Raw genomic sequence first — 57,671 nt, forward strand, 5'->3', positions numbered from 1 at the left:
GACGCTGGCATTGCTCTTGGAGGTGATGCGCTTATGGGTTTCGCCAAGCAGCCTGGTATAGCTTTCCAGCGAACTCTGCTCCTGCCTCAGGACCCTGAGCAAGCCGTCGAGCTCGCCTGATATGCGGGTATGGGCGTCGTCGACGACGCGGGCCGGGCTGCTGGTGAAATATTGCGCGCCCAGCGCATCGAGTTCGGCCTGCGTCGCCTGGCTGCCAAGGGCTGAAAGCTCGCGTGTCAGCGCCGGATTGGAGCCGATATAGGCCTCGTAGAAGAGTTCGTAATTGCGCGGTATCGGCGCAACGCCCATCGAGCGCATGGCATAGGTGATCTGGCCCGCGACATCGGGAACCTGCACCTTGGGCGCGACAGCCGTATTCATCCGGCGAACTCCTCATATATTCGAAGGCAATAATCTATTTGCTAGCTTAAATTTCTTGGGAAAAGATTAAAGCGATATATACCAAAGATTACATACGACAAGTTTCCGAGGTCGCAATACTTCCGGCAGGCCTATGATTTTCCATCGAAAAACGTATTTTTGGCGGGACAATGCATACCCGCTGCGCGAGAATGGCGTTTGAAAAACTTACAGTTATTCTTTGTGCTCGGGGTCGTATTCATCTTGTCGACAGTCGGTTTTGGCCGCCGGCTATTTCATACCGAGTATTTTGCAGTGATACTTCCTGAGGGCGAACCCGGTCGCAGCCCGCAAATTCAGGCGTAAGATCATGAAAAGGTCTCGTCACGCCTCCTTCGCCATCATCACCGTCGCCGTTATCGCCGCGGGCGCCTTGCTACTGGAGTATACCGGTCTGCTCGCCGGAGCTTTCCGCACGGAAATCCTGGCGAGGGTGGATGATGGCGACGTGGTGAATGCTGTGGATATTGCGGGCGGAACAATGCGGTAGAAGATCCGCCCGCGGCCAGACATTCAACCGAGGTTTAATTCCTGGAAGAAATCATTGCCCTTGTCGTCGATGACGATGAAGGCGGGAAAGTCTTCGACCTCGATCTTCCAGACCGCTTCCATGCCGAGCTCGGGATATTCGAACACTTCGACCTTGCGGATGCAGTCCTGGGCGAGGCGGGCGGCGGGACCGCCGATCGAGCCGAGATAGAAGCCGCCATGTTTCTTGCAGGCCTCGCGCACGGCGCGCGAGCGGTTGCCCTTGGCCAGCATCACCATCGATCCGCCGAAGGATTGGAACTGATCGACGTAACTATCCATCCGGCCGGCCGTCGTCGGGCCGAAGGAGCCGGAGGCGTAACCTACAGGCGTCTTGGCGGGACCGGCGTAGTAGACCGGGTGGTTTTTCAGGTAATCGGGCATGCCTTCGCCCTTTTCCAGCCGCTCGCGGATCTTGGCGTGCGCCAGGTCTCGGGCGACGATGATCGTCCCTGTGAGCGACAGGCGCGTCTTGACCGGATGCCTGGACAGTTCGGCAAGCACTTCGGTCATCGGCCGGTTGAGGTCGATACGGACGGTCGATTCCGACAGTTTCGTCTCATCGATCTCGGGCATGTATTTCGACGGATCGGTTTCCAGCTGTTCGATGAAGATGCCGTCGCGGGTGATCTTGCCCTTGGCCTGGCGGTCGGCGGAACAGGAGACGCCGAGGCCGATCGGCAGCGAGGCGCCATGGCGGGGCAGGCGGATGACGCGCACGTCATGACAGAAATACTTGCCGCCGAACTGGGCGCCGACGCCCATCTGCTGCGTCAGCTTGTGGATTTCCTTCTCCATCTCGAGGTCACGGAAGGCGTGACCGCTCTCGGAACCTTCGGTCGGCAGCTCGTCGAGATAGCGGGTCGAGGCGAGCTTGACGGTTTTCAGGTTCATCTCGGCCGAGGTGCCGCCGATGACGATCGCCAGATGGTAGGGGGGGCAGGCTGCCGTCCCTAACGTCAGGATCTTCTCCTTGAGGAAGTCGATCATCCGGTCATGCGTCAGCAGCGAAGGCGTGCCCTGATAAAGAAAGGTCTTGTTGGCCGAGCCGCCGCCCTTGGCGACGAAGAGGAATTCATAGGCGTCGGTGCCTTCCTCGTAGATGTCGATCTGGGCCGGCAGGTTGTTCCTGGTGTTCTTCTCCTCGAACATTTTCACCGGCGCGAGCTGCGAATAACGCAGATTCTTCTTCTCGTAGGCATCCATGACGCCGCGGGCGAGGGCTGAAGTATCGCCGCCTTCGGTCCAGACCCGGCGGCCCTTCTTGCCCATGATGATCGCCGTGCCGGTATCCTGGCACATGGGCAGCACGCCGCCGGCTGATATATTGGCATTCTTCAATAGGTCGTAGGCGACGAAGCGGTCGTTGTCGGTCGCCTCGGGGTCGTCCAGGATCGAGGCGAGCTGCTTCAGATGGCCGGGGCGCAGCAGGTGGTTGATGTCGGCAAAGGCGGTTTCGGCAAGCAGGCGGATGCCTTCCGGCTCGACGGTCAGGATCTCCTGGCCCTTGAAGCTGTCGACCGAGACATGGTCGCTGCTGATCTTGCGGTAGGGGGTGGCATCCTTGCCGAGTGGGAAGAGATCGTCAGCCATCGAAGTGACCTTTCTGGTGGGCGTCCGTCGCGAAATTGGAACCGGTCTAAATCCGCAGCGGAGCAAAAGCAATCTGGATGCGGCCGGACTCTGGAGGGGAGCCAGGTCGTGCGGCGTTTTGCAGTCGGCACGCTACACGCGGCAGGCGAGTGAAAAACGGCGAAATCGAGATTTGTCGCGAAGCCGACGACTTCAGGTTGCCTTCGGTTCGAGGCCAGTTCATATTCCCGCCAGCGTTAACCTGCCGGGGCTTCCCATGACGAATGCAAAGCCAACTGCTGTCGACGACCTTCTCGTTTTTTTCGAACATGACTGGATCAGGGGCGATCTGCTGCGCCTCGCCAGCGATCCCGAGGGAGCGCAGATGTATGCCCGCTTCGTCAATGGCGTGCGGATCGACGCCAAACATGGGCCCGACCATGAAACGATCATTGAAGGCAAGTACGGAACCTTCAAGGTGAAACCTGACGGTCACTTCACGTATGAGCTGGACTACACGCTCGACGTGGTGAAGAATTTAGGGAAATACGATCAGCTCATCGAGACGCTGAGCTACAAGATGTCCGATGGCTCAGGGGGCACGGATCTCGGCGTGCTGACGCTGGCGATCGACGGCGTCAAAGAAGGCGAAAAATACCACGAGGTCCTGGATTTCGACGACATGGGCGTCACGTCGAGGGCAGATAATTTCTTCCTTCCCGACTATCGGGGCTTTGCGCTCTCCGTGAACGGCAGTCAGGAGCTGACGCTTCTGAACGGTATCGTCTACGATACCATCCCAGGCGTCGACGCCATCACCGAGGACGGCTTCAGCGATACCGTCCTATCGCCGGGGTCGGCGCCCGTGATGTTGAAAATGGTCGATGGCGGGGAGTTCACCTTTCAGGGCGTCTCGATCGCCGAATTGTCGGCATCACCGTTTCACCTGACGCTGACGGCCATGAACGACGGGCAGATCCTCTATCAGCAGGAACTCGAGGTTACGGGTCCCAATCTTATGGTCGAGATCGAAGACATCGATGAAATCCGCTTCGATTTCATGGGCAATTCGGTGGTGATGGACAATTTTTCGCTGTTGGTTTGAGGCTTGCAGGGTGTGCTGCGGGGTGCCGGCAGGCGGATGCGGGGCTTTATCTGCGTTGGCTGGACAGAAGTACGGTCCGATATATCTTGCTCCTGCTAAGGAGACAGAGCACCGCGTTGCCACACGTCTCTTCTCCCCGCTGGGGAGAAGAGGGAGCAAGATGAGAGGTGGCGGACACCTCGGCCGTTCTACTTCGGGCCGATCATCGTCTCCGGGCGGACGATCGCGTCGTAATCCTCCACCGAGACAAGGCCGCTGGCGAGCGCTTCTTCCTTGAGTGTGGTGCCGTTCTTGTGGGCGGTCTTGGCGATCTTGGCGGCTGCGTCGTAGCCGATCTTTGGGGCAAGCGCGGTCACCAGCATCAGCGAGCGGTCGAGGCCGGCCTTGATGTTGTCTTCGCGCGCCTCGATGCCGACGACGCAATTGTCGGTGAAGGAGACGGCGGCGTCGGCCAGCAGCTGTACCGACTGCAGGAAATTATAGGCCATCATCGGATTATAGACGTTGAGCTCGAAATGGCCCTGGCTGTCGGCGAAAGTCAGTGCGGCATGATTGCCGAAGATGTGGATGCAGACCTGGGTCAGCGCCTCGCACTGGGTCGGGTTGACCTTGCCGGGCATGATCGACGAGCCGGGCTCGTTTTCCGGCAGCGCCAACTCGCCGAGGCCGGCGCGCGGGCCGGAGCCGAGCAGACGGATGTCGTTGGCTATCTTGAAGAGGGCGGCGGCGGCGGCATTGATGGCGCCATGGGAAAAGACCATGCTGTCATGCGAGGCGAGCGCCTCGAACTTGTTCGGCGCGGTGACGAAGGGCATGGCTGTTATGGCGGCGATCTCTTCGGCGACCTTTTCGGCAAAGCCCACCGGTGCATTGAGACCGGTGCCGACGGCGGTGCCGCCCTGGGCGAGTTCGCAGAGGCCGGGCAGGGTCATTTCGATGCGCTTGATGGCGGAGCCGACCTGGGCGGCATAACCGGAAAATTCCTGGCCGAGGGTCAGCGGCGTCGCGTCCTGGGTGTGGGTGCGGCCGATCTTGATGATGTGGCTGAATTCCGTGACCTTCATGTCGAGGGCGGCATGCAGGTGTTTCAGGGCTGGCAGCAGGTGATGGGCGATCCGTTCGGCGCAAGCGATGTGCATCGCCGTCGGGTAGGTGTCGTTCGACGACTGGCTCATATTGACGTGATCGTTCGGATGCACCGGCTTTTTGGAACCCATGACGCCGCCAAGCATTTCTATAGCGCGATTGGAGATCACCTCATTGGCATTCATGTTGGACTGCGTGCCCGAACCGGTCTGCCAGACGACAAGCGGAAAATGCTCGTCGAGCTTGCCGTCGATCACTTCCTGGGCGGCATCGACGATTGCCTTGCCAAGCGCATGGTCGAGCTGGCCGAGCGAGATGTTGGCGCGGGCGGCCGCCTGCTTGACGATGCCGAGCGCACGCACGATCGACAGCGGCTGCTTTTCCCAGCCGATCTTGAAATTGCCGAGCGAACGTTCGGCCTGGGCGCCCCAATATCGGTCGGCGGCGACGTCGATGGGACCAAAAGTGTCGGTTTCTGTGCGGGTTGCGGTCATCGGCCTTGCCTTCCCTTTACATGCTGTTTTCGGTCATCTGAGAAAGATGAGATCTTATAGGTTGGAACGTCCGACAAGAAAACCGGACGCCATAGGAAATATTGAAATTGGAACTCATGTTTTCGTGGGTTGTGCGGCGTGCTTTTTAGGCCACTTTGAAAATTTTATGCGCGCGGCCGTTTTCGCCCCACTGGCCCGGATGCGAAAATTCGGTAAAAAATTAACTAATAATTTCATAATTTTGTGTGAACTTCTGCATGGCGCCATGCAGGATCTCTGTCACACAGAATTGAGTCCGCCGGCGCTGGCGGCGCAGGCCGGTTTCTGATCAATGGGCCGGACGCTGAGTTTCGCGGGATTTGAGCTGAGAACAGCATGACACCGGGACTGGAAGATATATGACGTTCGTTTTGAAAAGCGCGGCATCCGCATTGGCAATTTCCTGCGGCGTGGCAGTTATGAGTGCCGCACCCGCGCATGCTTATACTTTGATGGACATGCTGCGCGGCGACAGGCAGCGGACCCAAAGCACCATCTTCATGGATCAGGCGCCCGGCCGTCCAGTGCCGCGCGGCGCCGACGGCGGTTCGCTCGGCGGGCTCGATCCGGAAGCGCCGCTGCCGAAGGTTAGCGGCCCGCGTTATTACACCTACAAGACTGAGACGCTGCAGTTCGTCGACACCAGCAAGTTTGCCGATCCCGTCGTCACCGGCGCGGTCGCCGATGTTTCGGCGAGCGGCGATGCCGGCGCCGAACCCGCCGTGCAGCGCCGTTTCCTGGCGCAGGCCAAGGTGCGCGCCAATGCTGATGTCGCAAAGGCGCTCGAAGCCTATTACGGCGACAGCCGAAATCCGCTCGTCTGGGTCGAGGGCAACCAGGTGAACGACCGCGCCAAGTCGGCGATGGCGGCACTTGCCGATGTGGCTTCCGTCGGTCTCAACCCGGCCGATTACGTTGTCCAGACGCCTGATATCGATCCTGCCAATCCCGATCCCGCCGCCCGCGACCGGGCGCTGACGCAGTTCGAGCTCGAACTCTCGGCCAAGGTGCTGGCCTTCGTGCAGGATACGGTGCGCGGCCGTATCGATCCGAACAAGATTTCCGGCTATCACGACTTCCAGCGCAAGGCGGTCAATCTGACGCCGGTGCTGAAGCTTGCCCGCATGAGCCCCGATGCCGGCGCCTATATCGCCAGCCGCTCGCCCGATGGTCCGCAGTTCGAGGCGCTGAAAGCGGAGCTTGCCAAGCTTCGCGCCGCTGATGGTGGCAATGAGGAGCAGATCGTCATTTCGCTCAGCGGGTTGCTGAAGCCCGGCGACAGCTCGCCTGAGATCGCCAATATCGTCAAGGCGATCGGCAAGCACGGTTCCGAAACGCTGAGGACCGATCAGGCGGCAACACTTGCCGCATACGCAGGCGGCATCGACTATTCGCCCGATATCGTCTCGCTGGTCGAGGCCTTTCAGAAGGAGCGCGGACTGAAGGCCGATGGCGTCATTGGCCAGGCGACCGTGCGCGCCATGACCGGCGGCGATACCAATGCCTCAAAGATCGACAAGCTCGATGTCGCCATGGAGCAGGCGCGCTGGCTGCCGGAGGATCTCGGTTCACGCTACGTGATGATCAACCAGCCGGCCTTCATGGCCTACTACCACAATGACGGCAAGGAACAGCTGTCGATGCGCGTCGTTGTCGGCGGCAAGAATAACCAGACCTACTTCTTCGACGACGAGATCGAGACGGTGGAGTTCAACCCGTTCTGGGGCGTGCCGCAGTCGATCATCATCAACGAGATGCTGCCGAAGCTGCGCTCGGACCCGAACTATCTCGACCAGCTCGGCTATGAAGTCGAAGTGAACGGCCATGCCGTCGCCTCGTCGAGTGTCGACTGGTACGGCTCGACCAATAATGTTTCGGTGCGCCAGCCGCCGAGCAGCGACAATGCGCTCGGTGAACTGAAGATCCTGTTCCCGAACAGCCACGCGATCTACATGCACGACACGCCGTCGAAGAGCTTCTTTAAGCGCGACATGCGGGCTCTGAGTCATGGCTGCGTGCGCTTGTCCAATCCGCGCGCAATGGCCGCCGCCGTGCTCGGCACGTCGGTCGACGATGTCGCCAAGCAGATCGCCAGCGGGCAGAACCATGCGGTGAAGGTGCCGCAGAAGATCCCGGTCTACGTCTCCTACTTCACCGCCTGGCCAAACAAGGACGGCGTGGTAGAGTATTTCGACGACGTCTATGGCCGCGACGCCTATGTCGACAAGGCTTTCGACGCGACGACGAAGGCGCGTGGCGCGCAGATTTGACGTAAGGTTTAGTGGGTAATTGAATGGGCGGTCTTCGGGCCGCCCGTTTTGTTTTTAGCCGACTGCCGACGTCGTCGTTCTGGGCTTAAGTCCAAAGTAGGAATGACGAAGGAGAGGGGCCGGCACGGCACGCCGGCAAAGGAAGGACCAGGGCTGAGTGACAGCCTCAGACTGCGACCTTCACCGCATATTCCCGCAACAGCCTCTCCACCAGATCCGGCGTCAGCTCGTCGTAATGTGTGATGACCATATCCGGATCGAGGTTGGAGACCGGCACGTCGGAATAACCAAAGGGCACAGCGATCGACGGTACGCCGGCGTTCCTGGCGACGGCGATGTCGTTGATGCTGTCGCCGATCATCACGGTGCGGGCGATGTCGCCGCCGGCGCGGTCGATGGTGCCGGTGAGGTGGCGGGCGTCGGGCTTGCGCACGGGGAAGCTGTCGCCGCCGGTGATGGCGTCGAAATAGCTGGCGAGGTCGAGTTTTTCGATGAGCCCGAGCGCCAGGCTTTCCATCTTGTTGGTGCAGACGGCGAGGCGGTAACCGGCGGATTTAAGCCGGTCCATCGCCGCGACGAGGCCGGGATAGGGCTCGGTGCGGCCGGGCATGTTGCCGGCATAATGGATGACGAAGCGCTCGACCAGCGGCGGCAGGGCGTTGCTTTCGAGCGGATGGCCGCGCAGCCGGCAGGCGCGCTCGATCATCACGCGCGCGCCATGGCCGACGAGATGGGTGAGGTCGTCATAGCTGACCGGCTCGAGGCCAAGGGCTGCGATCGTATGGTTCAAGCTCTCGACAAGATCCGTATGTGTGTCGAGAAGGGTGCCGTCGAGATCGAAGACGATCAGTGCCGGGCGGATAGGGGAAGGGGTCAAGGGTTTTCCTCTTTGCGCAATCGTTCCTGAGGTAGGCGATCATGCGGCGGAAAGCAACGTTAGGATGCTGGCCGGGAAGGCCGCAGGCATTTGTTTCGGCTTTTCATTTTCCGTGATGATTTTGACTTTCGTTTGCCAGGCGAGCCGTGTAAACAGCACATCCAACGCAATAATTCGGAGTTGGCGGCGCATGGATGCCCGCGAAATGAAGATCAAGGCCGCCGCGGCCGCACTCGCCCATGTCGAAGACGGAATGCGCCTTGGCATCGGCACGGGCAGCACGGCAGAAGAATTCGTTCGTCTGCTGGCGGAGAAGGTCGCGGGCGGCTTCAGGGTCGAAGGTGTTCCGACGTCTGAAAGAACGGCGCGGCTTTGCGTCGAACTCGGCGTGCCGCTGAAGTCGCTCGATGAACTGCCGGCACTCGACCTGACGATCGACGGCGCCGACGAGGTCGATCCGGCGCTCAGATTGATCAAGGGCGGCGGCGGCGCGCTGCTGCGCGAAAAGATCGTCGCGGCCGCTTCCGAGCGGATGATCGTCATTGCCGACGAGAGCAAGCTTGTGGAAACGCTCGGCGCCTACGCGCTGCCGATCGAGGTCAATCCGTTCGGGCTCGTCTCGACACGGATCGCGATCGACAAGGTCGCGGCCCGGCTCGGCCTTTCCGGCGAACTCAGCCTGCGCCAATCCGGTGACGGAGAGTTTACCACGGATGGCGGCCATCACATCATCGATGCATCTTTTGGCCGCATTCCTGATGCAGAGGCGCTTTCGAGCGAGCTGAATTCCATACCCGGCGTCGTCGAACACGGGCTCTTTATCAATATGGCGGCACTTGCGATCATTGCCGGTCCTGCGGGTGCGCGCACGCTGCAGGCAAACAGATAACAGGAGCATACACTCATGATGAACATTGCAGGTCTTGGCCGTTTTGCCGCTGCGACGATCGTTCTTTCCGGGCTTGCATTCGGCTCCGCCGTCAAGGCGCAGGAGGTCTCCGAAGAGCAGCTGAAGGCGTCTCGCGCGGCGATCGACGCCATCGGCGCCACCGCCCAGTTCGACAACATCCTGCCCGGTCTTGCCGAGCGCCTGAAGGCCGGCCTGATCCAGGATTCGCCGAACTACCAGGACATCATTTCGTCGACGGTCGATGCGCAGGCGCTGGCGCTGGCGCCCCGCCGCGGCGATCTGGAGAAGGAAGCGGCGCTCACCTATGCCAAGACCTTTACCGCCGACGAACTGAAGGCGATCGCCGATTTCTACAATTCCGACGTCGGCAAGAAGCTGCTGCGCGACGGCCCGGTCGCCTCGCGCGAGACGGCGAAGGCTGCCGACATTTGGGCGCAGGGCATTTCCCGCGACCTGGAAAAGCAGAGCAATGCCGAACTCTCCAAGGTCATCAAGGCGCCGCCGCCGGCAACCGACAGCCCGGTTGCACCCGCGCCCGCTCCGGCGCCGGCTGCCCAGAAGTAAAGTCCGCCTCAGCGGATTTGCAAAAGCCCGGCATCGCCCGGGCTTTTTTGCTATGATGGATGCCGCAACAGCGATGAGGCTTTTGGTGAGGCAACATGTCCGCTCATTACGAGGCAATGCGCGTGCGGGTATCAGGCAGGGTCCAAGGTGTCGGGTTTCGCATGTGGACGCGCGATGAGGCGTTGCGGCTCGGGCTCACAGGCTGGGTGCGCAATGAAGCGGACGGATCTGTCGCCGCTTTGATCGCAGGGCCCGATACCGCCATATCGACCATGATCGAGCGTTTTGGCCGCGGGCCTGCGGGAGCATCGGTTTCCGGCGTTGAGACGGAACCGAGCCCGCTTGAGAAAATGCCGCCGGATTTCCGCATCACCGGTTGAAAGCTGCAACCGCCAGGGGATGTGCATCCCAGATGCGCCGGACACTCAGCCCCAATCCTTCGAACTCTTGGCCAATTGCCACACGCCCGTTTCATCCGGCTCGACGCGCTTGTTGCCGCGGTAGAAGATCGGCAGTCCGTTTTTTTTGTCCATCGCGAAGCGGCTCGGCGCGTATTTTTCGTTCTCGTGGCCTTGGATAGCGTGGCCGAGCGCTTCCTTGAATTTGCCAGCCTTGCACAGGTTGGCGAAGAGAGTTTGATCCATCGTTTGCTCCGGCTTCTTTTTTACTGCGTGAATTTGCCTGCCAGCCTCGGGCGGCCGGGTCAACCGTTTGCCGGGAAGATTCGGGCGAGGGGAACGGGATGATGCAGGAGCGGGCTTTTGTTTTCAGGGCGATCGCACCTAGAGCCTTTCCTGGTTAGATTGAAGCATTCTGTTGGCTCAAACGGAGTCGGCCGGTCGATCAGCCGGCCCGTTTCAGCCAACCCTCCCGCAGATTTGCCTAGCAAATCTGCAAGACTTAGGAATCGCCGGACGCACTTATCGCTTCGCCGTGGCGAAGCGGTGCGGCCGGTGGGCCGGGCATCTTTAGCCAGGATCTGAGGCGATCGGCTCGGCCGTACCTGGGGTATGCCCGTCGCCAATCGCCTCTGCCCTGACGAAAACCTGCTCCGGCAGAATGCTTCAATCTAACCAGGAAAGGCTCTATATCAGGAACATCCTTCCTGCGATTCCCTTCCGGAGCTCCTCATGTCTTCCTACGACTACGACCTCTTCGTCATCGGTGGCGGTTCCGGAGGCGTGCGCGGCGCGCGTGTCGCCGCCTCGCTCGGCAAAAAGGTGGCGATCGCCGAGGAGTACCGCTACGGCGGCACATGCGTCATTCGCGGCTGCGTGCCGAAGAAACTCTTCGTCTATGCCTCGCAGTTCCACGAGCATTTCGAGGATGCCGCCGGCTTCGGCTGGACGGTCGGCGAAAGCAGCTTCGACTGGAAGAAGCTGGTGGCGGCCAAGGATGGCGAAATTGCCCGGCTGGAAGGCCTCTACAAGAAGGGCCTTGCCGGCGCCAATGCCGAGATCCTGGAAACGCGCGCCGAACTCGTCGACGCCCATACGGTACGGCTTGTGAAAACAGGGCAGACGGTGACGGCAAAGACCATCGTGATTGCCACCGGCGGACGGCCGAACCCGCATGCAGCCCTTCCCGGCCACGAGTTCTGCATCTCCTCCAACGAAGCCTTTCATCTCGCAGAGCTGCCGAAATCGATCGTCATCGCCGGCGGCGGTTATATCGCCGTCGAGTTCGCCAATATTTTTCATGGCCTCGGCGTCGAGACGACGCTGATCTATCGCGGCGCCGAGATCCTGTCGCGCTTCGACGAGGATCTGAGGCGCGGGCTGCACGAGGCGATGGTCGCCAAGGGCATCCGCGTCCTCTGCCACGACACGCTGCAGAAGGTGTCGAAGGGTGAGGGCGGGCTCGTTCTGGAGACGTTGAACAGCGGCACGCTGCAGGCCGATGTCGTCATGCTGGCGCTCGGGCGCGATCCGAACACCGAAGGTCTCGGCCTCGATGCGGCCGGTGTCGCAGTCGACGAGCGCGGCGCGATTATCGTCGACGACTATTCCCGCACCAATGTCGAAAATATTTATGCGCTCGGCGATGTCACCAATCGGGTACAGTTGACGCCGGTGGCGATCCACGAGGCGATGTGCTTCATCGAAACCGAGTACAAGAACAATCCGACCCGGCCGGACTACGAGCTGATCCCGACCGCCGTCTTCTCGCAGCCGGAGATCGGCACCGTCGGTCTTTCGGAAGAGGAGGCGGGCAAGCGTTACGGCGAGCTCGAGGTGTATCGGGCGCAGTTTCGGCCGCTGAAGGCGACACTTTCCGGTCGGGCCGAGCGGATGATCATGAAGCTGATCGTCGATGCGGCAAGCCGCAAGGTGGTGGGCGCCCATATCCTCGGCCACGATGCCGGCGAGATGGCGCAGCTGCTCGGCGTCACACTGAAGGCCGGCTGCACCAAGGACGATTTCGACCAGACGATGGCGCTGCACCCGACGGCGGCCGAAGAGCTCGTCACCATGTATGCGCCGAGCTATCGGGTCCGTAACGGGCAGCGCGTCTAAGTCTTCCGTGTGCGCTTAGCTGGTAATGCGCGGCGCGCGGATGACCTTGAGGAAGAGCGCCTTCATCGCGTCGGCAATACCTTCGGTCGGCGACACCTCGAAATAGAAGCCGGGCGAGGCGCATGCCTGCATCTTCGTCGGGATCTCGTTCTGGAAAGGCTTAATCCAGGTATTGTACCAATTGTTGCTCGGCAACGGCAGATAGGTGGTATAGAGCACGGCGATCTTGACGCCGCGATCCTTCAAGGGCTTGCAGAAGGAGGTGTCGATCGGCTCCTGACAACGGCCGCCGGTTGTCTTCTTGGTGCACGTGGACGGCTTGTAGCTGTCGCCGACGCCATCGGAAACGAAGAATAGGATCTTTTCGGGGCTGGTGTTCGACGTGCCGTCACCGGCCGGATCGATGATGGTGTTCATCTGCGTCATGGCGCTGTCGAAGTTGGTGATCTGGTCGCTATTGTAGTTCTGGTAGGGAATGGTCATCAGATCGACCGCGTCGGTATAGTTTTTCACCTTCGTCAGGTCGGAAGTAAGGCCGGAAATCGTCGTGAGCTTTGCGTCCTCGGCCTTGGTGCCGAACGTATATACGCCCATGCGGAACTGGCCGCTGCTGACGCGCTGGGTCTTGGCTGTATCGGTCAGCGCCTGGGTCGCTTGGCGCACCACGTCGATGCGCATGGCGACGCCGAGGCTTTTGGCGATGGTGTAATTGTTGGTGCTCTGATCCATCTGGTGGCAGGCAAAGGCGCAGCCTGTCTTGGCCTCCAGCTTTGAAACATCGTTGGGTGTCGCGCCGACGCCCATCGAGGGCGTATTGTCAAGCAGGATGTAGAAATCCATGAAGGCGGCGGTCTGGTATTCGGCCGTTGCCGTGCCGGAGATGGTGATCGAATCCTTGCCGAGAATACGCATGAAGGTGGTCGGCACGGTGGCGGTGAAGGAAACCTGCGAATTCAGCTTGTTGGCGGTCTTGGTAACGTCGATGCCGAGATCGACATTCACGTCCGCCAGTTCTCCCGACACCTGCGACATGAAGATGCTGCGGGCGTCGGTCTTGCCGAGCGAGATCGTGCCGTTGCCGCTCATGGTCATGGCGGCGGCGACCGCGCCGGATTTTTCGGCGATCGAGCCGACCGCGGCAGCATCGGCGGCGGCGAAGAGCTGGGTGCGCAGGCTCATGGCGTGAGCGAAATCCACCGCCATGCCTGCCGTGCCAAGGAGCGGCACCATCAGCAATGCCGTCATGATGCCGAAATTGCCCGAACGGTCCGATATGAAGCCCGGCGGAAGGATCGCCATGACATGTCCCCAATGTTGAAACTCTTCCCGGTTCTACATTCAAAGTCTAAAATATGGGGAAACCGACATGGTATATGCTGGTTTAACGGTGGAATCGGGGATTTTTGCCACCTATATGCGAGCATTGGCCGGTGGCGGCGGCACGGCATGGAGCGTCGGCCGATTGGCCTTTGCAAGCCCGGTCTAAAGGTCTATAAGCCGCCGCAATCAAGGATAGGTGCATCCCAGGGATGGATGTGAATGAGGTGAGTGACATGGCAGAGAATTGGACACCGAGCAGCTGGCGGCAGAAACCGATCCTGCAGGTTCCCGAATATCCGGATGCAGCCGCTTTGGCGGCAACGGAGGCCACGCTCGCCAGCTATCCGCCGCTGGTTTTTGCCGGCGAGGCGCGCCGCCTGAAGAAGCATCTCGCCAATGTCGCCGAGGGCAACGGCTTCCTGTTGCAGGGTGGTGACTGCGCCGAGAGCTTCGCCGAACACGGCGCCGACAATATCCGCGACTTCTTCCGCGCCTTCCTGCAGATGGCCGTCGTGCTGACCTTCGGCGCGCAGCTGCCGGTCGTCAAGGTCGGCCGCATCGCCGGCCAGTTCGCCAAGCCGCGTTCCTCGAATGTCGAGAAGCTGGGCGACGTGACGCTGCCGGCCTATCGCGGCGACATCATCAACGGCATCGAATTCACCGAGGAGTCGCGCATCCCGAACCCGGAACGTCAGGCCATGGCCTACCGCCAGTCGGCCGCGACGCTGAACCTTCTGCGCGCCTTCGCGATGGGCGGCTACGCCAACCTCGAAAACGTGCATCAGTGGATGCTCGGCTTCGTCAAGGACAGCCCGCAGGGCGAGCGCTACCGCAAGCTTGCCGACCGCATCAGCGAAACCATGGATTTCATGAAGGCGATCGGCATCACCTCGGAAAACCATCCGAGCCTGCGCGAGACCGATTTCTTCACCAGCCATGAGGCGCTGCTGCTTGGCTACGAGGAAGCGCTGACCCGCGTCGATTCCACGTCGGGCGACTGGTACGCCACATCGGGCCATATGATCTGGATCGGCGACCGTACGCGCCAGGCCGACCATGCGCATATCGAATATTGCCGCGGCATCAAGAACCCGATCGGCCTGAAATGCGGCCCGTCGCTGCAGGCCGACGATCTGCTGCAGCTGATCGACATTCTGAACCCGGCCAACGAAGCCGGGCGCCTGACGCTGATCTGCCGCTTCGGCCATGAGAAGGTCGCTGAAAACCTGCCGCGGCTGATCCGCGCCGTCGAGCGCGAGGGCCGCAAGGTCGTCTGGTCCTGCGACCCGATGCACGGCAACACGATCACGCTCAACAACTACAAGACCCGTCCCTTCGAGCGGATCCTGTCGGAAGTCGAAAGCTTCTTCCAGATCCACCGTGCCGAAGGCACGCATCCCGGCGGCATCCATGTCGAAATGACCGGCAAGGACGTGACGGAATGCACCGGCGGCGCCCGCGCCGTTACCGCCGACGACCTGCAGGATCGCTACCACACGCATTGCGACCCGCGCCTCAACTCCGACCAGGCACTCGAACTCGCCTTCCTGCTTGCCGAGCGCATGAAGGGCGGCCGCGACGAAAAGCGCATGGTCGCCAACGGCTGAGATCTTTACACAACGGACGACAAAAACCCGGCGCGAGCCGGGTTTTTTATTGCTGTGGAGCTGGCCGCTCGCTCAGATGCTGGCCTGGACGCTGTGCAGGTTGGCGTAGACGCCATCCTGCGCCATCAGCTCCTCATGCGTGCCCTGTTCGACGATGCCGTCAGCGGTCAGCACCAGGATGCGGTCGGCGTGGCGGACGGTCGACAGGCGATGGGCGATGACCAGAGTGGTCCGGCCATTCGCGAGGCTGAGCAGCGCCTGCTGCACCGCCCTTTCGCTTTCGTTGTCGAGCGCGCTGGTCGCCTCGTCGAAGATCAGGATCTCCGGATCCTTGAGGAAGGCGCGGGCGATGGTGACGCGCTGGCGCTGGCCGCCGGAGAGCTTGACGCCGCGCTGGCCGATATCGGTGTCATACCCTTGCGGCAGGGCCATGATGAAATCGTGCGCATTGGCGGCGCGGGCTGCCGCCTCCAGCTCGGCATCGCTGGCGTCCGGCCTGCCGTAGCGCAGGTTCTCCGCCACGGTGCCGGCAAAGAGATAGACATCCTGCTGCACCACCCCGACATGGCGCCGGAGCGAGGCCAGCGTCACGTCTCTTATATCGGTGCCGTCGATGCGGATCGCCCCGGCCTCGACATCGTAGAAGCGCGGTATGAGCGCACAAAGCGTGCTCTTGCCGACCCCTGACGGACCGACGAGGGCAACGAACTCGCCGGGCGCGATGGTGAGGGAAAGCCGCTCCAGCACGCGCGGGCCATCGGCCTCGTAGCCGAAGGCGACATTAGAGAAACTGATCTCCCCCGTTGGCGCCGGCATCGGCCGGGCGGCCGGCCGATCGGTGATATCGGGGTCGATCTCCAGGATCTCCATGGCCCTGATGAAGCCGGTATAGCCCTCCTGCCAGAGACGCACGAAATTGGCGAGCCGCTGGACGGGATCGACCAGCACGGCAACGCAGAGCAGGAAGGTCAGCATATCCGGGACGGTCAGTTCCGCCGCCAGGATGCGTAAGCCGCCGACGACGATCACCAATATGGTGACGAGCTGGGCGAAGGTTTCGGTGCCCACCGAAAACCACGCCTCGCTGCGGTAGCCTTCGGCGCGGCTCTGCAGGAAGCGCCGGTTCTGCTCGGCAAAGCGTTCCCTTTCCAGCGCCTCGTTGGCGAAGGACTGGACGACGCGGATGCCGGCCAGCGCATCCTCGACGCGCTCGTTGACCGCGGCGATCTGGTGCTTGCTGGCTTCCAGCGCGCGGTTCATGCGCCGGTTGAAATAGAGCGCATAGATCACCGCGACAGGCGTCAGCAGCAGGATGAAGCCGGCCAGCGGCGGATCGATGAAGAACAGCACCAGCATGGCGCCGCCATATTTCAGCACGGCGATGGAAAGGTCCTCGGGGCCGTGATGGAAGAGTTCCCCCAGCCACAGGGAATCATTGGTGATGCGGCTCATCAGCTGGCCGGTGCGCTGGCGGTCGTAGAAGCTGAACGAGAGTTTCTGGCAGTGCTCGAACAGTTCCTGCCGGACCGTCGCCTCGATGCGGGCGCCCATGACGTGGCCGCGATAGTCGACGAAGAAGATGGCGGCGATCTGGACCACTAGGACGGCCAGCATGACGCCGCCCATCCCGAGGATCTGGGCAAAGGCCTGCGGGGCGTCGGGCAGAGCCAGAAGGCGGCTGGTGACGATATTGGCGCAGAGCGGCAGCGCGAGCGCCGTGCCGGCGACAAGGATGGCGCACAGCAGATCCGCCAGCAGCAAAGGCAGATGCGGGCGATAATAGCAGAGAAATTTTCGCATGCGCGACCAGCGTCGGCCGCGGTCGACGGTGGGGCCTTGCAGGAATAATTTCAGGAAGACGTTATGGCGTCGCGAGCTTTTCCTCGCGCGGGAGAACCGAATATTCATGAGGCAGAATGTCCCTGTGGGCGATGTTTCCTTTCTGTTTGGACAGGGTCGCTCTCATATCAGTCTCCCGGGGATCGAACGAAATTGGAGCCGCAGTATTGCCGACAACCGCGACGGATTCAATGCCGGGAGGGGACGAGAGGGGCGGCTGTTGTCGACAAGCAACAGCGATGACCGCAGCAGCCGAGCATCGGCAAGGCCCGCAGCCTTCAAGATTTCTGATGATTTTGTTGAGCGGAATGGATTTGACGGCAAGCGCGATCGGCGGCAATTTTCAGTCATAAAGGGGAGAGCGATCATGACCGAACGGCATACAGGCGGCTGTCTTTGCGGCGCCGTGCGATATTCAATCGGGGCAAAGCCCGGACCCGTCGTCGGCTGCCATTGCTCGCAATGCCGCCGGCAGACCGGGTTTTATTATGCGGCGGTCAACGTGCCGCGCGCCGCTGTTTCGGTGGAAGACGCCAGCGCGATCCGCTGGTATCGGTCGAGCCCCGAAGCCCAGCGCGGCTTCTGCTCGAATTGCGGTTCGGCGCTGTTCTGGCAGGGCGACCAATCGCCGGAGATTTCCGTCATGGCCGGAACTTTCGATGAGCCGAGCGGCCTTGCCTTCAGCCATCACATCTACTGCGCCGACAAGGGTGATTTCTATGAGATCACGGATGGCCTGCCGCAATATGACAGGTTTCCCGTTTAGCCCCTGGCGGCAAGCTCGGCGCTGAGGCGGGCGACGTCCTCGCGAAGCGCCGTCAGTTCGGTCAGCACGCGCATGTCGATCTTCTGGTGCAGGGAGAGCACCTCGAGTTCGGCCTTGAGATTGACTTCGTAATCCTTGGCGGCCTCGAAGCGGTCACGTTCGGCCTGGCGGTTCTGCGACATCATGATGATCGGCGCCTGGATGGCGGCGAGCATCGACAGGATCAGGTTGAGGAAAACAAAGGGGTAGGGGTCGAAAGCGCCTGTTGCCAGGATGATGGTGTTGATCAGCGTCCAGACGACAAGGAAGGCCAGGAAGGCGAGGATGAACGACCAGGAACCGCCGACGCGGGCGATTCCATCGGCGACACGCTCGCCGAACGAGGCCTCGGCGGAGAGAGCGGCGTTGATATCGGTCGAGATGACCTTGCGCGCGTGCGCCTTCGCCAGCACGCGTTTTTCGATGTCGCCGAGTTCGTCGGCCGGCTTGTCGAAATGATGGTGCATGAAGTTCGAAAGATTAGACATGGCCTGTTTCCGGTGCCCGTTATCGATGCAGTCGCGTTTCGGGCAGTATTCCGTTCCTCCGCCAAATTGCAATGCGTGTCCATGCCGCGAGGCTGCGGCGTGTCCGTTCACAAAAATTTCGTCACCGCTAGGCGCGGCTTTTGCCGCGGGACATGTTGCGGTTGCGGAAGGTGCAGGCTAAATAAATGACATGACACAGGAAAACGCTCTTTCTGATATCTTCCGCATTGCCATCGGGCAGCTCAATCCGACAGTCGGCGATGTCGCCGGCAATCTCGCCAAGGCGCGTGAAGCGCGTGCCGATGCGGCTCGCGAAGGCGCACATCTGCTCGTCCTGACCGAGCTTTTCATTTCCGGCTATCCGCCTGAAGATCTGGTGCTGAAGCCGGCCTTCATCCGCGCCTGCTGGAAAGCGGTGGAGAGCCTTGCGGCCGATACCGCCGATGGCGGGCCGGGCGTTCTCATCGGGTTTCCCCGTCAGGACGAGACGGGACGTTATAATTCCGTCGCCGTGCTCGACGGCGGCAAGGTGATCGCGGTGCGCGACAAGATCGACCTGCCGAACTACGGCGAGTTCGACGAGAAGCGCGTCTTCAACCAGGGCGCCATGCCGGGGCCGGTGAATTTCCGCGGCGTGCGCATCGGCATTCCGATCTGCGAAGATATCTGGGGCGATCTTGGCGTCTGCGAGACGCTGGCCGAAAGCGGAGCCGAGATTCTGCTGTCGCCGAACGGTTCGCCCTATTATCGCGGCAAGGTCGATATCCGCCATCAGGTGGTGTTGAAGCAGGTGATCGAAACCGGCCTGCCGCTGGTCTATGCCGCCCAGCTCGGCGGCCAGGACGAACTGGTGTTCGACGGCGCGAGTTTCGCCTTCAATGCCGACAAGTCGCTGGCCTTCCAGATGAGCCAGTTCGAGACGGCGCTGGCGGTGACGACATGGAAACGCGGTGAGGCCGGCTGGCACTGCGCCGAAGGTCCGATGGCGCATATTCCTGAAGGCGAGGAGGCCGACTACCGCGCCTGCCTGCTCGGCTTCCGCGACTACGTCAACAAGAACGGCTTCAAGACGGTGGTGCTCGGCCTTTCCGGCGGCATCGACTCGGCGATCTGCACGGCAATCGCCGTCGATGCGCTGGGCGAGGAGCGAGTGCGCACCGTCATGCTGCCCTACCGGTACACATCGGAAGACTCGCTGAAAGATGCGGCCGATTGCGCAAAGGCGCTCGGCTGCCGTTACGACATCGTGCCGATCGAGCAACCGGTGACGGGCTTCAGCAATGCGCTGTCCGATCTCTTCGCGGGCACGGACAGCGGCATCACCGAGGAAAACCTGCAGAGCCGGGCGCGCGGCGTCATTCTGATGGCGATCTCCAACAAGTTCGGCTCGATGGTGGTGACGACGGGTAATAAGTCGGAAATGTCGGTGGGTTACGCCACGCTTTACGGCGACATGAATGGCGGCTTCAATCCGATCAAGGACCTCTACAAGATGCAGGTCTATGCGCTGGCCCGCTGGCGCAACGAGAATGTGCCGCCGAGTGCGCTGGGGCCGTCCGGCGAGGTGATCCCGAACAATATCATCGACAAGGCGCCATCGGCCGAACTGCGCCCCGACCAGAAGGATCAGGATTCGCTGCCGCCCTATCCGGTGCTCGACGATATTCTCGAATGCCTGGTGGAAAAGGAGATGGCGGTCGAAGAGATCGTCGCGCGCGGCCATGACGTGGCGACCGTCCATCGTATCGAGCACCTGCTCTATCTCGCCGAATATAAGCGGCGGCAATCGGCGCCGGGCGTGAAGATCACCAAGAAGAATTTCGGGCGCGACCGGCGCTATCCCATCACCAACCGTTTCCGGGATCGGGACTGAAACGATCGGGATCGCTGACGCGATCGGGATCACTGGCGCGATCGGGATCACAGAAGCGATCGGGATCATTGGCGCGATCGGAATATCGGGAGGAAACATGCGCAGCTCGGTCGAGATCTACAATGTCAGGACGGGCAGAGCCCGCGAGGTCTGGCAGACGGACATGCTCGTGGAGGCGCCGAACTTCGCGCCTGACGGTTCCTACCTGCTTTTGAACGGCGACGGGCTGCTCTACCGGCTGCCGCTCAATGGCGGCGAAGTCAGCAAGGTCGATACCGGCTTTGCCGTCAACTGCAACAATGATCACGGTATTTCGCCCGACGGCACCAAGATCGTCATCTCCGACAAGACCGAATTCGGCAAGTCGACGATCTATGTCCTGCCGATCGAGGGCGGCACGCCGCGGCTCGTTACGGAAAATCAGCCCTCCTATTGGCACGGCTGGTCGCCGGATGGCCGCCAGCTTGCCTATTGCGGCATCCGCGATGACCTCTTCGACATCTATACGATCTCCGTCGACGGCGGCGCCGAGACGCGGCTGACGCATGGCGAGGGCCGCAATGACGGGCCGGATTATTCTGCCGACGGGCAATGGATCTACTTCAACTCCAGCCGCACCGGGCTGATGCAGATCTGGCGCATCCATCCCGATGGCACCGGCCTCGAACAGGTGACCTCGGACAATCAGGGCAACTGGTTCGCCCATCCATCGCCCCAGAACGACAAGGTGCTGATCCTGTCCTACGACCCCAGCGTTTTCGACCACCCGCGCGATCTCGACGTGCGGCTGCGGCTGATGGATATGGATGGCGGCAACCTGAAGACGCTGTTCGAGCTGTTCGGCGGGCAGGGCACGATCAATGTGCCCTGCTGGTCACCAGATGGCGACGAGTTTGCCTATGTGCGCTATTTTCCAGTCGCTTAGACAGCCGCTGCCTTGCGCCGTTCGCGGGCGGATTGCGCCAGGTCTTCCAGCGTTGTCACCGACATATCCCAGTCGATGCAGCCGTCGGTGATGGACTGGCCGTAGACCAGCTGTTTGCCGGGGACGAGATCCTGGCGGCCGGCGACGAGGTTGCTCTCGATCATCATGCCCTTGATGTGGCGATTGCCGGAGGCGATCTGCGCGGCCACGGATTTGACGACGCGCGGCTGGTTCATCGGATCCTTGCTGCTGTTGGCATGGCTGGCGTCGATCAGAATGCGCGGGGTCACGCCAAGCTTGACGGCTTCGCCGACCACAGCTTCCACGTCGGCCGCTTCATAGTTCGGCTGTTTGCCGCCGCGCAGGATTATGTGGCAGTCCTCATTGCCCCTTGTCGAGGCGATGCCAGCCTGTCCGTCCTTGGTGACGGCTGGGAAGTGATGCGGCTGCGAGGCGGCCAGGATCGCATCGAGCGCCACGCGGGCGCCGCCGTCGGTGCCGTTCTTGAAACCGATCGGGCAGGAAAGGCCGGAGGCAAGCTGGCGATGGATCTGGCTTTCGGTCGTGCGTGCGCCGATCGCGCCCCAGCTGACGAGGTCGGCAATGTATTGCGGCGTGATCGTGTCGAGGAATTCGACGCCGGCCGGAAGCCCCGTGGCATTGATATCGAGCAGCAGGCGCCGGGCGATCCTCAAGCCTTCCTCGATGCGGTAGCTGCCGTCGAGATGCGGATCGTTGATCAGGCCTTTCCAGCCGACCGTTGTGCGGGGCTTTTCGAAATAGACGCGCATGACGATTTCGAGATCGCTGGAGAAGCGCTGCCGCTGTTGCGCCAGCCGCTCGGCATATTCGCGTGCCGCAGCAGGATCATGGATGGAGCAGGGGCCGATGACGACGATCAGGCGGTCGTCTTCTCCCTCGAGAATCTTATGGATTGCATGGCGGTTGCTGGTCACCGTCTCGCTGACGGCAACGGTTCGGGGGATTTCCGCGATGATATCGGCGGGTTTGGTCAGCGGGGTGATCTCGAGGATACGGAGATCGTCAATGGTATCGGACACGGTATGGCTCCTGTTTGGTCATACCGTGCGGAACAAAAAAAGCCGCCAGGTAGACTAGCGGCTGTTCGGGTTGTCGTCGCGTCGACTTCAGTTACGCATAGACCCGCATCCGCTGAGAGCAGCGGTACCAATAAAATCGCGAGGCGTAGATCGAAGTGGTCGACATCAGGCGTATGTAGCGTTGCAGCAGCCCGTTGTCACGCAGAATTTGCGGCTTGAAAGTCCGGCTCCTGCGGGATCACCAATCGCTATCGAAAGGAGACAAAAAGCATATCGCCCAAAAGCGCGTGGCTTCTGGGCGATATGAACGCAGAACCTGATCAGAGGGCGTCGACGTTCACGCCGACGGTGATGGCGCCGATCGGTGTTCCCTTATCGTCCGATATGGTGACGCTTGCCTGCGACTGCAGCGTCTGGGTCGATTCGTCCTTTTCGATCTCATCGACGAAGACGGCGTCCTTGCCGGCGCCGAAGGATTTCTGGAACTTGCCTTCATCGCCCTGCCAGTAGTCGGAGGTGGGATCGCTTTGGCCGACATTCAGCCCCTTTGCATCCATGACGAAAATCTCGGCAATCTTGCCGCCGGAAGCCTCTTTCTTTTCCTGAAGGAATTTCGACAACGCATTGCCAAGCACGCCGTCGATCATCGAATGGTCGGAACCATCGACCTCGGCGCGCCACTTCTTGTCGAGAGCGTCTATATCGGCCTGGCCCAGATTGGCGTTTGCGGCATTCTGCGCCTTGATGGCCTCGATGATGACCGGGTCGTTAAGCCATGGCTTTATATCGCTTGTGACGTAGTCGGAGATCGGGGCGAGTTTCGCATCCTGCGCCACGGATACGCCCGTCGGCACGGCAATTGCGGTGCAGGCCAAAAGAAATGCGGACACAACTTTCTTCATAACTGTTCCCTTCCTGATTATGGGTGCTGAGGAATAAAGCTTATCGAACGAAGACGAGGTCAGAACTCCTCCCAGGCACCGGGAGCAGCGGCAACGGCGGCATTTCCTGCATGCCGCTGCACCAAGGCTCTGGGTTCGGGGTGAGATTGACGAACGGGCTGAGCGGGTTTGGGCTGGCTGGCGGCAGAGGCGCCGACAGTGAACCGGCCGGCCGAGTCCTGCAGAAGGCGTCCCTGCGTGCGCAGCTCCTGGCAGGCGGCGTTGGTCTCCTCGACCATTGCTGCATTCTGCTGCGTGGCCTGGTCCATCTGATTGATGGCGCCGTTGATTTCCTGCAGGCCCGTCGCCTGTTCGCGATAGGACTGGACAATCGAAGCGATGCTGTCGCTGATGCGGTTGATCTGCTCCTCGATCTTCAAGAGGGCATCGCCGGTTTCGTTCACCAGCCCGACGCCGGCCGCCACTTCCTGGCCGGAGACATTGATCAGGTTCTTGATTTCCTTGGCCGCATTAGCGGAGCGCTGGGCGAGTTCGCGCACTTCCTGCGCGACGACCGCAAAACCCTTGCCGGCTTCGCCGGCGCGCGCCGCCTCGACGCCGGCGTTCAACGCCAGCAGGTTCGTCTGGAACGCGATTTCATCGATGACGCCGATAATGCGGCCGATCTGGCTCGATGAGGTCTGGATCCGGTCCATCGCCCCGATCGCATCGCGTACCACGGTCGCCGAGACATGGGCGCTGCGCTTCGTTTCCTCGACCAGCTTGCCGGCATTTTCGGCCCGCTGCGACGATGTTCTGACTGTCGTGGTCACCTCATCGAGTGCCGCGGCGGTCTGTTCCAGAGCGGCTGCCTGTTGCTCTGTCCGCCTGGCGAGCTGATCGGCGGAGGAGGCAAGCTCGCTCGAGCCACCTTCAACCGCGACGGAGGCGATCTTGATCTCGGTCAGCGCGGCTGCGACCGCCTGGACCATGTTGTTGAAATCCTGCCGCAATTTATCGAATTCAGGACCGAGATCGGCGAGTTGTATCGAAAAGTCGCCGGCGGCGAGCTTTTCCAGTTCATTTGCGAGCGCTGTCATGACCAGCCGCTGAGCGTTGCTGGCCTCTTCCGTCAACAATGCGTTGCGTGCCCGTTCGGCATCGAACGAGGCGCTCTGCTCGGCAGCGGCCTGCTCTCTTTCGATCTTGGCAATCGCCTCGTTACGGAAAACTTCCAGGGCACGCGCCAGGAAACCGATCTCATCGCCATTTTCCCTGTAGCTGACGGGAGAGGCCAGATCGCCTTTCTGCAAGGCGCTGATCCGCGCGCTGAGAATTCTGAGCGGGCGGCCGACGAGGCTGCGCATGGCGAGAAGGAAAGCGACAACGGCCATGGCGGTGATCGCGAACTGCGTCAGCAGCGAGATCAGCACTTTCTGCTTGACCTCAGCAGCGATTTTTTCGACCGACCAGTTGGTGACGACGTAGCCGGTGGCCTTGCCTGATTTATCCAGCGGAAGCGGCGCGATGATCGTCACAACACCGGCAGATATTCCGCTGTCATCGATCGTCGTTTTCTCAGGTTTGGCGCTGAGGCGCTTCGCCAGATCGGCCGGTGCGGGCAAACCGTCAACGCCGTCGCGCGTCCATGTATCGACGGCCGCAAGTTCGGCGTTGAAGGCGGCAAACTGAACAAGGTCAAGCGAGGGATCGTCGCGATACAGCGAATAGGCCTCGCGAACAGCATTCGCCTTGCCCCATTTGACGCCGCCGGCGGCCAGAGAGGCGAACTGCTCCACATCCTTGGACCAGTTCGCCTTGGCGCCATCGATCAACGCCTTGGTTTCGTACATCCACGTATAGGTGGCAAAGGCGGAGATGCCGCAAAGGTTGACGGCCACGATAATCGCCGCCAGCTTGGCTGTCAGAGGCATCGTTTTTAAAAATTGGAACATGCCGCGGGGGCCTCGAAACGCGGGCTCAGTCGGCTATGGTCCCGACCAGCCTATCAATACAGGCATCCACGCCGGCGGTCGCAGCATGAGCACTCATACCCATGTCCCCCTTGCGACCCAAAACGAGCAGACGCAGTGTGTCTTCGATGTGTGAATAAATCATAAAGTAGAATGGGATACCGAAGCGGCGGCCTGCGGGATCAAGGGCTGTTTTCCGCCATGGCCTCTTCCGGCTCGGCCTGGCGGTGCTTACGGCGACGTGTCGTCAGTTCCGCGCCGGCGTCGCGCGGCAGGCGCAGGAAGGTGATGCAGGCGAGCGCCGAGATTGCCGAGACGCTGAAGAAGGCGATGTGGAAATCCGAAACCAGCAGCCTGCCGCCATGAAGACTGCTCGAAATTTCGAGGATGCCGCCGGCGATCGCCACACCCATCGCCATGGAGATACGCTGGGCGACGGCATTGATTGCGGTCGCCTGGCTGCTGTCGGCATCGTCGACATCGCCGAAGGCCATGGCATTGACGCCCGAGAAGGCCATGGAGCGGAAGAGGCCGCCGATCAGCAGGCAGGCCATGATCAGCGGCAGCGGCGTCTCAGTGGTGAAGAACCCGTTGATGCCGAGGAAGATCGCCGCCAGCAAGGTGGTGATCGATATGACGGTGCGGAAACCGAAGGCATTGAAGGTACGCGAAGCGGCAAATTTCGACCCCATCGAGCCGAGCGCGCTGACGAAGGTGACCGAACCCGATTGCAGCGGCGTCAGGCCGAAGCCGAGCTGCAGCATCAGCGGCATCAGAAAGGGCAGGGCGCCGAGCCCCATGCGGAAATTGGAGGCGCCGAGGATCGCCGCCCGGAACATCGGGTAGTGGAACATTTTCGGATCGAGAAGCGGATAGGGCGCGCGGCGGGCATGCAGGAGATAGAGGAGGCCGGCAAGGATGCCAATCGCCACCGTGACGTAACCGTAGATGACGGGCACGGCGGGAAGGCTGATGACCGAGAGGCCGAAGACGAAGCCGGAAAAGCCGATGCCGCAAAGGAAGAAGCCCGGAAAATCCATCGGCCGTGGGCTGCGCGGTTCGACCGCCGGCAGGAAACGCGTGACGAGGATGATGCCGAGCACCCCGATCGGGATGTTGATCCAGAAGATCCAGTGCCAGCTGAGATAGGTGGTGAGGAAGCCGCCGATCGGCGGCCCCATGATCGGGCCGATCAGCGCCGGAATGGTGAGCCAGGCCATGGCATCGACGAGTTCGTGGCGCGGCGTTCCCCGGACCAGCAGCAGGCGGCTGACCGGCGTCATCATCGAGCCGCCGGCCCCCTGGATCAGCCGCGAGACGACGAAGGCCGCGATCGAATTGGAAAAGGCGCAGGCGACCGAACCGATCATGAAGACAAAGATCGCCATGCGGAAGATGTTGCGCGCACCGAAACGATCCGACATCCAGCCGCTGATCGGAATGAAGATCGCCAGCGCCACGAGATAGCTGGTGACGGCAAGCTTCAGCGCGATCGGCGATGTGCCGATATCGGCTGCTATCGCCGGCAGGCTGGTGGCAATCACGGTCGAATCCATCTGTTCCATGAACAGGGCGACCGCAAGGATCATGGGCGTGAGGCGGGGCACGGGCAACCGGGGTGCAAAGAGACAAATCGCGGCGCCATGGGCGTCGGTCGGGATCAATTTATTTCTAGGGCAGCGACGCACGCCTGTCCATGAAGTCGATGTCGCAGGCAGTTCGAATGCGATGTGAGGGCCGGCTTGCAGTGGCGCTGCTTTCCTGAAATAAATGCGCCGTCAGGTGCCCGCCATGCAGGCGGGAGAATCGGGAATCCGGTGCAAGACCGGAACGTGCCCAACGCTGTAAGGCCGACGTCCGCCGTTTTATCATGCCACTGGCTTTTGCCGGGAAGGTTGCGGCAGACGGGTGACGCCAAGTCAGAAGACCGGCCTGGCAAGATAGACCCAACCCGCGCGGACGGCGGGCGGTTGCGTTGTTGGGGATTTGACGATGCGACCCTTAGATGAGGATGCCCTGTCAGTGGCGTCCGGTTTTTCCTCGGCCGAACGCGAGGCCGTCTATCATGCGATCATGACGCGGCGCGACGTTCGCAGCCAGTTCCTGCCCGATCCCTTGCCCGACGATGTGGTGGCGCGGCTGCTGACGGCCGCCCACCACGCACCTTCCGTCGGCTTCATGCAGCCGTGGAATTTCATTCTGGTGAAAAGCCCAACGGTGCGCGCGCGCGTCCGGGATGCCTTTTCGAAGGCCAACGAGGAAGCGGCATCGATGTTCGAGGGTGAGCGGCGCCAGGCCTACCGCTCCCTCAAGCTCGAAGGCATCGTCGAGGCGCCGCTCGGCATCTGCGTGACCTGCGATCCCACCCGCAGCGGCAGCGTCGTGCTGGGGCGTACGCATAATCCGCGGATGGATAGCTATTCCACGGTCTGCGCCATCCAGAATCTCTGGCTGGCGGCCCGCGCCGAAGGGGTCGGCATCGGCTGGGTCAGCATTTTTCGCGAGGGCGAGCTGAAGAGCATTCTCGGCATACCCGAGCATATCGAGGTGGTCGCCTGGCTCTGCGCCGGTTTCGTTGATCGGCTCTATGACCAGCCGGAACTATCGGTCAAAGGCTGGCGGCAGCGGCTGCCGCTCGAAGAACTCGTCTTTCACGACGGTTGGGGACGCAACGAGCCGTAGCCAATCACTGCTGCTGCGGCTGCTACTGCTGCGGTTGGGGGCCAGGTGCGGCGGGATTGGCGAGATCGATCGAGCCCTGGTCGCCGGCCAGAAACTGCGGGCCGACCTGGCGGACCTTGTTTTGCGTGGGGTCGTAGGGGCGATCCGGCACCGGTGTCTGCGGCGCGGCTGGTGTCGCGGCGGCCTTCACCGGCGGATTGGTGCGGATGGTGGTGATCGAGCCCTGCTGCGGCGGTTGGCTTGCCGCCTGCTTGCCGCGCATCTCGTCGTAATAGGCGGTGAGATTGCAGGCGCAGGCGTTCTTTTCACCGGGCGCACGGTTCTTGTAGGCGAAGGCGTTCTTCATGGCGCTGTAAGGCGTGCCGGTTGCGACCGAGATCATGTTCGAGGCTTCCGTGCTCGTCACCTCGCGATAGAAGAGTTCGGTCTCGATCCCCGGGCACATCTTGGCGCAGGTCTCAGCGTCGCGGCCGAAATCGACCGAGGTGGCGTTCGAGCTGATCGGGAAGAAACCGCCATCGCAGCTGCGCACGCACATGGTGCTGACCGGCGACAGCATCTCGGCCCGCGGCAGGCCGTAGCGCGGATCGGCCTCCTCGCCGCCGCCGAGCGGAATGAAGGTATCGGAACGCATCGCCTGCTCCTCGACGCTCGGGGCAGGCTCGTCGGCGCTGCGCTCGTCCGGCGCATAGAAATTCTCGCTGTTGCAGCCGTTGCTGTCGAGCGCGGCCATCAGTTCGCGGCGGTCGTCATCGGCGCCGTTCCGGCCTGTCAGCTCGTTGCGACGGTCCTGGAGATAAGCGATATTGTCGATCATCCGGCCTTCGGCCTGCGAGAGCTCGGCGCAATAATCGGCATTCTCGCCGCCGATCACCACCATGCTGCCAGAGGTGCAGCCGTAACTGCGCATGTCGTTGCGAACCTTGCGCAGTTCGAGGTTCTGCTCGGCCATGGCGCTGGCATATTGGCGGGCTTCCGGGCCATTGCCATTGCCGATCGATCGCGGCAGGTCGGCGAGACGGCCGCGCAGGTCCTCGCAGATGGCATTGGTCTGCGCGACGGCGGGCGCTGCGAAGGCGAGGAGAAGGGCGAGAGACAGGTTTCGGCGTTTCACGGCGTCGTCCCGGAATGAGCAAACGGTCGGTGGGTCGAATGCGACTTCAATCGGCCGCGCGTTTTCCCTTAACGGATTTCTCTTAATAAGCTCAGAGAAAATATTAGCGTATTTTCCTGATCTTATCCAGCAATCGCCCGAGACTCGGTTAAAATGACAGGCATTCCCGACGAGACCCGATCCTTTGCGCCGACATCAGGCGTCTCGGAGACCCAACACGGCCTTCACCTCTTCGCGGACGGTTGTTTTGAGCCCGGTTCCGGGCATGGAGGCTGGTCGTTTGTCGCTTATCGCGATCGGGTGGAAATCGCCTCCGACTTCGGTGGCGTCAACGATTCCAGCAATAATTCCATGGAATTGACCGCCGTTCTCAGGGCCGCCATGTGGGTCAACAGCCAACCGACCGGCGAACCCGCGACCATCTGGTCCGACTCCGTCTATGCCGTCAAAGGCTGCAACAGCAAGCGACATATCTGGAAGAATAACGGCTGGAAGAAAAGCAGCCCGAATGGACAGGGGCGAAGGCGAATGATCGACAATGCGGACATCTGGAAAGCCGTCGATCTTCAGCTATCCCAAAACGCCCAGGTGACCATTGCCTGGTGCAAGGGGCATTCGGGGATTGCCGGTAACGAGCGCGCGGACGCGCTCGCCGATAGAGGACGCCTGTCGATCCGGGGCTGATACGGCGCTGGCCGGTTTCAGGCGTCGTTGCTCGGCCGCAACCGGCTTACGCCGGCTGCGATGCCTCGACGACGGCGAGTGCGGCCATGTTGACGACGCCGCGGGAGGTGACCGAGGGAGCGAGGATATGGGCGGGCAGGGCGGTGCCGAGCAGGATCGGGCCGACATGCAGGCCGTCCGTCATCGATTTGACCACACCGAGCGTGATGTTGGCGGCATCGAGGTTCGGGAAGACCAGCAGGTTCGCCTCGTCATGCAGTGTCGTATCCGGCATGACGCGTTTGCGCAGCGCTTCGGTGATGGCGCTTTCGCCGTGCATTTCGCCGTCGACTTCGAGATCGGGGGCAGTCTCGCGCACGAGCTGCAGGGCATTGCGCATCTTGGTGGCGCTCTCGGATTCGCGCGAGCCGAAGTTGGAATGCGAGACGAGGGCGGCGCGCGGGGTGATGCCGAACCGGCGGATTTCCTCGGCCGCCAGCACCGTTGCCTCGGCAACTTCCTCGGCGCTCGGGTTGAAGGTGACGTAGGTGTCGGTGAAGAAGGTGGCACCGCGCTGCGAGATCATCAGGCTGAGGGCGGAGAAATCGCGGACGTCCTTGCGCTTGCCGATGATCAGGCGAACGTCGCGCAGGTGCTTCTCATAGCGGCCTTCGAGGCCGCAGATCAGCGCATCGGCTTCGCCGCGCCTCAAGGCTAGTGCGCCGATGACAGTCGTATTGGTGCGTACGATGGTGCGGGCAGCTTCCGGGATGACGCCGCGGCGGCCGACGAGGGAGAAATAGAGATCGACATATTCGCGGAAGCGCGGATCGTCCTCAGGATTGATGACCTCGAAGTCCTGCAGCGGCCGGATACGCAGGCCGTAGCGCTTCAGGCGGGTCTCGATGACCTGCGGGCGGCCGATCAGGATCGGTTCGGCGAGACCTTCCTCCAGCAGCACCTGGGCGGCGCGCAGCACGCGCTCATCCTCGCCTTCGGAGAAGATGACACGCTTGCGCTCGGCGGCCTTGGCCGCTGTGAAGATCGGCTTCATGACGAAACCGGAGCGGAAGACGAAGCGGTTCAACTGATCGAGATAGGCGTCGAAATCCTGGATAGGGCGGCGCGCCACGCCGCTCTGTTCGGCGGCCCTGGCAACGGCAGGCGCGATGCGCAGGATGAGGCGCGGATCGAAGGGCGAGGGGATCAGGTAGTCGGGGCCGAAGACCGGGGTTTCGCCGGAATAGGCGCGGGCAGCAACATCGGACGGCTCTTCGCGGGCAAGCGCGGCGATGGCGCGCACGGCGGCCATCTTCATTTCCTCATTGATCGTCTCGGCACCGCAATCGAGCGCGCCGCGGAAGATATAGGGGAAGCAGAGGACGTTGTTGACCTGGTTGGCGAAATCCGAACGGCCGGTGCAGATCATCGCGTCGGGGCGGGCGGCACGGGCGAGATCCGGCATGATTTCGGGTGTCGGATTGGCGAGCGCCATGATCAGCGGCTTGTCGGCCATCTGCGCCAGCAGCTCGGGCTTCAGCACGCCGGCGGCCGACAGGCCGAGGAAGACATCGGCGCCGCCGATATTTTCGGCGAGCGTGCGGGTGTCGCTCTTCTGGGCATAGACGGATTTCCATTCGTCCATCAGCTCGGTGCGGCCCTCATAGACGAGGCCTTCGAGATCGTGGACCCAGATATTTTCTCGTTTTGCCCCGAGGATCACCAGCAGGTTCAGGCAGGCAAGGGCGGCAGCCCCGGCGCCCGAGGCAACGATCTTGATGTCGGCGATATTCTTGCCGGCGAGTTCCAGCCCGTTGAGAATCGCGGCGGCGACGATGATCGCCGTGCCGTGCTGGTCGTCGTGAAAGACCGGGATCTTCATCTTTTCGCGCAGACGCCGCTCGACCTCGAAACATTCCGGCGCCTTGATGTCCTCGAGATTGATGCCGCCGAAGGTCGGCTCCAGTGAGCTGACGGTCGAGACCATCTGCTCGACGCTTGCCGCGTCGATCTCGATATCGAAGACATCGATGCCGGCGAATTTCTTGAAGAGCACGGCCTTGCCCTCCATGACCGGCTTCGAGGCCAGCGGGCCGATATTGCCGAGGCCGAGCACGGCGGTGCCGTTGGAGATGACGGCGACGAGATTGGCGCGCGAGGTATATTCAGCCGCCATCTCAGGATTGTCGCGGATGGCAAGGCAAGGGGCGGCGACGCCGGGTGAATAGGCGAGCGCCAGATCGCGCTGGTTGCCCAGCGGTTTGGTTGCCTGGATCTCCAGCTTGCCGGGGCGGGGATAGCGGTGGAAGAACAGCGCCTGCGCGTCGAGATCGCCGCTTGTCAGGTTCTTGTCCGTCTTGGATTTATCCTGGTGATCCATTGCCGCCTCCGTGCACGTCTTTTTCTGGAGTTCCCTCCATACATCAATCGGATACGGGCGACAGTATGGAAATGGGGGATGGGAGAAGTTTTCGCGAGGACTAGATTGTGCCGTGGGGTTACCCCCCTCTGCCCGGCAGGGCAGAGGGGGTAACCACGGCACACCCAATGCGTTCTTTGCGTGGAGTCTCATCGCGGCGGGAGCAACTAGCTAATCCTTTTTGAAAACTTGTTTGGCGACCACGGCAGGCGCAATATGCCGCCGCGACGGTGCGGGGCGCCGGTCGCATGGAGGAAATCATGGACAATTTGAACCTGACGACCCTGCAAAAGGGGCAGACGATGGTCAATGATGTGGCCATCGATGCGTTTGCCGCCGGATTTCGCGGCAATCTCCTGACCAGTAAAGACATGGATTACAACGAGGCGCGGGCGATCTGGAATGCGATGATCGACCGTCGGCCCGGGCTTATCGCGCGTTGCGCCGGGGCTGCCGATGTCGTGCGCGCGGTGCGGTTTGCACGCGACAACAATCTGCTCGTTTCGGTGCGCGGCGGCGGCCACGGCATTGCCGGCAATGCCGTCTGCGAGGGCGGCGTCGTCATCGACCTGTCGGCGATGAAATCGGTGCGGGTCGACCCGGAGACGCGCCGCGCCAGGATCGAGCCGGGGGCAACGCTTGCCGATATCGACCAGGAAACGCTGGCCTTCGGGCTGGTACTGCCGACCGGCATCAATTCCACCACCGGCATTGCCGGCCTGACGCTCGGCGGCGGATTCGGCTGGCTGACCCGCAAATTCGGGCTGACGATCGACAATCTGGTCTCGGTCGATGTGGTGACGGCCGACGGCGAGCTGGTCAAAGCGAGCGAGACGGAAAGACCGGACCTCTTCTGGGCACTGCGCGGCGGCGGCGGCAATTTCGGCGTCGTCACCTCTTTCGAGTTCCAGCTCAACCCGCTCAAGACAGAGGTTCTCGCCGGACTGGTGGTGCATCCCTTCGCTGACGCGGAAAAGGTGCTGAGGGAATATCGGCAGGCGCTGGAAGCCGCACCCGATGAACTGACCTGCTGGGTGGTGATGCGCCAGGCGCCGCCGCTGCCCTTCCTTCCGGCCGAATGGCACGGCAAGGAGATCGTGGTGCTCGCCATGTGCTATTGCGGAGACATCGCGGCCGGGGAAAAGGCGACGGAAAGATTGCGGGCGATCGGAAAACCGATTGCCGATGTCGTCGGCCCAGTGCCGTTTACCGGCTGGCAGCAGGCATTCGATCCGCTGCTGACGCCAGGTGCGCGCAATTACTGGAAGAGCCAGGATTTCGCCTCGCTCTCGGATGCGGCGATCGACGTTCTTCTCAACGCCGTGCGCAGGCTGCCTGGCCCGGAATGCGAGATATTCGTCGGCCATGTCGGCGGCGCGGCCGGCCGCATTCCGACCGAAGCCACCGCATTTCCGCAGCGCAACTCGCATTTCGTCATGAATGTGCATGCGCGCTGGCGGGAGGCCGGGATGGACGCAAGCTGCACCGGTTGGGCGCGGGAACTTTTCGAAGCAACCAAGCCGCACGCAGTCGGTACCGCCTATATCAACTTCATGCCTGAGGACGAGGCCGATCGGGTCGAAATGGCCTACGGCGCCAATTACGGCCGGCTTGCCGAAATCAAGCGGCGTTATGATCCGAACAATCTGTTCCGGATGAACCAGAACGTCAAACCGATGGCGGCTGTGCGGGCTGCCTGAAGGGATACGGAACCGGCAGTCGTAAAACCCCTCCCCAACCCCTCCCCACAAGGGGGAGGGACTAACGCGCGGCGCCACCTGAGGCAGACATCGGCCGTTCCGCGGATGACACGATGATATGGAGTACGCCGGCACCGCATCTAAGTCCCTCGCCCTTGTGGGGAGGGGTTTTTCCGTAGGTTTGCGAGCGCCGGACGGTGACAGGCCGGTTGCGCGTCACTTAGTGGTGAGCTCGATCAACTCCTGCAGCAGAGCCGTGTCGTCGGACGCGGCTTGGTCGTCGGGCCTTAGAACATGGGTCAGCCAGGCCCCGTCCGCCGCCAGGCGGACGATCTCGAGCCGCGTGCCCGCATCCGTTCCGGCGTGTCTGGCGAGCCGGTCATTGATCCATTTGTGCCAGAGGCTCTTGGAGTAGGGGTCGGCAAGCACGGTCATGGTTTGCGCCGACCACGGGCTGCTGTTGAGGGCGCGGTCGGCAAACAGGGTGCGGACATAGGCGCGGGTGAACGTGCCGTGGCCGCCGCTATCCCTTTCCAGCTCTTCATCGATCTCGCGGTCGAAGCTTTCCATCATGCCGTCGAAGACGGCCTCCACGAGAGCTTGTTTATTCGGGAAATGGTGAAACAGGCCTCCTTTGGTGACGCCGGCAGCACTGGCGACCGCCTGCAGGCTGACGGCGGGCAGGCCGTGCTCCAGCGCCAGCCGGGTGGCGCAATCGAGGAGAGCCTGGCGCACCACATCCGGCTGTTTCTTTCTGTTGCGGGGGCTATCTACCAATGCATGACCTGTGTTCGAGATAAGATTCGCGAAGAGGAAACCGGAGGGGATCATTATCACTCCCGGGATCACCGGGCTATGGCACCTCGAAAAGTGATGCTGCTATCATACCAACCGGTAGGTATCTTGAAAATCGAAAAAAGATCGACTATCTGTCGGCTCAGGAGGCCCGCCGAACGTCATTTCGGCGGGCTATGCTTTTTTGGACCTCAGCGGGACCGTCAGGAAGGCTTGTGAACATGTTTTTTCATACGAAATCATTGCGTTATGCGCTGGTGCTGGCGCTGTTCCTCGGTGCAGGCCTGCCGGCTTACGCTCAGGAAGGCGGCGCCATGCCGCCGGCTGCCGTCAGCGTGCTGACGTTGAATGCGCGTCCGGTTCCCGTTGTCAGCGAATTGCCCGGCCGCATTGCCGCGACGCGGGTTTCGGAGGTGCGGGCCCGGGTCTCCGGCATCCTGCAGGAGCGGGTCTTCGAGCAAGGCAGTCTCGTTCATCAGGGCGACGTGCTCTACCGGATCGATCCGGCCCTGTTCCGGGTTCGCGTCGCAAGCGCCGAGGCAAGCCTCGAGCGTGCCGGGGCGACGCAGCTGAATGCGCGCCAGCAGTTGGATCGCCAGAAGTCGCTGCGCGACCGCGATGTCGCAAGCGGGGTCGAATATGATGCGGCCGCTGTCGCCCTCGCCCAGGCCGACGCCGATGTCGCGCTGGCGCAGGCGGCACTGGACGAAGCGAAGATCAATCTCGGCTATACCGACGTCCGGGCGCCGATATCAGGCATCATCGGCGGCGCGCTGGTGACGGAAGGTGCGCTGGTGACGGCCGATGCCGGCGATGCGCTGGCGATGATCCAGCAGATCGATCCCGTCTATGCCGACTTCACGCAATCCTCCGGCGCGTTGCTGGCGCTGAAGCGGGCGGTCGAAAACGGCAGCCTCGCCTCGACGGAACCGGGCAAGGCCGACATCAAGCTGGTCTTCGACGACGGCACGGTCTACGGCCAAGCCGGAAAGCTGCTCTTCCGCAGCGCCAGCGTCGATGCGACGACAGGCCAGGTCACCCTGCGCGGCGAATTCCCCAATCCCAAGGGCGATCTGCTGCCGGGTCTTTACGTCAGGGTCCGCATCGAGCAGGCCGTCCGCGAGAAAGCGATCCTCATCCCGCAGCGCGCCGTCATCCGCGCGGCCGATGGCAAGGCGCAGGTCTATGTCGTGGAAGAGGGAGACGTGGCGCAGCCGCGCGATGTCGAACTCGGTCAATCCTCCGGCAATGAATGGGTGGTCGAAAGCGGCCTGTCCGCAGGCGAACGCCTGGTCGTCGACGGCGTGCAGAAACTGCAGCCTGGCGCCAAGGTTGCGCCTGAGGAGTGGCGTAGCGGCGAAGTCGCCTCCGGTGACGCCAGGAAGCCGGAGTAAGATCGATGGCACGTTTCTTTATCGATCGCCCGATCCTTGCCTGGGTCTTTGCGATCTTCATCTCCATCGCCGGCCTGATCGCGCTGCCGTTCCTGCCGGTGGCGCAATATCCGAAGGTCGCGCCGCCGCAGCTCAGCATCACCACCAGCTATCCCGGCGCATCGCCGCAGGACATCTATCAGGGCGTTACCCGCCAGGTCGAGGAAGAGCTGAACGGGGTCGAACATCTCTCCTATTTCGAATCGACCTCCGATACCTCGGGCGCGATGACGATCGCCGCGACCTTTGCGGCGGGCACCGACATCGACCAAGCCTCCGTCGACGTCCAGAACGCCATCCGCCGTGTCGAACCGCGGCTGCCACAGACCGTCAGGGATCAGGGCATCACGGTTGAGGAGGCGTCGTCAGGATTCCTGATGTTCATCTCGCTGACATCGACGGACGGGAAGACCGACGAGGTGGCGCTCGGCGACTATCTCAACAGAAACGTCATCGGGGAATTGCGCCGTCTTGACGGCGTCGGCCGCGCGCAGCTGTTTGCCTCGCAGCGGGCGATGCGAATCTGGATCGATCCCGACAAGATGGTCGGCCTGAACCTCACCGCATCCGACATCAGCGCGGCGATTTCGGCGCAGAACGCCCAGGTCGCGGCCGGCCAGATCGGCGCCGCCCCCAATCCGATCTCGCAGGACCTGACGGCGACGGTGCTGGTCAAGGGGCAGCTGACCGACAGCAAGGAGTTCGGCGACATCGTGCTGCGCGCCAATGCCGACGGCTCGAACGTCCGGCTGCGCGACGTCGCGCGGATCGAGGAGGGCAGTGAAAGCTACAGCTTCTCCACCCGGCTGAACGGGCAACCGAGCGCTGCCATCGCCATCCAACTGTCGTCGACCGGCAATGCCGTCAACACGTCCAATCTGGTCAAGGCGAAGATGGAGGAGCTGTCGCGCTTCTTCCCTGCGGGCGTCGAATATGCCGTTCCCTATGATACCAGCCCGTTCGTCTCGGCATCGATCGAGAAGGTGGCGCATACGCTCGCAGAAGCCGTGGCGCTGGTCTTCATCGTCATGCTCATCTTCCTGCAGAGCTTCCGCTACACCATCATTCCGACGCTGGTCGTGCCCGTCGCGCTGCTCGGGACGCTGGCGGTGATGTTTGCCGCCGGCTTCTCGATCAACGTGCTGACGATGTTCGCGATGGTGCTTGCCATCGGCATTCTGGTCGATGACGCCATCGTCGTGGTCGAAAACGTCGAGCGGCTGATGGCGGTGGAAGGGCTGTCGCCGAAGGAGGCGACCAAAAAGGCGATGCGGCAGATCACCGGCGCCATCCTCGGCATCACGCTGGTGCTGTCCTGCGTCTTCGTGCCGATGGCGTTCTTCCCCGGCTCGACAGGCATCATTTACCGCCAGTTCAGCCTGACCATGGTCGTCTCGATCCTGTTTTCGGCCTTCCTGGCGCTGTCGCTGACGCCGGCGCTTTGCGCCACTTTCCTGAAGCCGATCAAGGGCCATCACGAGAAGAAGGGCATCGCCGGCTGGTTCAACCGCAAGTTCGACCGGTTGACCGGCCGTTATGCCCGCACTGTCGAGGGACTGGCCAAGCGCTCCTGGCGGGTCATGGTCGTCTATGTCGCGCTCGTCGTCGGTCTCGGCTATCTCTTCGTCAACCTGCCGAGCAGCTTCGTGCCGGATGAGGACCAGGGCTTCCTGATCGTCGACGTACAGGGGCCTCCCGAGGCGAGCCGCAACCGCACGGTCGCCTCGCTCGAAAGCATCGAGGCGATCTTCAAGACGGAGCCGGCGGTTGAGAACGTCGTCGCGATCCAGGGCTTCAGCTTTTCCGGGCAGGGGCCGAATGCCGCCCTGGTGTTCGTCACCCTCAAGGACTGGGCCGAACGCGGCGCGGGCAATTCGGTGCAGGAGATCTCCAACCGCGTCAACATGCAGCTGTTTGCGTTGAAGGATGCGACATCCTTCGCGCTGTCGCCGCCGCCGATCGAAGGCTTCGGCACGACCAACGGCTTCACCTTCCGCCTGCAGGATCGCGGGGCAAAGGGCCAGGCGGCCCTGACCGAGGCGGCGGGAATGCTGCTCGGCAAGGCATCGCAGAATCCTGTGATATCAGGCATCCGGCCGGAAGGCATGCCGGATTCCGCTCAGCTGGTGCTCGTCATCGATCGCGAAAAGGCCAACACTTTCGGCATCGCCTTCGCCGACATCAACAGCACGATCACCGCCAATCTCGGTTCGAGCTACGTCAACGACTTCCCGAATTCCGGCCGCATGCAGCGCGTCATCGTGCAGGCGCAGGACAAGAGCAGGCTTCAGGCCGAAGACCTGATGAAGCTCAACGTCCGCAATGCGAGCGGCGGCATGGTGCCGCTCTCATCCTTCGCGGTCGCCGAGTGGCAGAAGGGACCGGCACAGATCGTCGGTTATAACGGCTATCCTTCCGTTCGCATTTCGGGCGCTCCGGCGCCGGGATATTCATCGGGCGCGGCGATTGCCGAGATGGAACGGCTGGCCGCCGAGCTTCCAGATGGCTTCGGTTTCGAATGGACCGGCCAGTCGCTGGAGGAACTCAGATCGGGATCGCAGGCGCCGTTCCTGTTCGGCCTCAGCATCCTCTTCGTATTCCTGCTGCTGTCGGGGCTCTACGAGAGTTGGTCGATCCCGCTGTCGGTGATGCTGGTCGTGCCGCTTGGGGTGATCGGCTGCGTGCTCGCGGTGATGAGCCGCGACATGTCGAACGACATCTACTTCAAGGTCGGCCTGATCGCGATCATCGGCCTGTCGGCGAAGAACGCCATCCTGATCGTCGAATTCGCCAAGGATGGTTTCGCCGAAGGGAAGTCGCTGATGGATGCCGCGATCGAAGGCGCTCGCCTGCGCTTCCGGCCGATCATCATGACCTCGCTCGCCTTCACCTTGGGCGTGGTGCCGCTGGCGATCGCCACCGGCCCAAGTGCGGCCAGCCAGAATGCAATCGGCACCGGCGTGCTCGGCGGCATGATTTCGGCGACGGTGCTGGCGATCTTCTTCGTCCCCGTCTTCTTCGTCTTCGTGCTGCGCCTGTTGCGGACGAAGCGGCCGGAGACGGTGGCCGAGGAGGCCCAGACCGGACCGGAACCGGCAACGGTGACGTCGCCGACATAGGGTGACGAGTCACCGGAGTGATTGATCGCCTGAGGTGACGAATGATCTGAAGTGAAGAGTTGGCGGGTTGCCTTGCGTAACCCGCCGAAACCTACTCGCTGGCCTTGGGCGCGATCGTCACGTCGGCGCCATAGGCGTCGCGCAACTCACCTTCCTGTCCCGGCTGCCGGTCGGCGGCCTGGTGCAGCAGGATCGACTGGTATCCTTGCAAGCGCGTCCCCTCGATCAGCGTGATATCGGCATTGCCGGGATTGTCTGAGCGTTCGAACCATTCGACGGGGCGGTGCAGGAAATTCATTTCGATCGCCCGGTTGGTGACGCCATGACCGACGATCACGACGTTGTGGCTGCTGTTTTCGGCGTCGCGCATGACGGTCTGAAGGAACAGGCGCACCCGCTGAGCCACATCCGCCCGGCTCTCGCCATCCGGCGGCCGGGCGTAGAACTTGCCGCTGTTGCTGCGCAGCCTCGCCCATTTTTCGAACTCTTCGGGAAACTTCTGCTTCTGTTCGGCGTGGTCGTAGATTTCGGTGAAGAGGCCGAAATCCTGCTCGCGCAGCAGGTAGTCCTCTCTAATGTCGCCGACGACACTTTCCGGCAGGGCTGTGAGCAACGCATCCTTGCTCTGCCGTGTCCTGAGGAATGGCGAATACCAGATCTGCAGCTTGCCGAAATCGGCGCGCGGCAATGCCTTCAGATAGGTGGCGATGGCGCTGCCGGCTTCGACCGCCTGGCGGTAGCCCCACTCAGTCAGCGGCACGTTGTGATCGCCGAATTGGCGATAGGCCTGTTCGTTGAGGTTGCCGAGAGATTCGCCGTGGCGAACGAGAAAGAGGCGCATCAGCCATCCCGCATTGTCGGATCTGGAATCGCCGTCATCATGAACGTGCTCGATGTGCAGGGCAACATCGCCACCGCGCCGGCTTTTCCCCGGTTTGTCATCTTCCTGAAACACGAGTCTGGTTTTGGAAGGTGAGATGAAAGATGGGGCATGAGCGAAAGCTCGTGATAGACATGATGGAACCCAGACATTTCCGCACGCTCTTCATTTCCGATGTCCATCTCGGCTCGAAGGCCGCGAAGGCTGATTTCCTCCTGGATTTTCTGCGCCACCACGAGGCCGATACGATCGTGCTGGTCGGTGACATCGTCGACGGCTGGCGCCTGAAGCGCAGCTGGTACTGGCCGCAGGTCTGCAACGACGTGGTCCAAAAGCTGCTGCGCAAGGCGCGCAAGGGCACGCGCGTCGTTTATATCCCCGGCAATCACGATGAATTCCTGCGCGACTTCCCGGGCATGCATTTCGGCGGCATCGAGGTGGTCGACCGCATGATGCATGACGGCGCCGACGGCAAGAAATATCTGATCCTGCACGGCGACGAATTCGACGTCGTCGTCCGCAACGCCCGTCTGCTCGCCTATCTCGGCGACTGGGCCTACGATACGGCGATCCGGATCAACATCCTGCTGGCGGCCGTGCGCCGCCGCCTCGGCATGCCATACTGGTCGTTCTCGGCCTGGGCAAAGCTGCAGGTCAAACATGCCGTCAACTTCATCGGCGAGTTCGAGCGCGTCGTGGCAGAGGAAGCCCGCAAAAGCGGCGCAGACGGCGTGATCTGCGGACACATCCATCATGCCATCATCCAGGAGATGGACGGCATCCGCTATATCAATACGGGCGATTGGGTGGAAAGCTGCACGGCGGTCGCGGAGCATGAGGACGGCACCTTCGAACTGATCACCTGGCGGGCGCTCGCCAGCAGCGTGCCGGCGCTTGCCGCCATCGAAATGCGCAACGAAGGCGAATTGGCTCCGCAAGCGGCCTGATTTTCCGCGCCGCGCTCCCATTGATTTGGCCGTTACCGTCAGGCGACAGGGCGTATTTATTTTCTAAAACGTTTCAGGAGGGCTATTTCTCGCAATAGTCGCCTCCAGGGTGGTGTGTTAGGACAACGACCAGTTTCCTTCAGGTCCACCAATGATTCCCGCTCAACATTCCCCGAGTGAGGGAGCGCCGCCGCGCTTCCGGTTGCTCAGCGCGCTTTCCTATTGCGCGCCGCTGCTCGTCAACGGCATCGTCCTGCCGTTCTTTCCCGTCTGGCTCGCGACCCACAGCTTCAGCGACCACGAGATCGGCATTATCCTTGCCATACCGATGGTGGTGCGCGTGCTGGTGGCGCCTGTCGTTGCCATGATCGCCGACCGTCTGAAGGAGCGCGCCGACGTGCTGCTCTGGTCGGGCGGCCTGTCGCTGCTGACGGCGATCGCGCTTTTCTGGACGACGAGCTTCTGGCCGGTGACGATCGTCTATGCGCTGCAGGGCGCCACCTTCGCGCCCTATGTGCCCGTTGTCGAATCGATTGTCATTTCGGGTGTGCGCCGCTGGGGGCTCGATTACGGATCGATGCGCGTCTGGGGCTCGATTGCCTTCATTGTCTCGACGCTGGTTGGTGGCCAGATGATCAGCCGGTGGGGCGGCGGATTGGTGCTTGATGTCATGGTGTTCGGCTTTGCCATGACGGTCGTCATGGCGATCTTCTGCCCGCGGATCGGGCCGACACGGCGGCGCGGCCAGCCGATCAACATTCCGGCCGCCACCGGCAGCGGGCTGCGCGAGCCGCATTTGCTGCTGCTCTTGATCGGTGTCGCCATCCAGCAGTCGAGCCATGCGGTGCTCAACGCGTTCTCGTCGATCTACTGGCATCATCTCGGCTTTTCCGGCACCGAGGTCGGCCTGCTCTGGAGCGCCGGCGTCGCTTCGGAGGTGACGGTGTTCTTCCTGTCGAAGCGTCTCAACCGGCGCTTCAACGCCTGGACGCTGATCCGCTTCGGCTGTGCCGTCAGCGTCTGCCGCTGGATACTGTTTCCGATGAATACGGGTTTTGCCGGGTTTTTCCTGCTGCAATGTTTCCACGGCTTCACCTATGCCTTTGTGCACACAGGGGTGCAGCGGCGGATCATGGCGACGGTGCAGGAGACACAGGAATCCTCGGCGCAGGGCGCCTACTTCTTCTATGTCGGCATGGCGATGGCGCTGATGACGCTAGCGTCGGGTTATCTCTATGCCTGGCTCGGCGTCGTCAGCTACTACGTCATGGCGCTGGTCGCGTTCTCCGGCCTCGGCCTCGTCATCTCAGCCTATTACCTTCAGCCCCAGAGCATGCTTTCGGGCGGAAAGACCAGGGAAGCGGCATAGCGCAGGCCGGGTTCGCGGTCGCGGGCAAGTAGCAGCGGGCCGTCGAGATCGACAAAATCGGCATTCTGGGCGAGCAGCACGGCCGGCGCCATGGCAAGCGAGGTGCCGACCATGCAGCCGATCATGATGCTGAAGCCGAGCCGTTCGGCCTCGGCCTTCATCGCCAAGGCCTCCGTCAGGCCGCCCGTCTTGTCGAGCTTGATGTTGATCGCGTCATAACGGTCGGCAAGACTTGCGAGATCGCCGGTGTGGTGAACGCTCTCGTCGGCGCAGACGAGAAGCGGGCGGCGGATTTCGGCAAGCAGAGCGTCGCGGCCGGCGGGCAGCGGCTGTTCGACCAGAGCCACGCCCGCTTGCGCCGCAATGTCGAGATGACGCTCCAGTACCGCTTCCGGCCAGCCCTCATTGGCGTCGAGGATGATTGTTGCATCGGGCGCGGCGGCGCGGACGGCGCGGATACGGCTTTCGTCGTCGCCGGTTCCGACTTTGACTTTCAGCAGGGCGCGGCCGGCATGTTCGCGCGCCTTTGCAGCCATCACCTCCGGCTCACCGAGCGAAATGGTGTAGGCGGTGGTGAGCGGCTTCGGATCGGCAAGGCCGAGGCGGGCCGCGACGCTTTGACCCGTTCGTTTCGCTTCGAGGTCCCAGAGGGCACAATCGACGGCATTGCGGGCAGCCCCCGGCGGCATCGCCGACAACAGGTCGCGGCGCGAAAGTCCGGCCTCGATCAGCGGACGCGCGGCCTCGATCTGGGCAAAAACGCTCTCCATGGTCTCACCGTAGCGGCGATAGGGCACGCATTCGCCAAGCCCCAGCGCACCGTCTTCGGCAAGCGTGCAGGTAATCACATCGGCCGCAGTCTTTGCGCCGCGCGCGATGGTGAAGGTCCCGGCAATCGGAAAGGAATTCATCTGGATATCGAGGGTGCGCGGCATTATTGCTGTCCTGTGAGCATGGAAATCGCACGTTGCTTCTGTATATTGACGCGCCGGGCGACGAAGGATCCGCCGAGTCGGCAATGTCACCGTAAGCCCTGAAAGATAGAAGTATCTTGAACGCCGAGAATCGCAACATTGCCTCACTAGATGTGGACGACCAGTCCGATGGTTCGGGGCAGCATGTGCGTCTTAAGGGCAACTGGCGCAGCGCCTATGTGCATTTCGTGCTGCGCGACTTCGAGAAGCTGCTGCATCAGAAGGCCGGTGACCTGACGGTCGATCTCTCCGACATTACCGATATCGATACCGCCGGGATCTGGCTGCTGTGCCGGCTGAAAAAGGAAGAGGAGGCGGCCGGTCGGACCGTCCGCTTCCAAGGCACCAATCCGCATATCGACGAAATGCTGGCGATGTTTTCCGAGGAGCCGGCCAAATCGGAGCCGGAGCAGAAGGAAAAGGTTTCGATTGCCGCGCGCATCCTCGCGCCTGTGGGCAAGATGACCTACGACGTCTGGGACAATTTTGCCGCCGCCATGTATATCCTCGGCTCGGCCGTGCGCGGCGCGCAGATGAAGTTCGGCCGCGGCAGCGGCGTTTCGCCGGCCTCGATCGTCAACCAGATCGACCATATGGGCGTTCGCGCCGTTCCGATCATCCTTCTGATGTCGTTTCTGATCGGAGCGATCATTGCCCAGCAGGGCGCCTTCCAGCTGCGCTACTTCGGTGCCGAGGTCTTCGTCGTCGACCTCGTCGGCATTCTGCAATTGCGCGAGATCGGCGTGCTGTTGACCGCGATCATGATCGCCGGCCGTTCGGGCAGCGCGATCACCGCCGAAATCGGCTCGATGAAGATGCGCGAGGAGATCGACGCGCTGAAGGTGATGGGGCTGAACCCGATCGGCGTGCTGATCTTTCCGCGGCTGGTGGCGCTGACCATCGCGCTGCCGCTTTTGACGGTGCTGGCGAATTTCGCCTCGCTCGCCGGTGCGGCAGCCGTCGCCTGGGGTTATTCCGGCATCACCTTTGCCAACTTCCTGTCGCGTCTGCATGAGGCGGTAACGCTGTCGACGGTGCTCTCCGGCATGATCAAGGCGCCGTTCATGGCGCTGGTCATCGGCATCGTCGCCGCCGTCGAAGGGCTGAAGGTCGGCGGCAGCGCGGAATCGCTCGGCCAGCATGTGACCGCCGCGGTGGTGAAGGCGATTTTCGTCGTCATCCTGATGGACGGGCTTTTTGCGATGTTTTATGCAGCGATCGACTTCTAGCATGGCGAATCGCGTGGACGAGAAACCGATCGATACGGAAGACAGGAACGAGAGGGACATCGTGCTCTCGGCGCGCGACGTCACCGTCGGCTTCGGCTCCAAGGTCGTTCTCGACAATCTCAACCTCGATATCTATCGCGGTGAGATCCTCGGTTTCGTCGGCGCATCGGGCACCGGCAAATCGGTGTTGATGCGCACCGTGCTCCGGCTGCTGCCGCGCCGCTCCGGCACGATCAAGATCCTCGGCCAGGATTTCGACGAGCTCGACGAGCCGCAGCGCAACGCGCTCGACATGCGGCTCGGCGTGCTGTTTCAGCAGGGAGCGCTGTTTTCGTCGCTGACGGTCAAGGAAAACATCCAGGTGCCGATGCGCGAATATCTCGACCTGCCGCGCTCGCTGATGGACGAATTGGCGCATCTGAAGATCCGCATGGTCGGGCTTGCCGCTGATGCCGCCGACAAATACCCGTCCGAACTGTCCGGCGGCATGATCAAGCGCGCAGCCCTTGCCCGGGCGCTCTCACTCGATCCCGAACTCGTCTTCCTGGACGAACCGACCTCTGGTCTCGACCCGATCGGCGCGGCCGAATTCGATGACCTGATCGCCAACCTGCGTGATAGTCTGGGACTGACCGTGTATATGGTGACGCATGACCTCGACAGCCTGTTTTCGGTCTGCGACCGTATTGCCGTGCTCGGAAAGAAACGGGTAATGGTGGAAGGCACAATCGACGACATGCTGGCCTATGACGATCCGTGGGTGCGGGCCTATTTCAAGGGTAAGCGGGCGCGCTCGATCGTGCCGCAGAATGATGGCGCGCGGCACGGCAGCAGCGGGAAGTGACCGGATAAATGGAAACCAAAGCCAATTACACGATTGTCGGTTTTTTCACGGTGCTGGTGATCGCGGCGGCCTTCGGCTTCGTCTACTGGATGGCCGAATATGGCCGCGGCGGCCCGATGACAGAGCTGATCGTGCGTATTCCGGGCTCGGCCAACGGCCTCAGCGTCGGCTCGCCGGTACGTTTCAACGGCATTCAGATCGGCTCGGTGCAGACGCTGTCGATCGATGCCGACGATCCGCAATATTCGCTGGCTTTCACCCAGGTGCGCACCGATGCGCCGATCTACCCCTCGACCAAGGCCGCCCTTGAAATCCAAGGCCTGACGGGAGCCGCCTACATCGAACTGTCCGGCGGCCGCAAGGGTGAGGAAAGCATCCTCCAGCACGCGATCGACAACGGCAAACGCGCCGTCATCGTCGCCGACCAGTCGAGCGTCACCAATCTTCTCGCCACCGCCGACAAGATCCTCGATCGCGCCAACGACGCGGTCGGCGAACTTCAGGGATTCATCGAAGATTCACGCGCGCCCCTGACCCAGACGTTCAAGAATGCCGAGACCTTCTCGGATGCGCTTGCCAAGAACTCCGGCAATATCGATGCCTTCCTGCAGAGCGTCGGTGAGCTTTCGAATACGGTCAAGGCGGTTTCGGGCCGTGTCGATTCGACGCTTCAAGCGGTGGAGTCGCTGGTCAAGGCGGTCGACGCGCAGAAGATCGACAACATCGTTTCCAACGCCGAGAAGATCACCGCCAATGTCGCCGATGCCTCCGGTGACCTCAAGGGGGCGATCCAGAAGTTCGACCAGACGGCCACCACCTTCAACGATTTCGGCAAACAGGCCCAGGCGACGCTCGACCGCGTCGACACGCTCGTCGCCCAGATCGACCCCACCAAGGTGAAGGGCTCTGTCGACGACATCGCGCAGGCAACCAAGGATGCACGTGCCGCGGTCGCCTCGATCCGCGATGTCGCCAACACGGTTTCGTCGCGCCAGAAAGATATCGACCAGACGATTCAGGACGTCTCGCAGCTTGCCAACAAGCTGAATTCGGCCTCGACCCGCATCGACGGCATCCTTATCAAAGTCGACGCGTTGCTCGGAACCGACAATACGCAATCGATGTTCGCTCAAGCGCGCGAGACGCTGGAATCCTTCAAGAAGGTCGCCGACAACCTGAATGCGCGCATCGGGCCTATCGCCGACAATCTGCAGAAATTCTCCAGCGGCGGCTTGCGCGACGTGCAGACGCTCGTCAACGACATGCGTGGAACCGTGAATAATCTGAACGATACGATCACCAACTTCGACCGCAATCCGCAACGCCTGATCTTCGGCGGGGACACGGTCAAGCAATATGACGGCCGGACGCGGCGTTAACTGGGAAGTCAGGGGTAGCCTAATATGGTCGCATCGCATCTGTTGTCGCGCCGTTCTTGGATCAGGGGAACGGTGATCGCGCTGCCGCTGACGGCGCTGATCCTTTCCGGGTGCGGCACCGCGGCCAAGAACGATACCTATGACCTGTCCGCCGCAGTCGACGGCGACGGACCTGCGGCCAAATCCCGCCAGATCCTGATCGCATCACCAACGGCGCTGAGTGCGCTCGGCAGCGAGCAGATCGTCATCCGCGTATCGTCTTCGGAAATCCAGTATCTCTCGAAGGCGCAATGGGGCGACAAGCTGCCACGCATGGTGCAGTCGAAGCTGGTGGAAGCCTTCGAGAACTCCGGCAAGCTCGGTGGCGTCGGCATGCCGGGGCAGGGACTGGCGATCGATTATCAGGTCGTCACCGATATCCGCTCCTTCGAGATCGACGCTTCGAACGGCAACCAGGCGGTGGTCGAAATTTCCGCCAAGATTCTCAACGACCGCAACGGCTCGGTGCGCGCCCAGAAGGTGTTCCGCGCCATGGCGCCGGCCGGTGGCGACAATGCCGGCTTCGTCAAGGGCCTCGACCGCGCCTTCTCCACGGTGGCCTCCGAGATCGTCAACTGGACGCTGCGCTCAATCTGAGATGGCCTTTGGCGGCGGCTGCGTCGACATCGAGAGTTGCCGATTCTGAAAAATATTTGGTCCCATGAGGCTGGGGCTGCCATCGTATTCAATTTCTTCACGAATTTGTGGAACGCATCATGTTATCGCTGTCAGGAGGCACACTGCATGGTGGTCGCACGCGTATTCGGAAAATCGTCGTCGGAAGCGATCCAGCGTGAAAACGACCGTTTGGCTGCGCTGCAGCAACTCGATCTCCTCGACACGCCGAGGGACGAAGGCTTCGAGCGGATCGTCCGCCTGATAAAGCAGATATTTTCCATTGATATCGGCATCGTATCCCTGATCGATGGGCACCGGCAGTGGTACAAGGCCTGTTCCGGCCTTGCAGCCGATGAGGTGTCGCTCGAGGACACGTTCTGCCGCTGCGTCGTGGATTGCGACGAACCTGTTATCGTGCAGGATGCCACCAAGGATGCGCGCTTTTCAAAACATTCCGCAGTGACGGGCGAGGACCATATCCGCTTTTACGCCGGCGTGCCGTTGAGAACGAAAGCCGGGCACATGATCGGCACGGTCTGCGCGATCGATCGCCGGCCAAGATCGTTCGGCAGCAGAGACCTTGCCATTCTCAAGGAATTGGCGGGGGCGGCGATGGACCGTCTCGAACTCGTGCAGTCGGCCGCCACCGACAGCCTGACGGAGGCGATGACGCGGCGCGCTTTCAAGCAGGAAGCGGATCAGCTGATTTCGATTTCTTTGCGGCACCAGCATGACCTGTCCTGCATCGTCTTCGATATCGACCATTTCAAGCAGGTGAACGACAGGCATGGGCACGCCGCCGGGGACGAGGTTCTCAAGGCGGTAGCATCGATCTGTAAGGCGACCCTTCGCGCCGGCGATCTTTTCGGGCGTATCGGAGGCGAAGAATTCGCCGTCGTCCTGCCGCATGTCGATCGGGAAGGGGCTATCGCCGTCGCCGAAAAGCTCAGGGCCGCCATCGCCTCGCAGCCGATCCGCGGCGATCATGGCGTCCTGCATGTCACGGCGAGCTTGGGAAGCTCGGCGCTCTCGATCGTCAGCAAGGACATCGAGACCCTGCTGGCCCAGGCGGATGCTGCGATGTATCAGGCCAAACACGGCGGCCGGAACCGCTGCGTATCATGGAGTTCGATTCATGCCGACCATGCGATCGGCGCTCGGCGACGGGTGCTGAAGGCAGGTTCGATCCTCTTCAATGATCGGCGCTCGACCATCGACTGCACCGTCAAATCCATCGGCTCGGAAAGCGCCGGCATTTCGGTTTCGAATTCGGCCGGCATTCCTTCCGAGTTCATTCTTGCCATCAAAGGAGAAGCATTCGAAACGAATTGCAAGGTGATCGCCCAGGACCGGCAGCACCTGGAAGTGGCTTTCAGATAGACAGGATACAGCCTACTTCGTCGGCTGCGCATCCGTCATCGTCGCTCCCGGCTGTTTGCCTGGTGTCGTGGATGCCGTGGCGGTCGAGGACGACGGAAGCGTGCTATCCAGCAGGCCTGCCATCTTGTCATCGCGCAAGCTTGCAGTCTTCTCGCCCATGACGACGCCGACGACGCGGCGGCCATCCTTCAGCGCCGACGTCACGACATTGTAGCCGGATGCATCGGTATAGCCGGTCTTGATGCCGTCGACGCCGTCATAGCGATACATCAGATTGTTGTGACCGCGCAGCTTCATGCCGCGAAACTGGAAGCCGCGCATGGAGAAGAGCTTGAACTCCTCGGGAAAGTCCCGCATCAGCGAGAGGCCGAGGGTCGCCATATCACGCGCCGAGGTGACCTGTTCGGGATCGGGAAGGCCCGAGGGATTCTTGAAGACCGTGTTCGACATGCCGAGTTGCCGTGCCTTGTCGGTCATCGCCTTGGCGAAGGTCTGTTCGGAGCCGCCGAGCTGTTCGGCGATCGCCACGGCAGAGTCGTTGGCAGACAGGACGACGATGCTTTCGACCGCTTCGCGCAGCGTTACCTGGCGGCCGGCGCCGACGGCGAGCTTGAAGGGCTCCTTGCTCTCGGCATTTTCCGACATGGTCAGTTTCTGGTCCCAGCTGAGACGCCCCTCATGCAGGGCCTCGAAGGCGAGATAGAGCGTCATCATCTTGGTCAGCGACGCCGGATAGTTCAGATCGTCCTGATTGGAGGCTTCGAGAACCTGACCGGACTGCGCATCGACGACGAAGCTTGCCTGGCCGGCTTGAGCCTGGGTGAATGCGCCCACCAGCACGGCGGAAGAGAGCGCGGTGGCAAGGAGCCGGGAGGTCGTCTTGGTCATCGATGTTACTGTCTCTGTCGTTGAACGGAGGGGAGCCGTTGGCTAAACGCAAGCGGATCGAGAAAGTTTGTGACAAAATGAAGGACAGGCAGCAATTAAAAAGCCCCATCCACAGCTGATTCATTTTGTCCCACCGTCTTGGGTTTTGACAATGGCGCGCGCGGCCCATAGAAAATTCATCATGAGCATGAAGCGCGCGCCTTTCTCCGGCCATTTCAGCACCTGCCTGCAGGTCGCGATTATGCGCGCTTTCGACGGACGAGGTCTCCGCGTCCTGCTGTGACGTTGGGCGCTCCAGGCGTCCAGCGCACGGCTGGACGTAAAGCCCCTCACCACGTCTATCAAGGCTGCCAGGGAGACAGGCACCGTGCTCAATCTTTATCATGTCAATTCGCTCGTCCATTGGGAGGAGCGCGAGATCCATCTGCGCGATCATATGATCGGCTTCTTTTCGCAGGAGGTCGGCCGCTTTCTCAGATCGGTCAATCCGGCCTGGGATGTCAGGAGGGTCGAGGCGCCGGCGCTGATGCCGCGGGCGCTGGTTTCCAACGCCTATTCGAACGCCGATATCTGGGTCCAGGAGCGGCTCTCCCCCGGCGATACCGCGCTGGTGCTGAGGCCGGAGACCACGCCGTCGACCTATGCCTACATGCAGCATATTCTCGGCAATCACTCGAAGACGCGGATGCCGCTCTGCGTCTGGCAAGCCGGCCGGTCCTATCGCCGCGAGCAGGAGCAGCCGACCAAACACATGCGGCTGAAGGAGTTCTGGCAGCTCGAATTCCAATGCGCCTTCACCGCCGACAGCGGCAACGACTATCACGCCGCCTGCCTCGAACCGGTGCGTCGGATGATCGCTTCGCTCATCCATCTGCCGACGCGGATCGTGCCCTCCGACCGGCTGCCCGCCTATTCCGAGGTGACGATGGATATCGAGGTCGACAATGGCGACAAGTGGATGGAGATCTGCTCGATCTCGCGGCGCACTGATTTTCCGCAGCGCTACCGGTCGCAACCGAAGGGACCGGCCATCGACCATGACGTCCTCGTGCTCGAAATCGCCATCGGCCTCGACCGTTGCATCTATAATTGGGGCATAGCGGCCGATCGGTGAGAATGGGAGCCGGGATCGCGCTGCGGTCCCGGTTTTTCATGCAACGGTGCGGTTGGACGCGAGCTGTGGTCGCTTGCCCGTCTTGAACGTTCGGGCGTCTCGTTGCTACGATTGCTGTATCTCCCTGGCCTGCCGTGCATTCCTTGAACAACAGTAGGAGAAACCATGCTGATTATCTTTGGCGGTTTGCCGGGGTGCGGAAAAACGACTCTGGCCCGCGCGCTCGCGAAACGGCTGGGAGCCGTACATGTGAGGGTCGACACGATCGAGCAGGCGATCAGAGCCGCAGGTGACCCTTCAAGAGAGGTCGGTCCGGCAGGTTATGTCGTCGCCTATGGGGTTGCCGAGGACAATCTCACGCTCGGCAGCGTGGTGATCGCCGACTCGGTCAATCCGCTTGAGATAACCCGCGACGCCTGGCTGGCGGTCGCGGCGCGGTCTGCGGTGACCGCGATCGAGGTCGAGGTGATCTGCTCCGACAAGATCGAGCACCGCCGCCGGGCCGAGACGCGTAAAACCGACGTCGAAGGTCTTGTCAAACCGACGTGGCAGCAAATCGTCGAGCACGTCTATGAGGACTGGGGGCAGAGGCCGATCGTTGTCGATACGGCTGCGAAGAACGTGCAAGAGATCGTCGATGCGCTGATCGTCAGGCTGGGGAATTGATCGCCCGCTTCCGGTTTGATTTCAAGTCGGGCATGCAGAGTTTTAAGAGAAGGCGATGTTGGCGGCAGGGCGGATATCCACCGTCGCCTTGCCTGCATCGAAACCGTCGAGCGTTTCATTGTGGTGGGCGACAATCTCGGAGAAGGTGAGGGTGGCTGTGTCGCCGGTGGTATGACCGTCGGCAATCAGCGTCACGTCGTATCCGAGCGACAGGGCGCGTCTGACCGTCGTGTCGACGCAGAATTGCGACATGCAGCCGCCGATGACGAGGTGGGTGACCGAGCGTTCGTCGAGGCGTTCGGCGAGGTCGGTCTCGAAGAAGGAGTCGGAGCTTTTCTTGCGCACGACGACCTCGCCTGGTCCCGGCGCAATCTCCCGCCGCAGCGCCCATCCTTCCGTGCCGACCGCCAGTCGATGGCCGCTATCGCCGTCATGTTGGACCAGCACGACCGGCGCGCCCGCCTGCCGGGCTTTTTCTTGAAGCGCGGCCAGCCGCGAGACGGTCTCGTCGAGTGCGCTATCAATCTGAGGCTGCCGCTCCGGTGAGGCTTTTCCGGAGAGGATCGCATTCTGCACGTCGATGATCAGAAGGGCCTGGGTCATTCGGGGGAGGTTTTCCTTGCTTGTCGCCAGAGAGATCCTAATGCATGTCGCCCGGAAGTGTGCAGCGGTTCCGGAATAATGACATGCATAAAAACAAAGTACTAAAGCGCGCCGCATGAATCAAATTTGATGCGACGCGCTTTAGCCGCGCTGGCATCTTACGAGAAAAGCCGCCTGACCCATGTTCAAGCGGCTTTCCCTCTTCAATTCAGATCGGCAAACTCAGCTGAGCCTGCCGGCTGCATGGGCGAGCATGGTGTAGACCTTGCCCGTATCCGAGGTCAGGTAAGACTGTGTGACGGTCTGGTTCGGGTCGGTGCGGGCGACGTCGGCGAGCAGCTTTTCGAAATCACCGATATAGCGGTCGACGGCGGTGCGGAATTCCGGTTCGCGGTCGTATTTGCGCTTGATCTCGTCGAAGGTCTGCTGGCCCTTCAGCGTATAGAGGCGGCGGGTGAAGACGTCACGCTCGCCGCGCTGATAACGCCGCCAGAGATCCACCGAGGCATCGTGGTCGATGGCACGGGCGATATCGACCGAGAGCGAGTTCAGCGATTCGACGACGTGGCGCGGATTGCGGCTGTCATTGCTGCGCGCGGCCGGTGCGGCGGTTTCCGTCGGGCGGGCCGGGGTACGGGCAGGCGCCTCGTCGGCGGCCTCCTCACGCGATGCGCCGCGCAGAAGATCGCTGATCCAGCCGCCGCTTTCCGGACGGGCCGGTTCCTGGCGGCCTACTTCCTGACGGCTTGGCTCCTGACGGGTGGGGGCAGGCTGCTGAGCGGCGCGCTGTGGGGCGGCAGCCGGTGCAGACGGGGCGATCGTTCCGCGCAGACCCGTCGCTTCGATTGGCGGACGCGCCACCGGTTGCTGCGGCTGGGCTGCGACCGGCTGGCTTGCGACTGGCTGGCTTGCGGGGGGCTGGGCGGCACGTGGGGTCGGCTGCGCCTGGGCGAGCGTGCGGGCGACGGGTTCGGAGATCTCAAGCTGCTGGCTGGAGCGGCCGACAAGCTGGGAGATGTCCTGCAGCGCCTTGATCTGCTCGGCGACGGCCCGGCGCATGGCCGAGGCGCTTTCCTTGGCTTCCTCGGGAAGGTCGAAGGCCCCGCGCTTCAATTCGGCGCGGGTGGCGTCGAGCTCGTTGCGGATGTCGGCGGCGGAGCGGCGGATATCATCGGTGGCGCCGGAGAAGCGGCCGACGGCATCATCGATCGCCTCGCGCAACGCTTCCCGCATGTTCTGGGCGGCACCGTCGGAGGCGCGGCCGGCTTCGCCGAGCATGCGCTCGACTTCCGACAGCGAGGCCGTCAGACCGCCACGAATACGGTTGGAGAGATCGCCGGAGCGGCGCTCGACATTGGCGAAGGTGCCGTCGATCGTCGTATTGGCCTCGTCGCCGGCGCGGGTGATCGCCTCGCGCATCGTCTCGGCGGCTTCCTGGGCGCGCTTTTCGGTTTCGGTGAGAATACGGCCGATATCGGCGAAGGAGGATTGCACGCCCTGGCGCAGATTGCCGGTGACCTGGTTGGAGCGCTGCTCCGCCCGCTCGAATACCGTCTCGATCATGCCGCCGAGGCCGCGCATGGTGTTTTCGATCTCGTCGGAGCGCTGGACCAGGCTGACGGAGAGAGCCTGCAGCGCGCCTTCGCGCTCCTCGAGCGTCGAGGCGAGGTTGGACTGGGCGGCGCCGAGAAGCTGCGAGGCCTGGGTCAGGACCTTGGAGTGTTCGTCGAAGCGGCCGATGATGCCGCCGACCTGCGACAGCGTCTGGCCCGAAATGTCGGAAAGACGGTCGACCTTGCCTTCGAGAAGCCGGGTCGAGGCGTTGACCATCTCGGCAGCCTTGGTGGTGGAGTCGGCAAAGCGCGTCGTGGTTTCACCGAGACGGCTGTCGACGCTCGCCAGCTGCTCGGCGGCGCGGTTCATCATCATCGCCATCGCCGCGCTGCTTTCCGACATGCGCTCGACGAGGCCGTTGACGTTGCCGACCAGGCTGTTCTCGATGGCGCTGACGGCATTGGCGACATTCTCGGTGCGGGCGGCAACGGCGCTGGCGAGCGCTTCGTTTTCGGCGCGCAGACGATCGGCGCTGAGGTTGGCCGCGGCGGTGATGCGGGCGGCGGCCTGCTCGCCGGCATCGGTGTAGCGATCGATGATCGGACGGGCGGTTTCGTCGAGGATGCGCGTCAATTCGACCGAACGGCCCGCCAGCATCGAGTTGAGGTCGCGGGTGCGCTCGTCCAGCGTCGCGCGGATCGAATTGCCGCGCGCTTCGAGCGCCCGGTCGATCTCGGAGAAGGTCGTATCGATCTCGCGGGCACGCTCTTCGAGATTGGAGCGGATGGCGCTGCTGCGGGCTTCGAGCGCCCGATCGACATCCGCCATGGTGGCGGAAATCTCGCTTCCGGCTCCCGACAGCGTCGAGCGGATGGCATCGCCGCGCGTCTCCAGAGACTGGCCGGCATCCGACAGTGCCTTGGAGATGGCATTGACCTGCGTGCCGACGATGGTCTCTGCCTCGGCAACCTTGTTGACGATGGCGTTGCCGGCTTCCGAGAAGGTCTGGGCGACGGCAGCGGCCTGGCTTGCGAGCCTGCTCTGAGCTTCAGCGACGCGGGTGACGATCTGCGACGAACGCTCATCCATGGTGCGGGTGAATTCGTCGCTTTTGGCATTGAGATCCACGGCGAATTGCTGGCCGGTCTTGCCAAGCAGTTCGGTGGTTCTCGTCGCTTCGCCTTCCATTCCCTGAGCCGCTTCGGCAACCGCGCTGCGCAGCGTCGAGGCGAGGCCGGCGGCCTTGCCTTCGATGGTGCGGTTGACGGCATCGAGGCCGACGGTCAACGCACGGTCCATGGTGGAGAGACGTTCCTCGATGCGCTCATTGCCGCGGTCGAGGGTTTCGCCAAGGCTCATAGTGCGGCCGTCGATGGCGCCGGTCAGGCTAGAGGCACGGCTGTCGAGCGTCTCGGCCAGATTGGCGGTGCGGCTGTCGATCGCCTGCGTGAGGTTTGCGGCGCTGCCGTCGAGCGTTGCCGAGATACGCTGGTTGGCGTCGTCGCTGAGCGCACCGAGACGGGAGATGCCGTCGGCAAGCACGCCGGAGAGCTGGCCGCTGGCGGCTTCGACCTTTTCGGCAACGCCGCCGACGCCGTCGCGGATGCGGGTCTCGATCGCCGCAAGTCCGGATTCGACACGCGATCCGGTTTCTTCAAAACGGCCCGTCAGGCTTTCCACCGACTGATCGAGTTGGGCGGAGAGATTCTGGGTGGAGCTGGAAATCGCATTTGCCGCCTCCTGGAAGCGGCCGGCGATCTGGCCGGCGCCGGCATGCATGCGGTCTTCCAACGTCTGGGCGCCGGCATCGATGGCCTGGCGGATCGCGGCTTCACGATCCTCCAGCGACATTTCGAGCATGCTGACGCTCGTCGCCACCGAGGTGCCGATGCTGGTCGCGTGTTCGGTCAGCGTATCGTTGATCAGCGCATGGGCCTGGTTCAGCGATAGGTCGATGGCGTTGGCGCGATCCTCAAGCGTCGTGCGGATGCGCTCATGGGCAGAGGTGAGCCCGCCTTCGATGCGTGCCGCGGCCTCGTCGGCGAGGCCTCCGAGCCGAACATGGGCATCGGTCAGACGGCCTTCAATGCGGCCGGTCAGGCCGCCGACGAGATCCTCGAAGCGGGCGCCGCCGGCATCGAGAACGCCGGACAGGGAGGCACTATGTTCGGAAAGCGCATTTTCAAGCCGCTGCTGATTGTCGGTGTAGGCGGCGCGGATCGCATCGGTCTTGTCGGTGAAGGCGCCGGCGACGCGTGACTCGGCGCCGGAGACGGCCTCCATGATGGCATTGCTGCGCGCTTCGAGCACGCTGTCGAAGCGGCTCTGGTTGTCGTCGAGCGAAATGGCGAGCGCCATGGTCTTTTCGTCGAGCGTGTCGGTCAGCCTGTCGTGCGTTGCCGTCACGGCGCCGATGATCGCAGCGGTGCGGTGCACCAAGGCTTCCTCGAGGCGGGCCTGGCCTTCGTTCAGCGAGGTGGCAATGGCCGCCGCCTTCCGGTCGAGCACACCGTTCAGGCCGTCATGCGTGCCGGCGACCGCCTTGGTGATGGCGTCGGCGCCTGTTGTCAGCGTCTCTTCGAGACGGCTCTGGCTCTCGTTCAGCGAAATGGCAAGCGCCATCGCCCGGTCGTCGAGCGTCTCGGACAGTCGGTCGTGGGTGGCGGAGACCGCATTGAGGATGGATTCCGAGCGGCCCTCCAGCGTGTCCTGCAGGCGGCTGCGACCCTCATCCAGGGAGGCGGCGATGGCTGCCGACTTTTCGTCGAGCGTTTCCGAAAGACGGTCATGCGTACCGGACACGGCCTTGAGGAAGGCTTCGGAGCGCGCTTCCAGCGTGTCTTCGATCCGCGACTGGCTCTCATTCAGCGAGATGGCGAGCGTCATCGCCTTTTCGTCCAGCGTTTCGGACAGACGGTCATGGGTGCCGGAGACGGCGTTCAGCAGGGCTGCGGAGCGGGTTTCGAGCGTCTCGTCGATGCGGGCCTGGCCTTCGCTCAGCGCGGTGGCGAAAGCTGCCACCTTGCCTTCCAGCGTTTCCGACAGGCGGTCGTGGGTGCCGGAGACGGCGTTCAGCAGAGCCGCCGAGCGGGTCTGGAGCGTGTCTTCGATGCGGGCCTGGCTCTCGCTCAAGGAGGTGGCGAAGGCCGCCGCCTTTTCGTTGAGGGTTTCGGCAAGACGGTCGCGCGTGCCGGACACGGTGTTCAACAGCGCCTCGGCACGCGTTCCCAGCGCATCCTCGATGCGGGCATGCCGCTCGTCGAGCGAGGTCGTAAGGGCGGCGGCCTTGCTGTCCAGTGTTTCGGACAGGCGATCATGCGTGCCGGAGACGGCGTTCAGCAGGGCTGCGGAGCGGGTCTCGAGCGTATCTTCGATGCGGGCCTGGTTTTCGTTGAGCGAAATGGCAAGCGCCATCGCCTTTTCATCGAGCGTCTCGGACAGGCGGTCATGCGTGCCCGATACGGCGCTCAGCAGCGCTGCGGAGCGGGTCTCAAGCGTATCCTCGATGCGGGCCTGGCTCTCGTTCAGGGAGATGGCGAGCGCCATCGCTCTCTCGTCGAGCGTCTCGGCAAGACGGTCATGGGTGCCGGAGACGGCGTCGATGATGGCGTCAGCACGCGTGGTCAACGCCTCTTCGAAGCGGCCGTGATGGGTGGTGAGTGCCTCCACCAGTGCACCACCGCGCTCTGCCATGACGCTGTCGATGCGGCCGTGGGCTGCGCCGAGCGCCTCGGTGATCTCTGCCGCACGGGCCGCAAGCACGCCGCTCAGTTCCTCGGCACGGCCGCCGAAGGCCGCGGTCACCTGTTCGGTGCCGGCGGCAACGGCGGTCGTCAGATCGGTGGTGGTGCTGCGCAGCGTGTCGCGGAATTCGGCCGAGCGGGCCTGAAGATTGTTCTGCAGATCGGAGGTGCCTGATGCAAGCGCCAGCGTGAGGTCTGAGGTGGCGCTCTGCAGCGCCGAGGTCAATTCGCCGGTGCGGCTGCTGAGCGCGGTGGTGATTTCGTCCGCCCGGGTGCCGAGCGAGCTTTCCAGCATTTCATGGCCGGTGGCCAGCGTAGTCGCGAGCGCCAGCGACTGGTCGGTCATCGAGGAGCCGAGCCGGTCGA

General features: G+C 62.3%; 48 protein-coding genes and 1 riboswitch (2 of these 49 running past the window's edge). Of the genes, 27 read left to right on the top strand and 21 right to left on the bottom strand.

Annotation, left to right across the window (positions count from 1 at the left end):
- Window positions 1-381 carry the 5' portion of a GGDEF domain-containing protein gene (locus AF337_RS09570; protein WP_049731976.1) on the bottom strand. The gene continues 687 nt to the left of window position 1, outside the view, so only the first 381 of its 1,068 coding nucleotides appear in the window; the start codon lies at window positions 379-381; its stop codon lies beyond the left edge, outside the window.
- Between the two features lie 349 nt (window positions 382-730).
- Between AF337_RS09570 and AF337_RS09575 the strand changes: the two genes are divergently transcribed.
- A complete protein-coding gene (locus AF337_RS09575; protein WP_049731977.1) occupies window positions 731-910 on the top strand; it encodes a hypothetical protein in 180 nt (59 codons plus the stop codon).
- A 23-nt stretch (window positions 911-933) separates the two neighbouring features.
- Here AF337_RS09575 and AF337_RS09580 read toward each other — a convergent pair whose 3' ends face one another.
- On the bottom strand, window positions 934-2,541 hold the full coding sequence (locus AF337_RS09580) for a fumarate hydratase (protein WP_049731978.1): 1,608 nt from the start codon (window positions 2,539-2,541) through the stop codon (window positions 934-936).
- A gap of 256 nt (window positions 2,542-2,797) precedes the next feature.
- Here AF337_RS09580 and AF337_RS09585 point away from each other — a divergent pair, with 256 nt between their 5' ends.
- The gene (locus tag AF337_RS09585; RefSeq protein WP_049731979.1) at window positions 2,798-3,625 is read left to right on the top strand and encodes a VCBS domain-containing protein; all 828 of its coding nucleotides are present in this window, start codon (window positions 2,798-2,800) and stop codon (window positions 3,623-3,625) included.
- 188 nt (window positions 3,626-3,813) lie between these two features.
- On the opposite strand, the gene fumC is transcribed toward AF337_RS09585, so the two are convergent.
- On the bottom strand, window positions 3,814-5,205 hold the full coding sequence (gene fumC / locus AF337_RS09590) for a class II fumarate hydratase (RefSeq protein ID WP_049731980.1): 1,392 nt from the start codon (window positions 5,203-5,205) through the stop codon (window positions 3,814-3,816).
- 61 nt (window positions 5,206-5,266) lie between these two features.
- Here fumC and AF337_RS41930 point away from each other — a divergent pair, with 61 nt between their 5' ends.
- A complete protein-coding gene (locus AF337_RS41930) occupies window positions 5,267-5,533 on the top strand; it encodes a hypothetical protein (RefSeq protein WP_128146124.1) in 267 nt (88 codons plus the stop codon).
- 70 nt (window positions 5,534-5,603) lie between these two features.
- The gene (locus tag AF337_RS09595; protein ID WP_049731981.1) at window positions 5,604-7,514 is read left to right on the top strand and encodes a L,D-transpeptidase family protein; all 1,911 of its coding nucleotides are present in this window, start codon (window positions 5,604-5,606) and stop codon (window positions 7,512-7,514) included.
- A gap of 166 nt (window positions 7,515-7,680) precedes the next feature.
- On the opposite strand, the gene AF337_RS09600 is transcribed toward AF337_RS09595, so the two are convergent.
- Together AF337_RS09600 and AF337_RS43195 are read right to left on the bottom strand one after the other, a co-directional pair.
- A complete protein-coding gene (locus AF337_RS09600; RefSeq protein WP_049731982.1) occupies window positions 7,681-8,391 on the bottom strand; it encodes an HAD family hydrolase in 711 nt (236 codons plus the stop codon).
- Between the two features lie 39 nt (window positions 8,392-8,430).
- Window positions 8,431-8,583, bottom strand: coding sequence for a hypothetical protein (locus AF337_RS43195; RefSeq protein WP_160320266.1), 153 nt, complete (start codon window positions 8,581-8,583; stop codon window positions 8,431-8,433).
- On the opposite strand from AF337_RS43195, the gene rpiA reads away from it, so the two are divergent.
- The 3 genes from rpiA to AF337_RS09615 all read left to right on the top strand — a co-directional run bounded on the left by rpiA (window position 8,582) and on the right by AF337_RS09615 (window position 10,245).
- Window positions 8,582-9,280, top strand: a complete 699-nt coding sequence (gene rpiA, locus AF337_RS09605) for a ribose-5-phosphate isomerase RpiA (RefSeq protein WP_049731983.1) — start codon at window positions 8,582-8,584, stop codon at window positions 9,278-9,280. The two genes, AF337_RS43195 and rpiA, sit on opposite strands and share 2 nt — an antisense overlap.
- Before the next feature lie 15 nt (window positions 9,281-9,295).
- Window positions 9,296-9,865, top strand: a complete 570-nt coding sequence (locus tag AF337_RS09610) for a DUF2059 domain-containing protein (protein WP_003579679.1) — start codon at window positions 9,296-9,298, stop codon at window positions 9,863-9,865.
- Window positions 9,866-9,960: 95 nt separating this feature from the next.
- Window positions 9,961-10,245, top strand: coding sequence for an acylphosphatase (locus tag AF337_RS09615; protein ID WP_049731984.1), 285 nt, complete (start codon window positions 9,961-9,963; stop codon window positions 10,243-10,245).
- 45 nt (window positions 10,246-10,290) lie between these two features.
- Here the strand turns inward: AF337_RS09615 and AF337_RS09620 are convergent, their stop codons facing one another.
- Window positions 10,291-10,509 carry a hypothetical protein gene (locus AF337_RS09620; protein WP_049731985.1) on the bottom strand — a complete coding sequence of 73 codons (219 nt, stop codon included), beginning with the start codon at window positions 10,507-10,509 and terminating at the stop codon, window positions 10,291-10,293.
- A gap of 486 nt (window positions 10,510-10,995) precedes the next feature.
- Between AF337_RS09620 and gor the strand changes: the two genes are divergently transcribed.
- On the top strand, window positions 10,996-12,381 hold the full coding sequence (gor, locus tag AF337_RS09625; protein WP_049731986.1) for a glutathione-disulfide reductase: 1,386 nt from the start codon (window positions 10,996-10,998) through the stop codon (window positions 12,379-12,381).
- A gap of 15 nt (window positions 12,382-12,396) precedes the next feature.
- Here gor and AF337_RS09630 read toward each other — a convergent pair whose 3' ends face one another.
- Window positions 12,397-13,680, bottom strand: a complete 1,284-nt coding sequence (locus tag AF337_RS09630) for a pilus assembly protein TadG-related protein (RefSeq protein ID WP_049731987.1) — start codon at window positions 13,678-13,680, stop codon at window positions 12,397-12,399.
- A 254-nt stretch (window positions 13,681-13,934) separates the two neighbouring features.
- On the opposite strand from AF337_RS09630, the gene AF337_RS09635 reads away from it, so the two are divergent.
- On the top strand, window positions 13,935-15,308 hold the full coding sequence (locus AF337_RS09635) for a class II 3-deoxy-7-phosphoheptulonate synthase (RefSeq protein ID WP_049731988.1): 1,374 nt from the start codon (window positions 13,935-13,937) through the stop codon (window positions 15,306-15,308).
- A gap of 72 nt (window positions 15,309-15,380) precedes the next feature.
- Here the strand turns inward: AF337_RS09635 and AF337_RS09640 are convergent, their stop codons facing one another.
- Window positions 15,381-17,216 (bottom strand): ABC transporter ATP-binding protein, encoded by a 1,836-nt coding sequence (locus AF337_RS09640; RefSeq protein WP_049731989.1) that lies wholly within the window; start codon window positions 17,214-17,216, stop codon window positions 15,381-15,383.
- A gap of 298 nt (window positions 17,217-17,514) precedes the next feature.
- Between AF337_RS09640 and AF337_RS09645 the strand changes: the two genes are divergently transcribed.
- Window positions 17,515-17,913: a GFA family protein gene (locus tag AF337_RS09645; RefSeq protein ID WP_049731990.1), complete on the top strand. Its 399-nt coding sequence runs from the start codon at window positions 17,515-17,517 to the stop codon at window positions 17,911-17,913.
- On the opposite strand, the gene AF337_RS09650 is transcribed toward AF337_RS09645, so the two are convergent.
- Complete coding sequence (locus AF337_RS09650) at window positions 17,910-18,440, bottom strand: DUF1003 domain-containing protein (protein WP_049731991.1); 531 nt, start codon at window positions 18,438-18,440, stop codon at window positions 17,910-17,912. The genes AF337_RS09645 and AF337_RS09650 overlap by 4 nt on opposite strands.
- A gap of 190 nt (window positions 18,441-18,630) precedes the next feature.
- Here AF337_RS09650 and AF337_RS09655 point away from each other — a divergent pair, with 190 nt between their 5' ends.
- Together AF337_RS09655 and AF337_RS09660 are read left to right on the top strand one after the other, a co-directional pair.
- Window positions 18,631-20,313 carry an NAD+ synthase gene (locus AF337_RS09655; protein WP_049731992.1) on the top strand — a complete coding sequence of 561 codons (1,683 nt, stop codon included), beginning with the start codon at window positions 18,631-18,633 and terminating at the stop codon, window positions 20,311-20,313.
- A 97-nt stretch (window positions 20,314-20,410) separates the two neighbouring features.
- Entirely contained in the window at window positions 20,411-21,238 is an 828-nt protein-coding gene (locus AF337_RS09660) for a TolB family protein (protein ID WP_049731993.1), read from the top strand.
- Here the strand turns inward: AF337_RS09660 and AF337_RS09665 are convergent.
- The 4 genes from AF337_RS09665 to AF337_RS09680 form a co-directional block, all read right to left on the bottom strand.
- Window positions 21,235-22,299, bottom strand: coding sequence for a 3-deoxy-7-phosphoheptulonate synthase (locus AF337_RS09665; RefSeq protein WP_049731994.1), 1,065 nt, complete (start codon window positions 22,297-22,299; stop codon window positions 21,235-21,237). The genes AF337_RS09660 and AF337_RS09665 overlap by 4 nt on opposite strands.
- Window positions 22,300-22,619: 320 nt before the next feature.
- Complete coding sequence (locus tag AF337_RS09670) at window positions 22,620-23,201, bottom strand: hypothetical protein (protein WP_049731995.1); 582 nt, start codon at window positions 23,199-23,201, stop codon at window positions 22,620-22,622.
- Window positions 23,202-23,260: 59 nt separating this feature from the next.
- Entirely contained in the window at window positions 23,261-25,135 is a 1,875-nt protein-coding gene (locus AF337_RS09675; RefSeq protein ID WP_049731996.1) for a methyl-accepting chemotaxis protein, read from the bottom strand.
- Window positions 25,136-25,335: 200 nt separating this feature from the next.
- Complete coding sequence (locus AF337_RS09680) at window positions 25,336-26,742, bottom strand: MFS transporter (protein WP_049731997.1); 1,407 nt, start codon at window positions 26,740-26,742, stop codon at window positions 25,336-25,338.
- A gap of 174 nt (window positions 26,743-26,916) precedes the next feature.
- Window positions 26,917-27,103: riboswitch (cobalamin riboswitch) on the top strand.
- 42 nt (window positions 27,104-27,145) lie between these two features.
- Here AF337_RS09680 and bluB point away from each other — a divergent pair.
- Window positions 27,146-27,835, top strand: a complete 690-nt coding sequence (gene bluB / locus AF337_RS09685) for a 5,6-dimethylbenzimidazole synthase (RefSeq protein WP_049731998.1) — start codon at window positions 27,146-27,148, stop codon at window positions 27,833-27,835.
- Between the two features lie 22 nt (window positions 27,836-27,857).
- Here bluB and AF337_RS09690 read toward each other — a convergent pair whose 3' ends face one another.
- On the bottom strand, window positions 27,858-28,949 hold the full coding sequence (locus AF337_RS09690) for a DUF2865 domain-containing protein (protein WP_049731999.1): 1,092 nt from the start codon (window positions 28,947-28,949) through the stop codon (window positions 27,858-27,860).
- Window positions 28,950-29,102: 153 nt separating this feature from the next.
- Between AF337_RS09690 and AF337_RS09695 the strand changes: the two genes are divergently transcribed.
- A complete protein-coding gene (locus AF337_RS09695) occupies window positions 29,103-29,633 on the top strand; it encodes a ribonuclease H family protein (RefSeq protein WP_049732000.1) in 531 nt (176 codons plus the stop codon).
- Between the two features lie 46 nt (window positions 29,634-29,679).
- Here AF337_RS09695 and AF337_RS09700 read toward each other — a convergent pair whose 3' ends face one another.
- On the bottom strand, window positions 29,680-31,992 hold the full coding sequence (locus AF337_RS09700; RefSeq protein ID WP_049732001.1) for an NADP-dependent malic enzyme: 2,313 nt from the start codon (window positions 31,990-31,992) through the stop codon (window positions 29,680-29,682).
- Window positions 31,993-32,291: 299 nt separating this feature from the next.
- Between AF337_RS09700 and AF337_RS09705 the strand changes: the two genes are divergently transcribed.
- Window positions 32,292-33,731 (top strand): FAD-binding oxidoreductase, encoded by a 1,440-nt coding sequence (locus AF337_RS09705; protein WP_049732002.1) that lies wholly within the window; start codon window positions 32,292-32,294, stop codon window positions 33,729-33,731.
- Window positions 33,732-33,947: 216 nt separating this feature from the next.
- On the opposite strand, the gene AF337_RS09710 is transcribed toward AF337_RS09705, so the two are convergent.
- Window positions 33,948-34,508, bottom strand: coding sequence for a TetR/AcrR family transcriptional regulator (locus AF337_RS09710; RefSeq protein WP_049732047.1), 561 nt, complete (start codon window positions 34,506-34,508; stop codon window positions 33,948-33,950).
- A gap of 194 nt (window positions 34,509-34,702) precedes the next feature.
- Between AF337_RS09710 and AF337_RS09715 the strand changes: the two genes are divergently transcribed.
- Window positions 34,703-35,920, top strand: coding sequence for an efflux RND transporter periplasmic adaptor subunit (locus tag AF337_RS09715; RefSeq protein ID WP_193393592.1), 1,218 nt, complete (start codon window positions 34,703-34,705; stop codon window positions 35,918-35,920).
- Window positions 35,921-35,925: 5 nt separating this feature from the next.
- The gene (locus AF337_RS09720; RefSeq protein WP_049732004.1) at window positions 35,926-39,078 is read left to right on the top strand and encodes an efflux RND transporter permease subunit; all 3,153 of its coding nucleotides are present in this window, start codon (window positions 35,926-35,928) and stop codon (window positions 39,076-39,078) included.
- A gap of 91 nt (window positions 39,079-39,169) precedes the next feature.
- On the opposite strand, the gene AF337_RS09725 is transcribed toward AF337_RS09720, so the two are convergent.
- On the bottom strand, window positions 39,170-39,919 hold the full coding sequence (locus AF337_RS09725; RefSeq protein WP_049732048.1) for a histidine phosphatase family protein: 750 nt from the start codon (window positions 39,917-39,919) through the stop codon (window positions 39,170-39,172).
- On the opposite strand from AF337_RS09725, the gene AF337_RS43205 reads away from it, so the two are divergent.
- The 3 genes from AF337_RS43205 to AF337_RS09735 all read left to right on the top strand — a co-directional run bounded on the left by AF337_RS43205 (window position 39,896) and on the right by AF337_RS09735 (window position 42,274).
- The gene (locus AF337_RS43205) at window positions 39,896-40,054 is read left to right on the top strand and encodes a hypothetical protein (protein ID WP_160320268.1); all 159 of its coding nucleotides are present in this window, start codon (window positions 39,896-39,898) and stop codon (window positions 40,052-40,054) included. The genes AF337_RS09725 and AF337_RS43205 overlap by 24 nt on opposite strands.
- 8 nt (window positions 40,055-40,062) lie before the next feature.
- Window positions 40,063-40,905, top strand: a complete 843-nt coding sequence (locus tag AF337_RS09730; RefSeq protein ID WP_049732005.1) for a UDP-2,3-diacylglucosamine diphosphatase — start codon at window positions 40,063-40,065, stop codon at window positions 40,903-40,905.
- Window positions 40,906-41,056: 151 nt separating this feature from the next.
- Window positions 41,057-42,274 (top strand): MFS transporter, encoded by a 1,218-nt coding sequence (locus AF337_RS09735; RefSeq protein ID WP_049732006.1) that lies wholly within the window; start codon window positions 41,057-41,059, stop codon window positions 42,272-42,274.
- Here the strand turns inward: AF337_RS09735 and dgcA are convergent.
- A complete protein-coding gene (gene dgcA, locus AF337_RS09740; protein WP_049732007.1) occupies window positions 42,226-43,209 on the bottom strand; it encodes an N-acetyl-D-Glu racemase DgcA in 984 nt (327 codons plus the stop codon). The two genes, AF337_RS09735 and dgcA, sit on opposite strands and share 49 nt — an antisense overlap.
- A 98-nt stretch (window positions 43,210-43,307) precedes the next feature.
- Between dgcA and AF337_RS09745 the strand changes: the two genes are divergently transcribed.
- From AF337_RS09745 to AF337_RS09765, 5 genes are all read left to right on the top strand, one after another.
- A complete protein-coding gene (locus AF337_RS09745; protein ID WP_193393593.1) occupies window positions 43,308-44,477 on the top strand; it encodes an ABC transporter permease in 1,170 nt (389 codons plus the stop codon).
- Window position 44,478: 1 nt separating this feature from the next.
- On the top strand, window positions 44,479-45,321 hold the full coding sequence (locus tag AF337_RS09750) for an ABC transporter ATP-binding protein (protein ID WP_049732009.1): 843 nt from the start codon (window positions 44,479-44,481) through the stop codon (window positions 45,319-45,321).
- Window positions 45,322-45,329: 8 nt separating this feature from the next.
- Entirely contained in the window at window positions 45,330-46,700 is a 1,371-nt protein-coding gene (locus AF337_RS09755) for an MlaD family protein (RefSeq protein WP_049732010.1), read from the top strand.
- 24 nt (window positions 46,701-46,724) lie between these two features.
- Complete coding sequence (locus AF337_RS09760; protein WP_049732011.1) at window positions 46,725-47,336, top strand: ABC-type transport auxiliary lipoprotein family protein; 612 nt, start codon at window positions 46,725-46,727, stop codon at window positions 47,334-47,336.
- A 147-nt stretch (window positions 47,337-47,483) separates the two neighbouring features.
- The gene (locus AF337_RS09765) at window positions 47,484-48,737 is read left to right on the top strand and encodes a sensor domain-containing diguanylate cyclase (protein ID WP_049732012.1); all 1,254 of its coding nucleotides are present in this window, start codon (window positions 47,484-47,486) and stop codon (window positions 48,735-48,737) included.
- Window positions 48,738-48,749: 12 nt separating this feature from the next.
- Here the strand turns inward: AF337_RS09765 and AF337_RS09770 are convergent, their stop codons facing one another.
- On the bottom strand, window positions 48,750-49,625 hold the full coding sequence (locus tag AF337_RS09770) for a D-alanyl-D-alanine carboxypeptidase family protein (protein ID WP_049732013.1): 876 nt from the start codon (window positions 49,623-49,625) through the stop codon (window positions 48,750-48,752).
- A gap of 367 nt (window positions 49,626-49,992) precedes the next feature.
- Here AF337_RS09770 and AF337_RS09780 point away from each other — a divergent pair, with 367 nt between their 5' ends.
- Together AF337_RS09780 and AF337_RS09785 are read left to right on the top strand one after the other, a co-directional pair.
- Window positions 49,993-50,739 (top strand): aminoacyl--tRNA ligase-related protein, encoded by a 747-nt coding sequence (locus AF337_RS09780; RefSeq protein ID WP_049732015.1) that lies wholly within the window; start codon window positions 49,993-49,995, stop codon window positions 50,737-50,739.
- A 165-nt stretch (window positions 50,740-50,904) separates the two neighbouring features.
- On the top strand, window positions 50,905-51,405 hold the full coding sequence (locus AF337_RS09785; protein ID WP_049732016.1) for a P-loop nucleotide/nucleoside kinase family protein: 501 nt from the start codon (window positions 50,905-50,907) through the stop codon (window positions 51,403-51,405).
- A 42-nt stretch (window positions 51,406-51,447) separates the two neighbouring features.
- On the opposite strand, the gene AF337_RS09790 is transcribed toward AF337_RS09785, so the two are convergent.
- Both AF337_RS09790 and AF337_RS09795 read right to left on the bottom strand, forming a co-directional pair.
- Complete coding sequence (locus AF337_RS09790; protein WP_049732017.1) at window positions 51,448-52,008, bottom strand: cysteine hydrolase family protein; 561 nt, start codon at window positions 52,006-52,008, stop codon at window positions 51,448-51,450.
- 222 nt (window positions 52,009-52,230) lie between these two features.
- Window positions 52,231-57,671, bottom strand: partial view of an apolipoprotein A-IV repeat region-like domain-containing protein gene (locus tag AF337_RS09795; RefSeq protein WP_049732018.1) — the 3' portion only. Its footprint extends 1,582 nt past the window's final position; only the last 5,441 of its 7,023 coding nucleotides appear in the window; its start codon lies beyond the right edge, outside the window; it ends in the stop codon at window positions 52,231-52,233.

It is taken from the genome of Rhizobium ecuadorense, assembly GCF_001187535.1.
GTDB lineage: Bacteria > Pseudomonadota > Alphaproteobacteria > Rhizobiales > Rhizobiaceae > Rhizobium > Rhizobium ecuadorense.

What these genes read in the sequence shown, in the direction of transcription:
- AF337_RS09695 (WP_049732000.1), top strand. Translation starts at nt 29,103, where the DNA reads ATGACAGGCATTCCCGACGAGACCCGATCCTTTGCGCCGACATCAGGC.
- AF337_RS09730 (WP_049732005.1), top strand. Translation starts at nt 40,063, where the DNA reads ATGGGGCATGAGCGAAAGCTCGTGATAGACATGATGGAACCCAGACAT.
- AF337_RS09615 (WP_049731984.1), top strand. Translation starts at nt 9,961, where the DNA reads ATGTCCGCTCATTACGAGGCAATGCGCGTGCGGGTATCAGGCAGGGTC.
- AF337_RS09770 (WP_049732013.1), bottom strand. Translation starts at nt 49,625, where the DNA reads ATGACCAAGACGACCTCCCGGCTCCTTGCCACCGCGCTCTCTTCCGCC.
- AF337_RS09575 (WP_049731977.1), top strand. Translation starts at nt 731, where the DNA reads ATGAAAAGGTCTCGTCACGCCTCCTTCGCCATCATCACCGTCGCCGTT.
- AF337_RS09675 (WP_049731996.1), bottom strand. Translation starts at nt 25,135, where the DNA reads ATGTTCCAATTTTTAAAAACGATGCCTCTGACAGCCAAGCTGGCGGCG.
- AF337_RS09630 (WP_049731987.1), bottom strand. Translation starts at nt 13,680, where the DNA reads ATGGCGATCCTTCCGCCGGGCTTCATATCGGACCGTTCGGGCAATTTC.
- AF337_RS09720 (WP_049732004.1), top strand. Translation starts at nt 35,926, where the DNA reads ATGGCACGTTTCTTTATCGATCGCCCGATCCTTGCCTGGGTCTTTGCG.
- gor (WP_049731986.1), top strand. Translation starts at nt 10,996, where the DNA reads ATGTCTTCCTACGACTACGACCTCTTCGTCATCGGTGGCGGTTCCGGA.
- AF337_RS09760 (WP_049732011.1), top strand. Translation starts at nt 46,725, where the DNA reads ATGGTCGCATCGCATCTGTTGTCGCGCCGTTCTTGGATCAGGGGAACG.
- AF337_RS09650 (WP_049731991.1), bottom strand. Translation starts at nt 18,440, where the DNA reads ATGTCTAATCTTTCGAACTTCATGCACCATCATTTCGACAAGCCGGCC.
- AF337_RS09790 (WP_049732017.1), bottom strand. Translation starts at nt 52,008, where the DNA reads ATGACCCAGGCCCTTCTGATCATCGACGTGCAGAATGCGATCCTCTCC.
- AF337_RS09635 (WP_049731988.1), top strand. Translation starts at nt 13,935, where the DNA reads ATGGCAGAGAATTGGACACCGAGCAGCTGGCGGCAGAAACCGATCCTG.
- AF337_RS09585 (WP_049731979.1), top strand. Translation starts at nt 2,798, where the DNA reads ATGACGAATGCAAAGCCAACTGCTGTCGACGACCTTCTCGTTTTTTTC.
- AF337_RS09715 (WP_193393592.1), top strand. Translation starts at nt 34,703, where the DNA reads ATGCTTTTTTGGACCTCAGCGGGACCGTCAGGAAGGCTTGTGAACATG.
- AF337_RS09645 (WP_049731990.1), top strand. Translation starts at nt 17,515, where the DNA reads ATGACCGAACGGCATACAGGCGGCTGTCTTTGCGGCGCCGTGCGATAT.
- AF337_RS09660 (WP_049731993.1), top strand. Translation starts at nt 20,411, where the DNA reads ATGCGCAGCTCGGTCGAGATCTACAATGTCAGGACGGGCAGAGCCCGC.
- AF337_RS09655 (WP_049731992.1), top strand. Translation starts at nt 18,631, where the DNA reads ATGACACAGGAAAACGCTCTTTCTGATATCTTCCGCATTGCCATCGGG.
- AF337_RS09750 (WP_049732009.1), top strand. Translation starts at nt 44,479, where the DNA reads ATGGCGAATCGCGTGGACGAGAAACCGATCGATACGGAAGACAGGAAC.
- AF337_RS09610 (WP_003579679.1), top strand. Translation starts at nt 9,296, where the DNA reads ATGATGAACATTGCAGGTCTTGGCCGTTTTGCCGCTGCGACGATCGTT.
- AF337_RS09705 (WP_049732002.1), top strand. Translation starts at nt 32,292, where the DNA reads ATGGACAATTTGAACCTGACGACCCTGCAAAAGGGGCAGACGATGGTC.
- AF337_RS09680 (WP_049731997.1), bottom strand. Translation starts at nt 26,742, where the DNA reads ATGATCCTTGCGGTCGCCCTGTTCATGGAACAGATGGATTCGACCGTG.
- AF337_RS09670 (WP_049731995.1), bottom strand. Translation starts at nt 23,201, where the DNA reads ATGAAGAAAGTTGTGTCCGCATTTCTTTTGGCCTGCACCGCAATTGCC.
- dgcA (WP_049732007.1), bottom strand. Translation starts at nt 43,209, where the DNA reads ATGCCGCGCACCCTCGATATCCAGATGAATTCCTTTCCGATTGCCGGG.
- fumC (WP_049731980.1), bottom strand. Translation starts at nt 5,205, where the DNA reads ATGACCGCAACCCGCACAGAAACCGACACTTTTGGTCCCATCGACGTC.
- AF337_RS09595 (WP_049731981.1), top strand. Translation starts at nt 5,604, where the DNA reads ATGACGTTCGTTTTGAAAAGCGCGGCATCCGCATTGGCAATTTCCTGC.
- rpiA (WP_049731983.1), top strand. Translation starts at nt 8,582, where the DNA reads ATGGATGCCCGCGAAATGAAGATCAAGGCCGCCGCGGCCGCACTCGCC.
- AF337_RS09735 (WP_049732006.1), top strand. Translation starts at nt 41,057, where the DNA reads ATGATTCCCGCTCAACATTCCCCGAGTGAGGGAGCGCCGCCGCGCTTC.
- AF337_RS09640 (WP_049731989.1), bottom strand. Translation starts at nt 17,216, where the DNA reads ATGAATATTCGGTTCTCCCGCGCGAGGAAAAGCTCGCGACGCCATAAC.
- AF337_RS09755 (WP_049732010.1), top strand. Translation starts at nt 45,330, where the DNA reads ATGGAAACCAAAGCCAATTACACGATTGTCGGTTTTTTCACGGTGCTG.
- AF337_RS09765 (WP_049732012.1), top strand. Translation starts at nt 47,484, where the DNA reads ATGGTGGTCGCACGCGTATTCGGAAAATCGTCGTCGGAAGCGATCCAG.
- AF337_RS09620 (WP_049731985.1), bottom strand. Translation starts at nt 10,509, where the DNA reads ATGGATCAAACTCTCTTCGCCAACCTGTGCAAGGCTGGCAAATTCAAG.
- bluB (WP_049731998.1), top strand. Translation starts at nt 27,146, where the DNA reads ATGCGACCCTTAGATGAGGATGCCCTGTCAGTGGCGTCCGGTTTTTCC.
- AF337_RS09580 (WP_049731978.1), bottom strand. Translation starts at nt 2,541, where the DNA reads ATGGCTGACGATCTCTTCCCACTCGGCAAGGATGCCACCCCCTACCGC.
- AF337_RS09785 (WP_049732016.1), top strand. Translation starts at nt 50,905, where the DNA reads ATGCTGATTATCTTTGGCGGTTTGCCGGGGTGCGGAAAAACGACTCTG.
- AF337_RS09725 (WP_049732048.1), bottom strand. Translation starts at nt 39,919, where the DNA reads ATGCGCCTCTTTCTCGTTCGCCACGGCGAATCTCTCGGCAACCTCAAC.
- AF337_RS09700 (WP_049732001.1), bottom strand. Translation starts at nt 31,992, where the DNA reads ATGGATCACCAGGATAAATCCAAGACGGACAAGAACCTGACAAGCGGC.
- AF337_RS43195 (WP_160320266.1), bottom strand. Translation starts at nt 8,583, where the DNA reads ATGCGCCGCCAACTCCGAATTATTGCGTTGGATGTGCTGTTTACACGG.